Annotated in this window: 51 protein-coding genes, 2 tRNA genes, 1 rRNA gene and 2 pseudogenes; 32 read left to right on the forward strand and 24 right to left on the reverse strand. The window is 70.2% G+C overall.

Going from position 1 to position 56,570, the window contains the following annotated elements:
- The 5 genes from rrf to DFQ13_RS28975 all read left to right on the forward strand — a co-directional run.
- Positions 1–93, forward strand: a 5S ribosomal RNA gene (gene rrf, locus DFQ13_RS28955); the annotation flags it as partial.
- Between the two features lie 108 nt (positions 94–201).
- Positions 202–1,044, forward strand: a complete 843-nt coding sequence (locus DFQ13_RS28960; RefSeq protein ID WP_110082068.1) for a GNAT family N-acetyltransferase — start codon at positions 202–204, stop codon at positions 1,042–1,044.
- Between the two features lie 3 nt (positions 1,045–1,047).
- Positions 1,048–1,788 carry a type 1 glutamine amidotransferase gene (locus DFQ13_RS28965; protein ID WP_110082069.1) on the forward strand — a complete coding sequence of 247 codons (741 nt, stop codon included), beginning with the start codon at positions 1,048–1,050 and terminating at the stop codon, positions 1,786–1,788.
- Between the two features lie 15 nt (positions 1,789–1,803).
- Complete coding sequence (locus tag DFQ13_RS28970) at positions 1,804–4,812, forward strand: bifunctional [glutamine synthetase] adenylyltransferase/[glutamine synthetase]-adenylyl-L-tyrosine phosphorylase (protein ID WP_110082070.1); 3,009 nt, start codon at positions 1,804–1,806, stop codon at positions 4,810–4,812.
- 66 nt (positions 4,813–4,878) lie between these two features.
- On the forward strand, positions 4,879–5,301 hold the full coding sequence (locus tag DFQ13_RS28975; RefSeq protein WP_035280109.1) for an acyl-CoA thioesterase: 423 nt from the start codon (positions 4,879–4,881) through the stop codon (positions 5,299–5,301).
- Positions 5,302–5,743: 442 nt separating this feature from the next.
- Here DFQ13_RS28975 and DFQ13_RS28980 read toward each other — a convergent pair whose 3' ends face one another.
- Positions 5,744–6,796 carry a P-loop NTPase family protein gene (locus tag DFQ13_RS28980; RefSeq protein ID WP_110082071.1) on the reverse strand — a complete coding sequence of 351 codons (1,053 nt, stop codon included), beginning with the start codon at positions 6,794–6,796 and terminating at the stop codon, positions 5,744–5,746.
- A gap of 266 nt (positions 6,797–7,062) precedes the next feature.
- Positions 7,063–8,490: a type I glutamate--ammonia ligase gene (gene glnA / locus DFQ13_RS28985; RefSeq protein WP_035280106.1), complete on the reverse strand. Its 1,428-nt coding sequence runs from the start codon at positions 8,488–8,490 to the stop codon at positions 7,063–7,065.
- A gap of 227 nt (positions 8,491–8,717) precedes the next feature.
- On the opposite strand from glnA, the gene DFQ13_RS28990 reads away from it, so the two are divergent.
- Positions 8,718–9,197, forward strand: a complete 480-nt coding sequence (locus tag DFQ13_RS28990) for an RDD family protein (protein ID WP_035280105.1) — start codon at positions 8,718–8,720, stop codon at positions 9,195–9,197.
- A 32-nt stretch (positions 9,198–9,229) separates the two neighbouring features.
- Here DFQ13_RS28990 and DFQ13_RS28995 read toward each other — a convergent pair whose 3' ends face one another.
- The 3 genes from DFQ13_RS28995 to DFQ13_RS29005 are packed head-to-tail and all read right to left on the reverse strand — an operon-like array spanning position 9,230 to position 11,415.
- Positions 9,230–10,006 (reverse strand): GNAT family N-acetyltransferase, encoded by a 777-nt coding sequence (locus DFQ13_RS28995; protein ID WP_110082072.1) that lies wholly within the window; start codon positions 10,004–10,006, stop codon positions 9,230–9,232.
- Positions 10,007–10,034: 28 nt separating this feature from the next.
- Positions 10,035–10,631 carry a Uma2 family endonuclease gene (locus DFQ13_RS29000; protein ID WP_035280102.1) on the reverse strand — a complete coding sequence of 199 codons (597 nt, stop codon included), beginning with the start codon at positions 10,629–10,631 and terminating at the stop codon, positions 10,035–10,037.
- A 52-nt stretch (positions 10,632–10,683) separates the two neighbouring features.
- Positions 10,684–11,415 (reverse strand): DUF4191 domain-containing protein, encoded by a 732-nt coding sequence (locus tag DFQ13_RS29005; protein WP_035280100.1) that lies wholly within the window; start codon positions 11,413–11,415, stop codon positions 10,684–10,686.
- 61 nt (positions 11,416–11,476) lie between these two features.
- Here DFQ13_RS29005 and DFQ13_RS29010 point away from each other — a divergent pair, with 61 nt between their 5' ends.
- The 7 genes from DFQ13_RS29010 (at position 11,477) to DFQ13_RS29030 (ending at position 17,143) form a co-directional block, all read left to right on the forward strand.
- Positions 11,477–13,555 (forward strand): ATP-dependent DNA helicase UvrD2, encoded by a 2,079-nt coding sequence (locus DFQ13_RS29010; protein WP_110082073.1) that lies wholly within the window; start codon positions 11,477–11,479, stop codon positions 13,553–13,555.
- 160 nt (positions 13,556–13,715) lie between these two features.
- Positions 13,716–13,943 (forward strand): hypothetical protein, encoded by a 228-nt coding sequence (locus tag DFQ13_RS33325; RefSeq protein WP_146241385.1) that lies wholly within the window; start codon positions 13,716–13,718, stop codon positions 13,941–13,943.
- A 107-nt stretch (positions 13,944–14,050) separates the two neighbouring features.
- Positions 14,051–14,437, forward strand: a complete 387-nt coding sequence (locus DFQ13_RS29015; protein WP_035280096.1) for a WhiB family transcriptional regulator — start codon at positions 14,051–14,053, stop codon at positions 14,435–14,437.
- A gap of 5 nt (positions 14,438–14,442) precedes the next feature.
- The gene (locus tag DFQ13_RS33330; RefSeq protein ID WP_146241386.1) at positions 14,443–14,649 is read left to right on the forward strand and encodes a hypothetical protein; all 207 of its coding nucleotides are present in this window, start codon (positions 14,443–14,445) and stop codon (positions 14,647–14,649) included.
- Between the two features lie 166 nt (positions 14,650–14,815).
- Positions 14,816–16,033, forward strand: a complete 1,218-nt coding sequence (locus tag DFQ13_RS29020) for a DUF742 domain-containing protein (protein WP_146241387.1) — start codon at positions 14,816–14,818, stop codon at positions 16,031–16,033.
- A gap of 41 nt (positions 16,034–16,074) precedes the next feature.
- Complete coding sequence (locus tag DFQ13_RS35325) at positions 16,075–16,443, forward strand: hypothetical protein (protein ID WP_233438636.1); 369 nt, start codon at positions 16,075–16,077, stop codon at positions 16,441–16,443.
- A 19-nt stretch (positions 16,444–16,462) separates the two neighbouring features.
- Complete coding sequence (locus tag DFQ13_RS29030) at positions 16,463–17,143, forward strand: GOLPH3/VPS74 family protein (protein WP_035280092.1); 681 nt, start codon at positions 16,463–16,465, stop codon at positions 17,141–17,143.
- Positions 17,144–17,419: 276 nt separating this feature from the next.
- Here the strand turns inward: DFQ13_RS29030 and DFQ13_RS29035 are convergent, their stop codons facing one another.
- On the reverse strand, positions 17,420–18,724 hold the full coding sequence (locus DFQ13_RS29035; RefSeq protein WP_052020881.1) for an ABC1 kinase family protein: 1,305 nt from the start codon (positions 18,722–18,724) through the stop codon (positions 17,420–17,422).
- 121 nt (positions 18,725–18,845) lie between these two features.
- The gene (locus DFQ13_RS29040) at positions 18,846–19,913 is read right to left on the reverse strand and encodes a TOMM precursor leader peptide-binding protein (RefSeq protein WP_110082075.1); all 1,068 of its coding nucleotides are present in this window, start codon (positions 19,911–19,913) and stop codon (positions 18,846–18,848) included.
- Between the two features lie 109 nt (positions 19,914–20,022).
- On the opposite strand from DFQ13_RS29040, the gene DFQ13_RS29045 reads away from it, so the two are divergent.
- The gene (locus tag DFQ13_RS29045; protein WP_063935908.1) at positions 20,023–20,544 is read left to right on the forward strand and encodes a M48 family metallopeptidase; all 522 of its coding nucleotides are present in this window, start codon (positions 20,023–20,025) and stop codon (positions 20,542–20,544) included.
- A gap of 67 nt (positions 20,545–20,611) precedes the next feature.
- On the opposite strand, the gene DFQ13_RS29050 is transcribed toward DFQ13_RS29045, so the two are convergent.
- On the reverse strand, positions 20,612–21,970 hold the full coding sequence (locus DFQ13_RS29050) for a zinc-dependent metalloprotease (protein WP_035280089.1): 1,359 nt from the start codon (positions 21,968–21,970) through the stop codon (positions 20,612–20,614).
- An 80-nt stretch (positions 21,971–22,050) separates the two neighbouring features.
- On the opposite strand from DFQ13_RS29050, the gene DFQ13_RS29055 reads away from it, so the two are divergent.
- Positions 22,051–23,163: a YlbL family protein gene (locus tag DFQ13_RS29055; protein ID WP_110082076.1), complete on the forward strand. Its 1,113-nt coding sequence runs from the start codon at positions 22,051–22,053 to the stop codon at positions 23,161–23,163.
- Between the two features lie 24 nt (positions 23,164–23,187).
- Here the strand turns inward: DFQ13_RS29055 and DFQ13_RS29060 are convergent, their stop codons facing one another.
- Positions 23,188–23,718: a PPA1309 family protein gene (locus DFQ13_RS29060; RefSeq protein WP_110082077.1), complete on the reverse strand. Its 531-nt coding sequence runs from the start codon at positions 23,716–23,718 to the stop codon at positions 23,188–23,190.
- A 175-nt stretch (positions 23,719–23,893) separates the two neighbouring features.
- Here DFQ13_RS29060 and DFQ13_RS29065 point away from each other — a divergent pair, with 175 nt between their 5' ends.
- The 3 genes from DFQ13_RS29065 to DFQ13_RS29075 all read left to right on the forward strand — a co-directional run bounded on the left by DFQ13_RS29065 (position 23,894) and on the right by DFQ13_RS29075 (position 27,437).
- Positions 23,894–26,911: a UPF0182 family protein gene (locus tag DFQ13_RS29065; RefSeq protein WP_110082078.1), complete on the forward strand. Its 3,018-nt coding sequence runs from the start codon at positions 23,894–23,896 to the stop codon at positions 26,909–26,911.
- Between the two features lie 48 nt (positions 26,912–26,959).
- Positions 26,960–27,033, forward strand: a tRNA-Met gene (locus DFQ13_RS29070).
- A gap of 330 nt (positions 27,034–27,363) precedes the next feature.
- Positions 27,364–27,437, forward strand: a tRNA-Met gene (locus DFQ13_RS29075).
- A gap of 46 nt (positions 27,438–27,483) precedes the next feature.
- Here DFQ13_RS29075 and DFQ13_RS29080 read toward each other — a convergent pair.
- The 6 genes from DFQ13_RS29080 to DFQ13_RS29105 all read right to left on the reverse strand — a co-directional run bounded on the left by DFQ13_RS29080 (position 27,484) and on the right by DFQ13_RS29105 (position 34,966).
- Positions 27,484–28,011 carry an NADPH-dependent FMN reductase gene (locus DFQ13_RS29080; protein WP_181400194.1) on the reverse strand — a complete coding sequence of 176 codons (528 nt, stop codon included), beginning with the start codon at positions 28,009–28,011 and terminating at the stop codon, positions 27,484–27,486.
- 177 nt (positions 28,012–28,188) lie between these two features.
- Positions 28,189–29,103 carry a hypothetical protein gene (locus DFQ13_RS29085; protein WP_052021807.1) on the reverse strand — a complete coding sequence of 305 codons (915 nt, stop codon included), beginning with the start codon at positions 29,101–29,103 and terminating at the stop codon, positions 28,189–28,191.
- A complete protein-coding gene (locus DFQ13_RS29090; RefSeq protein ID WP_233438621.1) occupies positions 29,103–30,791 on the reverse strand; it encodes an ABC transporter family substrate-binding protein in 1,689 nt (562 codons plus the stop codon). The genes DFQ13_RS29085 and DFQ13_RS29090 overlap by 1 nt, the downstream gene beginning before the upstream one ends.
- A gap of 50 nt (positions 30,792–30,841) precedes the next feature.
- A complete protein-coding gene (locus DFQ13_RS29095; RefSeq protein WP_110082080.1) occupies positions 30,842–32,998 on the reverse strand; it encodes an ABC transporter ATP-binding protein in 2,157 nt (718 codons plus the stop codon).
- Positions 32,995–33,975 carry an ABC transporter permease gene (locus DFQ13_RS29100; RefSeq protein WP_110082081.1) on the reverse strand — a complete coding sequence of 327 codons (981 nt, stop codon included), beginning with the start codon at positions 33,973–33,975 and terminating at the stop codon, positions 32,995–32,997. The genes DFQ13_RS29095 and DFQ13_RS29100 overlap by 4 nt, the downstream gene beginning before the upstream one ends.
- Positions 33,976–33,991: 16 nt before the next feature.
- A complete protein-coding gene (locus DFQ13_RS29105; protein WP_110082082.1) occupies positions 33,992–34,966 on the reverse strand; it encodes an ABC transporter permease in 975 nt (324 codons plus the stop codon).
- A gap of 513 nt (positions 34,967–35,479) precedes the next feature.
- On the opposite strand from DFQ13_RS29105, the gene DFQ13_RS29110 reads away from it, so the two are divergent.
- The 6 genes from DFQ13_RS29110 (at position 35,480) to DFQ13_RS29135 (ending at position 40,446) form a co-directional block, all read left to right on the forward strand.
- Positions 35,480–35,980 carry a PadR family transcriptional regulator gene (locus tag DFQ13_RS29110; RefSeq protein WP_035287639.1) on the forward strand — a complete coding sequence of 167 codons (501 nt, stop codon included), beginning with the start codon at positions 35,480–35,482 and terminating at the stop codon, positions 35,978–35,980.
- 106 nt (positions 35,981–36,086) lie between these two features.
- The gene (gene prfB, locus DFQ13_RS29115) at positions 36,087–37,187 is read left to right on the forward strand and encodes a peptide chain release factor 2 (RefSeq protein ID WP_110082083.1); all 1,101 of its coding nucleotides are present in this window, start codon (positions 36,087–36,089) and stop codon (positions 37,185–37,187) included.
- A gap of 172 nt (positions 37,188–37,359) precedes the next feature.
- Entirely contained in the window at positions 37,360–38,049 is a 690-nt protein-coding gene (gene ftsE, locus DFQ13_RS29120) for a cell division ATP-binding protein FtsE (protein ID WP_035287638.1), read from the forward strand.
- 52 nt (positions 38,050–38,101) lie between these two features.
- Positions 38,102–39,004, forward strand: a complete 903-nt coding sequence (ftsX, locus tag DFQ13_RS29125) for a permease-like cell division protein FtsX (RefSeq protein WP_035287634.1) — start codon at positions 38,102–38,104, stop codon at positions 39,002–39,004.
- A gap of 45 nt (positions 39,005–39,049) precedes the next feature.
- The gene (gene smpB, locus DFQ13_RS29130; RefSeq protein WP_035287633.1) at positions 39,050–39,526 is read left to right on the forward strand and encodes an SsrA-binding protein SmpB; all 477 of its coding nucleotides are present in this window, start codon (positions 39,050–39,052) and stop codon (positions 39,524–39,526) included.
- A complete protein-coding gene (locus DFQ13_RS29135) occupies positions 39,526–40,446 on the forward strand; it encodes an amidohydrolase family protein (RefSeq protein ID WP_084176279.1) in 921 nt (306 codons plus the stop codon). The genes smpB and DFQ13_RS29135 overlap by 1 nt, the downstream gene beginning before the upstream one ends.
- On the opposite strand, the pseudogene eccCb reads toward DFQ13_RS29135, so the two are convergent.
- The 3 genes and pseudogenes from eccCb to DFQ13_RS29155 all read right to left on the reverse strand — a co-directional run.
- Positions 40,447–43,728, reverse strand: a pseudogene (gene eccCb / locus DFQ13_RS29140) (type VII secretion protein EccCb); the annotation flags it as partial.
- Positions 43,729–43,975: 247 nt separating this feature from the next.
- Positions 43,976–44,611 (reverse strand): annotated as a pseudogene (locus tag DFQ13_RS36035) (caspase family protein); the annotation flags it as partial.
- Positions 44,612–44,613: 2 nt separating this feature from the next.
- Positions 44,614–44,976 (reverse strand): effector-associated constant component EACC1, encoded by a 363-nt coding sequence (locus DFQ13_RS29155; RefSeq protein ID WP_052021802.1) that lies wholly within the window; start codon positions 44,974–44,976, stop codon positions 44,614–44,616.
- A gap of 138 nt (positions 44,977–45,114) precedes the next feature.
- Between DFQ13_RS29155 and lon the strand changes: the two genes are divergently transcribed.
- The gene (gene lon, locus DFQ13_RS29160) at positions 45,115–47,475 is read left to right on the forward strand and encodes an endopeptidase La (RefSeq protein ID WP_110082086.1); all 2,361 of its coding nucleotides are present in this window, start codon (positions 45,115–45,117) and stop codon (positions 47,473–47,475) included.
- A 412-nt stretch (positions 47,476–47,887) separates the two neighbouring features.
- On the opposite strand, the gene DFQ13_RS29165 is transcribed toward lon, so the two are convergent.
- Complete coding sequence (locus DFQ13_RS29165; RefSeq protein ID WP_146241388.1) at positions 47,888–48,286, reverse strand: hypothetical protein; 399 nt, start codon at positions 48,284–48,286, stop codon at positions 47,888–47,890.
- A gap of 760 nt (positions 48,287–49,046) precedes the next feature.
- Here DFQ13_RS29165 and DFQ13_RS29170 point away from each other — a divergent pair.
- The gene (locus tag DFQ13_RS29170; protein WP_233438623.1) at positions 49,047–49,319 is read left to right on the forward strand and encodes a resolvase; all 273 of its coding nucleotides are present in this window, start codon (positions 49,047–49,049) and stop codon (positions 49,317–49,319) included.
- A gap of 65 nt (positions 49,320–49,384) precedes the next feature.
- Positions 49,385–50,590, forward strand: coding sequence for a Shedu immune nuclease family protein (locus DFQ13_RS29175; RefSeq protein WP_110082088.1), 1,206 nt, complete (start codon positions 49,385–49,387; stop codon positions 50,588–50,590).
- Positions 50,591–50,603: 13 nt separating this feature from the next.
- On the opposite strand, the gene DFQ13_RS33335 is transcribed toward DFQ13_RS29175, so the two are convergent.
- The 4 genes from DFQ13_RS33335 to DFQ13_RS29185 form a co-directional block, all read right to left on the reverse strand.
- Complete coding sequence (locus DFQ13_RS33335; protein ID WP_146241389.1) at positions 50,604–51,395, reverse strand: hypothetical protein; 792 nt, start codon at positions 51,393–51,395, stop codon at positions 50,604–50,606.
- Between the two features lie 172 nt (positions 51,396–51,567).
- Complete coding sequence (locus tag DFQ13_RS36040; RefSeq protein ID WP_407643227.1) at positions 51,568–51,927, reverse strand: 4-fold beta flower protein; 360 nt, start codon at positions 51,925–51,927, stop codon at positions 51,568–51,570.
- A gap of 21 nt (positions 51,928–51,948) precedes the next feature.
- A complete protein-coding gene (locus tag DFQ13_RS29180; protein ID WP_233438624.1) occupies positions 51,949–52,470 on the reverse strand; it encodes a flavoprotein in 522 nt (173 codons plus the stop codon).
- The gene (locus DFQ13_RS29185) at positions 52,467–53,630 is read right to left on the reverse strand and encodes a helix-turn-helix domain-containing protein (protein ID WP_181400197.1); all 1,164 of its coding nucleotides are present in this window, start codon (positions 53,628–53,630) and stop codon (positions 52,467–52,469) included. Before DFQ13_RS29185 ends, DFQ13_RS29180 begins: the two co-directional genes overlap by 4 nt.
- 353 nt (positions 53,631–53,983) lie before the next feature.
- On the opposite strand from DFQ13_RS29185, the gene DFQ13_RS29190 reads away from it, so the two are divergent.
- The 5 genes from DFQ13_RS29190 (at position 53,984) to DFQ13_RS29205 (ending at position 55,698) form a co-directional block, all read left to right on the forward strand.
- Entirely contained in the window at positions 53,984–54,331 is a 348-nt protein-coding gene (locus DFQ13_RS29190; RefSeq protein ID WP_181400198.1) for a recombinase family protein, read from the forward strand.
- A 107-nt stretch (positions 54,332–54,438) separates the two neighbouring features.
- Positions 54,439–54,576 (forward strand): hypothetical protein, encoded by a 138-nt coding sequence (locus DFQ13_RS34200; RefSeq protein WP_181400199.1) that lies wholly within the window; start codon positions 54,439–54,441, stop codon positions 54,574–54,576.
- Between the two features lie 66 nt (positions 54,577–54,642).
- A complete protein-coding gene (locus tag DFQ13_RS29195) occupies positions 54,643–54,963 on the forward strand; it encodes a hypothetical protein (RefSeq protein ID WP_110082091.1) in 321 nt (106 codons plus the stop codon).
- The gene (locus tag DFQ13_RS29200) at positions 54,960–55,379 is read left to right on the forward strand and encodes a hypothetical protein (RefSeq protein WP_110082092.1); all 420 of its coding nucleotides are present in this window, start codon (positions 54,960–54,962) and stop codon (positions 55,377–55,379) included. Before DFQ13_RS29195 ends, DFQ13_RS29200 begins: the two co-directional genes overlap by 4 nt.
- A gap of 19 nt (positions 55,380–55,398) precedes the next feature.
- Positions 55,399–55,698: a hypothetical protein gene (locus DFQ13_RS29205; RefSeq protein ID WP_110082093.1), complete on the forward strand. Its 300-nt coding sequence runs from the start codon at positions 55,399–55,401 to the stop codon at positions 55,696–55,698.
- 96 nt (positions 55,699–55,794) lie between these two features.
- Here DFQ13_RS29205 and DFQ13_RS29210 read toward each other — a convergent pair whose 3' ends face one another.
- Positions 55,795–56,535: a B3/B4 domain-containing protein gene (locus tag DFQ13_RS29210; RefSeq protein WP_110082094.1), complete on the reverse strand. Its 741-nt coding sequence runs from the start codon at positions 56,533–56,535 to the stop codon at positions 55,795–55,797.
- Between the last annotated feature and the right edge of the window lie 35 nt (positions 56,536–56,570).

Consider the following 56,570-nt stretch of genomic DNA (forward strand, 5'->3'; position numbering starts at 1 on the left):
ACGCCCGGTCCCATCCCGAACCCGGAAGCTAAGCCTGCCAGCGCCGATGGTACTGCACTCGTGAGGGTGTGGGAGAGTAGGACGCCGCCGGACTAAAATTACGCCCTGGGGCTTGAGAACACTCGTTCTCAAGCCCCAGGGCATTTTTGCGTTCCAGGGAATTCAGTGCACCCGCCGCGCCGCTGCGCGGATGATGGGGTGATGAGCGTCGTCCGACATGCCGATCCGACCGCGTTCCAGGCCGCCGTGGGCAGGCTGCTCGTCGACGACCCGGTCCGGCACACCGGGGTCCTCGGTCAACTCGCCTTCCACCCGCGCCACGATTCGATCCTCCTCACCGCCCACCACGGGAACGACCTCCTGGGCGCTCTGGTCCTGATGCCCCCCGGCGTCGCTCTCACCTCCGCCCTCCCGCTGCCCGCACACGACCAGGTGATCGACTACCTGATCCGGCACGACATCCACCCCTCGTCCGCGCACGGCCCCCGGGACGTGACCGACCCCTTCGTCGAGCGGTGGTGCCATCGCACGGGTGCGATCGTGACCACTGCGATTCCCGAAAGGCTGTTCCGGCTCGCCGAGCTCATCCCCCCGCGCGTCGCCGGGAATTCCCGGGTGGCGACCAGCACCGACGTGCCCTTGGTGACCCGGTGGAACTCCGACTTCCTCACCGAGGTCGGCTTCCCGGGCTCGCCGAACCCGCGCGGCAGTGCGGCGTTCGTGCGCGCGGCGCTGGCAGCAGGCCGGGCCCACCACCTCTGGGTCGTCGACGACCGCCCGGTGTCGTTCGCCCTGGTGTCCCCGCCCGTGGTGGGCATGTCGCGGATCGGGCCGGTCTACACACCACCCGACCTGCGCGGACACGGCTACGCCTCCGCTGCGACCGCCGCCGCGGCCCGGTGGGCGCGCGGCCGGGGCGCCCGGGACGTCCTGCTGTTCGCCGACGTGGACAACCGGGTGGCGAACTCGATCTACACCGCGCTCGGGTTCGTCCCGGTGCACGACTCGGTCGAGACGGGACTCGCTCAGCCGAATACGCTGTGAGGGGTGACCACCACGCGCATCCTCGTCATCCAGCTCGCCGACCTGGATTCGCCCGGGCGGCTGGCCGAGTGGCTGGTCGACTCCGGCGCCGAGGTCGAGCTGGTGCGGCTGGACCGGACCGGCGAACTCCCCGAACCACGGGACTTCGCCGCCGTGGTCTGCCTCGGTGGGCCGATGAACGCCAACGACCTCGACGGGCACCCGTGGCTGCGGACCCTCCGGGCGTTCTTCGGCACCTGCGTCACCCGGCGGGTTCCGCTGCTGGCGATCTGCCTCGGCGCGCAGGTGCTCGCGACCGCGCTCGGCGGTGAGGTCGAACCGGGGCACGAGGGGCCGGAGGTCGGCCGGGAACTGGTGGCCAAGCGGGACCTCGGGTGGGCCGACCCGCTGTTCGCCGACCTGCCGCTGATGCCGGACGTGGTCCAGTTCCACCACGACGTGATCACCCGGCTGCCCGCGGGCGCCGAACTGCTCGCCTCCGCGACCCGCTACCCGAACCAGGCGTTCCGGGTCGGGCCGGTCGGGTACGGCATCCAGTTCCACATCGAGACCACGCCGGAGCTGTTCGAGACCTGGCTGCGGACGGACCCCGCCGGAGCCGAGTTCGCGCGGGCGGTCGACCGCACCCCCGAGGGGATCGCCGAGCTGCACGCCGACGTCGAGCAGACCTGGCGGCCGTTCGTCGAGCGGTTCGTCGAGCTGGCCAGGGGCGAGCTGTCCCCGGTCGCGAAGAACCTGCTGTAGACCGGGGACGAGCACATGCCCGACCGCTCCCGCCCGATCTCCTCCGCGGCCCGCTTCGGCCTGACCGAACCCCGAGCCGAGGCCGAGCTGCGCGCCGCGGGCCTGTGGGACGACCACGGCCCGGTGCCCGAGCACGAACTGGTCCTCACCGCCCTCTCCCGCAGCCCCGACCCGGACCTGGCGCTGCGCGGCCTGGCCCGCGTCCGCGAGGCCGACCCCGGCACCTGGCCCGAACTCCGCGCGGAGTTGGGCACCAACCGGCGGCTGCGCGGCAGGCTGGCCGCGGTCCTCGGCGGGTCCAGCACGCTCGCCGACCTCCTCGCCGCCCGCCCCGCCGAGTGGCGGCGGCTCGACGGCGCCGGAACCCCCGCCGACCGGTACACCGCCGCCCTCCTCGCCGAGGTCGGCGCCACCGGGGACAGCCCCCAGGGGCCGGTCGCGGCCAAGCGCGGACCGGAGGCGGTGAAGGCGCTCAAGTTCGCCTACCGCGGCCTGCTGCTGGAGCTGGCCGCCGACGACCTCGGTCACCTGGTGGAACCCGAACTGCCCGAGTTCACCTACGAGGAGGTCGCGAGCAGGCTCAGCGACCTGGCCGAGGCGGCGCTGCGGGCCGCGCTCGCGGTGGCGTGGGCGGAGAACGGCGGCGCCACCGCCCAGGAGCGGGCCCGGCTGACCGTGATCGCCATGGGCAAGTGCGGCGGGCACGAGCTCAACTACGTCAGCGACGTCGACGTGATCTTCACCGGGGAGGACGACCTGGGCCTGGCCACCCGGGTCGCCAGCGCCATGATGCGGGTGGCGACCGAGGCGTGCTTCGACGTCGACGCGAACCTGCGCCCCGAGGGCCGCAACGGCGCCCTGGTCCGCACCCTCGACGGGCACCTGGCCTACTACAAGCGGTGGGCGCGCACCTGGGAGTTCCAGGCGCTGCTCAAGGCCAGGGACATCGCGGGCGACGCCGAGCTGGGCCGCGGGTACACCGACGCGGTGGCGCCGCTGGTGTGGACGGCGGCCGACCGGGACAACTTCGTCGTCGACGTGCAGGCCATGCGCCGCCGCGTCGAGGACCACGTGCCCTCGGAACTGCTGGAACGCGAGCTGAAACTGGGCCGGGGCGGCCTGCGCGACATCGAGTTCGCCGTGCAGCTACTGCAACTGGTGCACGGCCGCACCGACGAAACCCTCCGCCGGGCCGCCACCGTGGACGCGCTGGCCGCGCTCGCCGCGGGCGGGTACGTCGGCCGCACGGACGCCCTGGAACTCGCCGAGTCCTACCGGTTCCTGCGCACCCTCGAACACCGGCTCCAGCTCCAGCGGCTGCGCCGCACCCACCTGTTCCCCGCCGACGACGCCACCGACGACCTGCGCTGGCTGGCCCGCGCCACCGGCATCGGCCCCGACGGCGGCCGCTCCGAGGCGCAGGTCCTGCTGGCCGAGTTCCGCAGGCGCGCCAACCGAATCCGGCGCCTGCACGAGAAGCTGTTCTACCGGCCGCTGCTCGAAGCCGTGTCCCGGGTGCCCACCGACCAGCTTCGGCTGACCGCGAAGGCGGCCGAGGCCCGGCTGGCCGCACTGGGCTACTCCTCCCCGCAGGGCGCGCTGCAGCACATCCAGGCCCTGACCTCGGGGGTGAGCAGGCGGGCGGCGATCCAGACCGCGCTGCTGCCGGTGCTGCTCGACCTGCTCGGCGCCACCCCCGACCCCGACGGCGGCCTGCTCGCCTACCGCAAGGTGTCCGAGGCGCTGGCGGCCACACCCTGGTACCTGCGGGTGCTGCGCGACGAAGGGGCGGTGGTCGAGCGGCTGGCGGTGCTGCTGGGCACCTCGAAACTCGTCCCGGACCTGGTGGTGCGCGCCCCCGAGGTGCTGCGGCTGCTGGCCGACCCGAAGGAACTGACCCTGCGCGACCCGGCCGAGGTGGCCGCGTCGCTGCGCAACGCCGTGCGCAGGCACGGGTACCTGGGCAACGCGGTCACCGCGGCCCGGTCGCTGCGGCGGCACGAACTGCTGCGGGTGGCGTGCGCGGACCTCCTGGGGTTCATGGACGTGCTGGCGGTGTGCTCGGCGCTGTCGAGCGTGTGGTGCGCGGTGCTGGAGGCGTCGCTCGCCGCGGTCGACCGGTCGGAGGCGGCGTCGGCGGGCGGGCACCTGGCGCGGATCGCGGTCATCGGCATGGGCCGCCTCGGCGGCTCCGAACTGGGGTACGGGTCCGACGCGGACGTGATGTTCGTGTGCGAGGCCGCCGACGGGGTGTCGGACTCCGACGCGCTCAAGTACGCCGGGCGGGTCGCCACGGCGGTGCGGCGGCTGCTCGGCTCACCCAGCCAGGACCCGCCGCTGCAGGTGGACGTCGACCTGCGGCCGGAGGGCAGGCAGGGACCGATCGTGCGGACGCTGGAGTCCTACCGCGCCTACTACCGGCAGTGGAGCGAGGTCTGGGAGTCCCAAGCGCTGCTGCGGGCCCGACCGGTCGCGGGCGACGACGACCTGGGCAGGCGGTTCGTCGAAATGATCGACCCCATCCGCTACCCGGAGGGCGGACTGGCGGACAAGGACGTGCGCGAGATCCGGCGGATCAAGGCCCGGGTCGACACCGAGCGCCTGCCGCGCGGAGCGGACCCGACCACGCACACCAAGCTCGGCCGCGGCGGACTGGCCGACGTGGAGTGGACGCTGCAACTGCTGCAACTGCGGCACGGGCACGAGCACCCGGCACTGCGCACCACCTCCACCATGGACGGTCTGGCGGCGGCGGTCGACGCCGGGCTGATCACCGCCCAGGAATCCGCCGAGCTGACCCAGTCCTGGCTGCTGGCCACCCGGGTGCGCAACGCGATCACCCTGGTCCGGGGCAAGCCGTCCGACCAACTCCCCACGCAGGGCCGGGAACTGGCCGGGGTGGTCACCGCACTGGGACCGGACACCCCGGGCGGCATGTCCGACCCCGGCGAGTTCCTCGACTTCTACCGCCGCACCACGCGCCGCGCGCACGCGGTGGTCGAGCACGTCTTCTACGACGACTGACCCGGCTTCTATGACGACTGACACGAGCGGACCGGTTCTGTCGGTGCCGCGGCCTAGGCTCGGGGCATGAGTGAGCCGTGGAGCTGCCGGGTCGCCGTCCGCAGCTACGAACTGGACGCGCTGGGGCACGTCAACCAGGCGGTGTACCACCAGTACGCCGAGATCGCCCGCATCGAGGGCTTCACCGCGGCCGGGTGCTCCTGGGACACGCTGATCGCGTCCGGGACCGCGCCGGTGCTGCTGGGGTCCACCATCGCCTACCGCCGCGAGCTGCGGGCCGGGGACGCGGTGGACATCACCTGCGAGATCAAGTTCGGTTCCGGCAAGACCTTCAACGTGGACTCGGTGATGACCAAGCCCGACGGCACGGTCTCGGCCGAGGTCTCGTGCGTCATCGGGGTGATGGACCTGACCGCGCGCAAGCTGGTGGCCGACCCGCGGGCCGTGATGGAGGCCCACGGGTTCGACCTGTCCGTGCTGAACGGCTAGCCCCCCGTCAAGGCCGGGCCCTCCTCTGTGGATGCCTGTCTTGAGTTGTCCACAGGCCTCCCGCGCCGGGCCCGGTTTTGTCCGACCCCGCGGCTAAGCTTGAGCAGAAGGAAGACGCGCGGGGGCGGGCGGCGCCCATCCCAGGAAGACGTGCCGGTCGGCTGTGGTACCGGTCGCCCTGATCCGTGGCACCGGCCGGTTGTGGTGGGAAGAGACGGCCCGTGGTTGTTCCACGACGGCTGTTCCACGACGCCGGGGCTGCCCTCGCGCTGGCCTTCCGCACCGGGCCACCGGTGTCGAGGTGCCCCGACTCCAGGGTCACCCCCGGCCTTCACGGTCACCCCCGGCGCGGGTTCCGGCCGGACCAGGTCCGGGGGGCGGATGGTCCGGGGGGCGATGGTCAGCACCGGCACCCGCGGCCGTGGGGTCGAGGTGGCCTGCCTCAGACCGGGATCGGTGTCGTGACCCGGCGCAGCAGTTCACCGGCGATGGTGGGGGAGCGCAGGTCCGAGGGGCCGTAGACGGGGACGTCCACGTGCGCCTGGGTCTCGCGCACGCCCAGCGGTGACTGGGTGAGCAGACCGCTGACGGCGAGGACCTGGTGGCCGTCGCCCTGCAGGCGGTGCACGCCGAAGATCGCGCCCGCGGAGTCCGCCGCCGCGTACAGGACGCCGTCGGTCAGGGCGCGGGTGGCCGGGTGGTCGAGGAGTTGGGCGGTTTCGGGCTGGAGCACGCCGTCGGCGATCTCCAGGACGGCGGCGTCGACGCCCGCGGCGGTCAGGTGTCCGTGCAGGGCCTCGGTGCCCGCGACGATGCGCTCGAGCGGCACCCGGAACGTGGTGGCCATGCCCATGTCGGTGAAGTCCAGTGCGAGGGCGGCCCCGGCGTCGCGGAACAGCCACGGGTCGCCGCCCGCCGCGGTGCCGGTCACCTTCGCCGCGCCGACGCGCAGGCCCGCGCGGGTCAGGCCGTGCACCAGGGAGGCCGCGGTGGTGGTCTTGCCGGAGTTCATCGAGGTGCCGACGACGACGAAGGTGGGCACCCGGCGGTCGGGCGGGGGTGGGGCGGGCAGGGCGGAGTCGGCCACGTTGAGCGGGCGGCCGGTGGGGCCCGCGAGCAGGCTGAGGGGGCGGACGGTCGTCGGGGCGGACACGGCGGCGTTGCCGCTGCGCACCTTGCCCAGGATGCCGCCCGCCGCGACCAGGTCGCACGGGCCCAGGTCGTCGGGCAGTTCCGCCTCGAAGTGGTCCGGGGCGTAGCGGGCGGCGTAGGCCACCAGCACCCGGTCGCCGACGAACAGGCGGGCCTTGCGGCCGTCGGCCAGTTCCAGCACCTCGTGGTAGCCGACCGAGGTGACCTCGGCGAGCACCACGTCGCCGTGGGTGGGGCGGTGCTCGGCGGGGTGCGGCGGCGTGAGCGCGTCGGCGTCCAGCAGGCGCACGGCGTAGGCCTTCTTGAGGCGGTCGACTCGTACCGGGTCCAGGGCAGCGGACATGGGTGTTCCCTCGGGTGGGGCCGGAGTGGTCACCGCGCGAGAGCCGCGCGGCTGCGGGGAGCGTATGGGCTGGATCACCCCCGGGGGAATGATCGTTCCGCGTAAAACCTGCGTAATGGCGACTGCACGGAGGGTGAACGCCGGTGGTCCGGGTGGGGGTACCGGCGCTCGGTGAACCGGGTGGTGGACGTGCTGGTGGCGCAAAAAAACCGGCGCCTGCCGGGGGAGGTCCCCAGGCAGGCGCCGGTCGGTGACGAGAGGTCAGGTCACACGTCGTAGTACAGGCCGAACTCGTACGGGTGCGGGCGCAGGCGCAGCGGGTCGATCTCGTGCTCGCGCTTGATGTTGATCCACGTCTCGATCACGTCGGGGGTGAACACGCCGCCGGCGAGCAGGTAGTCGTGGTCCTCCTCGAGGCGGTCGAGCACCTCGTTGAGCGAGGCGGGGACCTGCGCGACCTCCTTGGCCTCCTCGGGCGGCAGCTCGTAGAGGTCCTTGTCGATCGGCGTCGGCGGCTCGATCTTGTTCTTCACGCCGTCCAGGCCCGCCATCACGATCGCGGCGAAGGCCAGGTACGGGTTGCCCGAGGAGTCGGGGCAGCGGAACTCGACGCGCTTGGCCTTGGCGTTGTTGCCGGTGATCGGGATGCGCACGCAGGCGGAGCGGTTGCGCTGGGAGTAGACCAGCGACACCGGGGCCTCGTAGCCGGGCACCAGGCGGTGGTAGGAGTTCACCGTCGGGTTGGTGAACGCCAGCAGCGACGGGGCGTGCTTGAGCAGGCCGCCGATGTAGTGGCGCGCGGTGTCCGACAGCCCGGCGTAGCCCGACTCGTCGTGGAACAGCGGCGTGCCGTCCTTCCACAGCGAGGAGTGCACGTGCATGCCGGAGCCGTTGTCGCCGAAGAGCGGCTTGGGCATGAAGGTGACCGTCTTGTCGGCCGCCCAGGCGGTGTTCTTGATCGCGTACTTGAACAGCTGCAGGTCGTCCGCGGCGTGCAGCAGGGTGTTGAACCGGTAGTTGATCTCGGTCTGGCCACCGGTGCCGACCTCGTGGTGCGCGCGCTCGACGGTGAAGCCGAGGCCCTGCATGTTCAGCACCATCTGGTCGCGCAGGTCGGCGAAGTGGTCGACCGGCGGGACCGGGAAGTAGCCGCCCTTGAAGCGGGTCTTGTAGCCCTTGTTGCGGCCGTTCTCGTCGGCGGCACCGGTGTTCCACCAGCCCTCGACGGAGTCGACCTCGTGGAACGAGCCGTTCTCGGAGTAGTCGAAGCGCACCGAGTCGAAGATGTAGAACTCCGCCTCGGGGCCGAAGTACGCGGTGTCGGCGATGCCGGACTCGGCGATGTACTGCTCGGCCTTGCGGGCGATGTTGCGCGGGTCGCGGGAGTAGGCCTCGCGGGTGAACGGGTCGTGCACGAACCAGTTCAGGATCAGCGTCTTCTCGATCCGGAACGGGTCGATCCGCGCGGTGTAGGGGTCGGGCAGCAGCAGCATGTCCGACTCGTGGATCGACTGGAAGCCGCGCACGGAGGAGCCGTCGAACGCGAGGCCCTCGGTGAAGGCGTCCTCGTCGAACGCCTCGGCGGGCAGGGTGAAGTGCTGCATGACGCCCGGCAGGTCGCAGAACCGGACATCGACGAACTTCACGCCCTCATCGGCAATGAAGCGCAAGACCTCGTCGGAAGACTTGAACACGCTTGTTGGCTCCTTACGTCTGCTCCGCCGGCCGCGACCGGCCCACCGCGCTCAACGGACGGCAATTGATCACGGCTGTCCGCTCTGCGTGATGAAACTAGGAGGGCGGTGTTGCCCGACCATCACCCTCGTGTTTCGCGCGGGTTAACGGCACCGTCCGGCGCCCGTGGACGACCGGAATCATGCCAGGCCCGGCCACGTCCGGCAGCGCGTCCTACGCTGGAGGGGTGAGCAGATGGACCGGAAGTTGGCTGCCCGGCTCGGACACCGGAACCCCCGACGGGGACCCCCAGCGCTGGCCGGGTGAGCGGCTGGGCCTGCCGGAGAGCGGCCCCGGCTCGGCGGCGGCCAACGGCATCCGCTTCGCCGCCCTGCTGATCGACCTGGTCCTCGCCTCCCTGACCACCTCGGTCTTCGTCCCGTTCGACGTGGGCGACCCGGCGGTCATGCGCACCCACAACCTGTGGTCGGGGGCGGTGTGGTTCCTGATCACGGTCGCCGGGGTGGCCCTGGCCGGGTTCACCCCCGGCAAGGCGCTGCTCGGCCTGCGCGTGGTCCGCCTCGACGGGACGGCGCTGGTCGGGCCGCTGCGCGCGATCCCGCGCACGGTGCTGGTGGGGTTGATCCTGCCGGGCGCGATCACCGACAAGGACGGGCGCGGGTTGCAGGACAAGCTGGCGGGGACCTCGGTGCTGCGCACCCGCTAGGCCACACCGGTGCCGCGGGTCGCTCCCCGCGCCTACAGCGCGGGTTCCTCGGCGAGGTGCACGGCCGTGGCGACCGGTCGGAAGCCCACCTTCCGGTAGACGCGGTCGGCGTCGGCGCTGCCCGGGGTCAGCCAGGCCAGCGTGGCACCCGCGAGGGCCACGACCCGGTCCACCGCGTACGCGGTGACCAGGCCGCCGAACCCCTGGCGCCGGTACTCCTCGACCGTGGCGACCCCCACGACCTCGGTGACGCCGTCGGCCACCGGGGTCCACGAGGCGACCGCCACCGGTTCCCCGTCCATCCGGGCCAGCACCATGCCCCCGTCGGGGGGCTCCGGGGGCGGACCCGTGGGCAGGTCGGCCCCGCCCATGCCGAACGCCCGGTGGGCCAGCACGGACCCGAGCACGTGGTCGTGCTCGGTCGTGACCAGTTCCACGGTCACCCCCGGCGCGGGTTCCGGCCGGACCAGGTCCGGGGGTTCGATGGTCAGCACCGGCACCCGCAGCGTGACGCCCAGCCCGGCGCCCTCCAGGGCGTCGACCGCTCCCGGGGTGGCCTCGTCGATCAGCTCGAACCGCAGCGTGCCCTCGGGGAAGGCCGCCCGCAGCGCGTCCAACCCGGCGTCCACCTCGGCCGGGTCCTGCACCGGCTCCCCGGGCCGGGCGGCGACGGTGTAGTTGAGGTAGTCGGGTCCGCTGGGCGCCAGCAGCCCGGTGAACGGCCCGGCGGGCACGAGCGTCCGGGTCCGGCTCAACCCGGACAACTGGGCCGCGGCGATCCGCACGGCGAGCTTGACGGCGTCGGTCACCCACCGACCGTATAGCCAGTGGAAACGATCAGCCGAGCGAATCGAGGTCGATCGTGACCGGGAACGGCACGTCGGTGCGGAACACGCCCGTGGCCTCCTGGTCGTCGACGTAGCCGAACTCCTCGGTGCGGCGGCAGACCAGCAGCGAGACCGGGTCGTCGAGGTCGAGAATCCAGTAGTGGGGTATCCCGGCGTCCGCGTACTCCGCGCGCTTGACCTTGTGGTCCGTCCGGCGGGAGCCGGGGGAGACGATCTCCACGACCAGCAGCACCTCGGCCGCCGGGAACATCCTGCCCTCGTCCTCGACCCGGTCCGCCGTGGCGCGTTCGTAGACGACCAGGTCCGGGCGGCGGCTGTTGCCCGGCTCGCCCGGAGCGGTGAGGGCGAGGTCCACGTCCAGTTCCTGGGTCACTTCCAGGTGCTCGGGGAGCTGGTTCTCCAGGTGCATGAACAACTTCCCGGACGCTCGCATGTGCGGGCGCCCGGCACTGGGTGACATCAACAAACGGCCCTCTTGCAGTTCGGTGTAGCCGCTCTCGGTCTCGCCGAGGGCGGCGTACTCCTCGATGGTCAACAGGTGCGTGGGCGCGCTCGACTCGTGTTGATGCTGCGGCATCGCGGTCATGGCTTCCTCCTCGCTGTGTCGACCACCCTGGCAGAGGGCTACGACAAATGGCCTAACGCCTGCGCATGGTGCGCTGCACGCTGCGCATCTTGGCGCCCGCGGGCATCGGGCCCTTGGGCAGCGCCGCGCCCTTGGTGGCCAGGGCGGCGAGGCGCTTCTCGATGGTGTCCATCTGGGCGGGGCGGAGGTTGTTGGGCAGCTTCATCAGGTGCCGCTGCAGCTTGGCCAGCGGGACCTGGTTCTCCTCGTTGCCCACGATCACGTCGTAGATCGGGGTGCTCTCGCCGATGATGCGGGCGACGCGCTTCTTCTCCTGGGCGAGCAGGGTCTTGACCCGGTGCGGGGCGCCCTCGGCGACGAGCACCACGCCCGGTCGGCCCAGCACCCGGTGCACGGCGTCGAGCTGGGTGGTGCCCGCGACGGTGGGGGTGACCTTCCACCGGCCGCGCAGGTTCTCCAGGGCCCAGGCCGCCGCGCCGGGCTGGCCGTCGGCCTTGCCGTAGACGTTGCGCTGCACCCGGCGGCCGAAGATGATCACCGCCGCGAGCAGGCCGAAGGCGATGCCCACCGGCAGCAGGAACCACTCGATGCCGATCAGCAGCCCGATCAGGAAGACCACGCCGGTGACGACCACCAGGGCGCCGACCATCCAGGGGATCAGCGCCTTGTCTTCCTTGCGCTGCATGTTGAACGCCTGGAAGATCTGCCCGCGCTTGGCCTTGGACGCCGCCTTGCGCGCCGCTTTGGCTTCCTTCGCGGCCGCCTTGTCCTGCTTATCCGCCATGACCCCGAGGATACGGGGCGGGGTGCCGCGTCCACGAGGCGCGCTCTGTCAGGATGCACGCATGGCTGGCGAACACCGACCCACGGACCTGCTGGCCGGTCTCGACCCGGACCAGCTCGCCGCGGTGCGGGCCCCGCGCGGCCCGGTGTGCGTGCTCGCGGGGGCGGGGACCGGCAAGACCAGGACCATCGTCAGCCGGATCGCCGCCCTGGTCCGCGCGGGCCACGTCACCGCAGGTCAGGTCCTCGCGGTCACCTTCACCACGCGCGCGGCGGGGGAGATGCGGACCCGGCTGCGGGCGATGGACGTGCACGGCGCGCAGGCCCGCACCTTCCACGCCGCGGCGTGGAAGCAACTGCGCTACTTCTGGCCCAGGGTCGTCGGCGACGCGCCGTGGGACCTGCTCGACGGCAAGCTGCGGCTGGTGGGCCAGGCCGCGCACCGGGCGGGCACCGGCACCGAGCGCGAGGCGCTGCGCGACCTGGCGGGCGAGATCGAGTGGGCCAAGGCGTCGCTGATCGGCCCGGAGGACTACCCGGCCGCCGCCGCCCGCGCCCGCCGCGACCCGCCCGCCGCCCCCGAGCTGGTGGCGAAGGTCTACGCGGGCTACGAGGCGCTGAAGAACAACGCGCGGGTGCTCGACTTCGACGACCTGCTGCTGCACACCGCCGCCGCGCTGGAGGAGCACTCGGCGGTGGCCGAGGAGTTCCGCGACCGCTACCGCTGCTTCGTCGTCGACGAGTACCAGGACGTCACCCCGCTGCAGCAGCGCGTGCTCGACGCCTGGCTCGGGGAGCGCGACGACCTGACCGTGGTCGGCGACGCGAACCAGACCATCTACTCCTTCGCCGGTGCCTCGCCGCGGCCGCTGCTGGACTTCACCCGCCGCTTCCCCGAGGCGACCGTGGTGCGGCTGGAGCGCGACTACCGGTCGACGCCGGAGGTGGTGTCGCTGGCGAACCGGGTGATCGGCGCCGCCCGCGACCGCCCGGCGGGCTCCCGGCTGCGGCTGATCGGGCAGCGCCCGCCCGGCCCGAACCCGCGCTTCGCCGAGTACGACGACGAGCCCGCCGAGGCCGCCGCGGTCGCCGCCCGCATCCGCGAGCTGGTCGACGGCGGGGTCGCGCTCAGCGAGGTCGCCGTCCTGTTCCGGGTCAACGCCCAGTCCGAGGTGTACGAGCAGGCGCTGACCGAGCTCGACATCCCGTACCTGGTGCGCGGCGGCGAGCGGTTCTTCGCCAGGCAGGAGGTGCGCCAGGCGATGGCGGCCCTCCGCACCGCCGCCGGGTCCGATCCCGGGGGGGAGCTGCCCGCGCTGGTCCGCGCGCTGCTGGTGCCGCTCGGCCTGACCGAGGAACCGCCGCCCGGCGGCAGGCAGCGGGAGCGGTGGGAGTCGCTGCTGGCCCTGGTCGAGCTGGCCGAGGAACTGGTCGCCACCGAACCGGGCGCTGACCTGCGCCGCTACGCCGCCGAGCTGGAGCAGCGCGCGCAGTCGCAGCACCCGCCGACGGTGGAGGGCGTCACGCTGGCGTCGCTGCACGCGGCCAAGGGCCTGGAGTGGGACGCGGTGTTCCTGGTCGGCCTGGTCGAGGGCACCATGCCGATCCAGCACGCCGACGGCGACGACGCCGCGATCGAGGAGGAGCGCAGGCTGCTCTACGTCGGGGTCACGCGCGCGCGGGTGCACCTGTCGCTGACGTGGGCGCTGGCGCGCGCCGAGGGCGGCAAGCGCTACCGGCGGCGCAGCCGCTTCCTCTACGGGGTCATCCCGGACAACGACCCGGCGTCCCGACCGGCCGCGTCCCGGCAGCGCGAGCAGCGGGTGGTCGAGCGGCCGAGGTTCTGCCGGGTGTGCGGCGACCAGCTCCACGGCGTCATGCCCACCAAGCTGGGCCGCTGCTCGGACTGCCCAGCCGACCTCGACGAGGGCCTGCTCGATCGGCTGCGCGAATGGCGGATGGAGCGGTCGAAGGCGCTGCGCGTGCCCGCCTACGTCATCTTCACCGATGCCACGCTGCTGGCCATCGCCGAACAGCGCCCGGCGGACCGGGCCGCGCTCGTGGCGATCTCCGGCATCGGCGCCTCGAAGCTGGACAAATTCGGCTCCGAGGTGTTGTCGCTGGTCACCGGCGCGAACTGAGTCGGCGTCAGGCGTCTCCGAGGTAGTGTGACGCGCGTCACTCGAAGTTCCGGAAAATCAGTTGCACGGCTTCCCGCGGGCCCAATAACCTGCTCTGGCGGGTCGCGAGAGCGCCCCGAATGACAACAGTACGACCAAGAACATCAGGGAGGTGGACCGCGTGAAGATCTCGATCATGAATGAGAAGCAGAACCCGGCCGGCTACCCGATGTGCGGTCGGCCTGTTCTGTCCGCGTTTGGGGGCGGCCTGCTCATCCAGGTCCGTCGTGAGCGTGTGGCCGCTCTGGGGGCGTCCGCTGCACACACCGCACACACCGTCCGTTGGACCACCCTCGATGTCGACGTTCCGACCCGTCTGCGCTCCGCAGGCTCGGGCTGGAGGACTTGACCCAGGTCAAGCAACTCCTGGCCCCGAGGCCGCGGACTCCGACACCGGAATCCGCGGCCTTTTTGTTTTCCCACAACGGTTTCTTCCTAGTCAGGAGTTCTTCGACCATGTCGACAACCACTCCGCTGCCCTGCGGAGACCTGAACGAGCTGCTCGCGCAGTCCGGTTCCGGGGTGAGCGAGCTGCTGGACGCGGCTCCCTCCGCTGGTCTCGACCTGCCCTGCCGCTCCACCACCGACCCCGACCTGTGGTTCGCCGACGCGCCCGCCGACCTCGAGCGCGCCAAGACCCTCTGCGGCGACTGCCCCGTCCGCGCCGCCTGCCTCGCCTCGGCGCAGGCCCGGCACGAGCCGTGGGGCGTCTGGGGCGGGGAGATCTTCGAGCGCGGCGTCGTCATCGCCCGCAAGCGGCCCCGCGGCCGCCCGCGCAAGGAGGACGTCGCCCGCGACGCCGCCGAGCGCGCCGCCCGCAACCGGGACGGGGTCGCAGCGTGAACCCCGTGCACAACGACCCCACGTACACCTTCAAGCCGGAAGGTCCCACGGACATGCTTCTCCAAGAAAATCTCGCGAGATCACGAATGCGCGAGGCGGAGCAGGTGGCGCGAGCGCGCCGCCTGGTCCGCCACCTGAGCGCCGCGAGGCGCTGGAACCGGCTCTCGCAGTGGGCGGCCCGGCGCGCCGATCGCGCCACCGCCGCACTCTGAGTGAGCCCGTTCACCCGAATCGACGCGATGCCCGCCACCGGATCGGTGGCGGGCATCCGTCCGTTAGGGTGGGAAATAGGATGGAAACGCCATTGTCACCACGGTCGCGCCGGGGTGGGCTTATGGTGTTAAGCCCCTGTTCCCGACGGCCTTGGGGCTCACGTTGGTGCAGAACGTGCAAGACGCCGGTGGCGAGAACGGCAGACGCAGGCTCAAGCGCCGGACCGAGGTCGGTCGCACGGGAGCCCGGTTCGGGCCACCCGGTCAGTGGCGGCTGACCGCCCCCGACGACCCCAACCCCGACGACGACCCGGCGGCCGCCGAGTCCGAGATCGGCCGGGTCGGCGCCCGCTTCGGCGGCTCCCGCAAGCGCAAGCGCGCCACCCCGCCACCGCAGTCCGATCCCGCCGCCGATCCCGCCGCCGATCCCGCCGCCGAGTCCGGGGCCGCTGTCGACCCCCGCGACCGCGCCGCCCGACCCGCTGACCCTCGTGGTGCCCAGCCCGGGGACCGCGCCGCCCGGCCCGCTGACCTTCGCGATGCCCAGCCCGGGGACCGCGCCGCCAAGCCTCGCGCCTCCGCCGCCCGAGAAGCCCGCGACCGTGCCGCCGAGCCTCGAGGTGTGGATGCCCGGGGGCGTGACCGCGCCGCCGAGGCCCGTGCGTCCGAAGCCCAGGCCACGGATCGCGTCGCCGAGCCCCGTGCTGTCGCCGCTCACGACCTCGCCGCCGAGCTCCGCGCCATCGACGCCCGAGCCAACGAGCTCCGCGCTGTCGACCCCCACACCCGCGACCGCGCCGCCGAACCCGGCGACCTGTTCGACGACACCCCGACGCAGCGCAACCGCGCCGACCTGTTCGACGAGGGCACCCCGCCCCAGCACGACTCCACCAACGACCTGTTCGACGACAGCACCCCGCCCCAGCGCGACTCCGCCGCCGACCTGTTCCACGACGGCCCCCCGGCCCAGCCCGGCCCCCCGGCCCAGCCCGGCCCCCCGGCCAACCCCTGGCTGCCCGACGACCCGAGCGAGTGGTCCGACGCCGACTGGATGAGCCGCCCCGAGTCGCACACCCTGGTCCGCCCCTACGCCTGGACCCGAGGCCGCACCCACACCCGCTCCGACCTGGCGATCGAGGCACTGATCTCCACCGTCGCCCCCGACCTCGCCACCTCCTGGGAGCACCGCGCGGTCACCGAGCTGTGCACCACCCCGCGCTCGGTCGCCGAGGTGTCCGCCCTGATGAGCCTGCCCCTGGGGGTGGCCCGGGTTCTGATCAGCGACCTCGCCGACTCCCACGCGGTCACCATCCACCACCGCACAGGCGACGCCCCCGACCTGGCGTTCATGGGTCGAGTGCTGGAGGGGCTGCGCAAGCTGTGACCGACCCCGCCGTGACCGGACCTGCCGCGATCGACTCGGCTGTGACCGACCCCGCCGCGACCGACCCCGCCGCGACCGACCCCGCCGCGACCGACCCCGCCGCGATCGACCCCGCTGTGACCAGACCTGCCGCGACCGATCCCGTCGTGACCGATCCCGTCGTGACCGGGCCTGCCTCGACTGGTGCTGCTGCGTCTGATCCCGCTGCGATTGATCCCGCTGCGACCGGGCCTGCCGCGACCGTTGCCGCCTGCGGCCTCTGCGGCCGCTCCCGCGCCGAGGAGCCCCCGCTGGCAGCCCTGGCCTGGGTCAGCGAAACCGAGCGAGGGCAGACCGGGTGGTTGTGCGGCACCTGTGCCCGGGCGCACGTCCGCGACATCGAGGGCAAGCTCCCAGCCGAGTACTGGTGACCTGGCTACGGTGATCCCCATGCTGATCGCCGAAGAACTGCTGCTACTGCTGGTCGACGACGAGAGTGGCAAGGTCAGCCCGGCGGGCGCCCAGCTCGACCGGGGCCTCGCGGGCGCCGCACTGCTCGAACTCGCCGACCTGGGCCTGGTCGACGTCGCAGGCCCGGGCGAAGAGGTCCGCGAGGGCCGCATCGTCCTGCGCGAGGGCCGCCCACCCGCCGACTCGGTGCTCAAGGCCACCCTGGCCCGCCTCGCCGACCTGGAGGGCGCCACCCCCGCCGCCGCCCTGGACAAGGTGGGCAAGGGCCTGCGCGAAGCCGTCGTCGACAGCCTGGTCGGCCGTGGTGTCCTCCGCCGCGAGGACCGCAAGGTGCTCGGCGTCTTTCCCACCCAGCGCATCCCCGCCGAGGACGGCTCCCACGAGCGCGCCCTCCGCGCCCGCCTCGAGCAGGTGCTGGCGGGCGCCGAACCCGACCACCACGCCGCCGCCCTCATCACCCTGCTGCACGCCCTCGGCATCCTCACCAAGGTCATCGAGGTCGACGACCAGCGCACCGCCAAAGCCCGGGCCAAGACCATCGCCGACGGTGACTGGGCGGGCGAAGCCGTGCGCAAGGCGGTCAACGCCGTCAACGCGGCCGTGTTCGCGGCGATCTTGGTCCCCACCATCGCGAGCACGGGCGGCTCCACCGGCACCTGACCGGCTCGGAGCGGCACCGGATCGGCGGCGGATCTGCACCGGGTTCCGTGATCTGATCGGGGGCGGGTGCAGTGGAGTGGGATCGACAGCGGGGTGGGATCGGGGGATCGGGTGGGTGCGTGTTCGGTTGATGTGTGTGTTCGCCCCCGCGCGCCATTCCGACTCAAGCTTACCCGTGACCACCGACAATCCACGGTCTTCGGTTGAGAGCCTGTGGACAACTTCTGGTGGAGCAGGTGGTTCTGGGAAGGGGGGTGGGGCGGGGGGTGGGTGGGGTCAGTTTTCGGCGAAGCCGGGTTGCCAGTGGGAGATGATCGAGCGCATGGAGAACTCGGCGTCCAGTTGGCAGAGGATGCCGGTGGCTCCTGCGGTGACTCGTTGGATGAGGAGGTATTGCGGGGGGAGGTTGAGGGAGCGGCCGGTTTTGAAGTCCTGGCCGCGCAGGTCGCCTACTCGGCCTGCTTGGCGTTGCATCCAGCGGCGGGTGAAGTGGAAGACCTCGACCGAGGCGGGTTCGGTGAAGGGGGCCAGGTAGGCGAGGACGTCTTCGGGTTCGAGGTTCATGCCGGGGCGGATGAAGTGTTCTTCGCGCATGAGGGTGGCCAGTTCCGCCGACTTGCCCTGCACGGCCAGGCGGGTCATGACGCCGAGGGGTTCGGGGAGGCCTTCGGGGAGGCGGGCGATGGCGCCGAAGTCGATGACGCACAGGCGGCCGTCGGGGGTGATCATGAAGTTGCCGGGGTGGGGGTCGGAGTGCAGGAGGCCGACCCGGGCTGGGGAGGAGAAGTGGAACTCCGAGAGGAGGCGGCCCGCCTCGTTGCGCTCCTCGGGGGTGCCGTCCTTGATCACCGAGGACAGGGGCCTGCCGTCGACCCACTCGGTGATGGTGACCTTGGGGGCGCTGGCCACGACCCGGGGGACGAGCATCTGCTCGTCGCCCGCGAAGGCCTTGGCGAAGGCGCGCTGGTTCTCGGCCTCGGCCCGGTAGTCCAGTTCCTCGGTCATGCGGTCGGCCAGCTCCTGCAGCAGGGGCTTGATCTCCATGCCGGGGGCGAAGGGCTGGAAGAGCTTGCTGAACCGCTGCAGTTGGCGCAGGTCCGACCGCAGGGCCTCGTCGGCGCCCGGGTACTGGACCTTGACGGCGACCTGCCTGCCGTCGCGCCACACCGCCTTGTGGACCTGGCCGATGCTGGCGGCGGCGGCCGGGGTGTCGTCGAACTCGGTGAAGCGCTCCGACCAGCCCCGGCCGAGCTGCTGGGCCAGGACCCGGTGCATGGTCTGCGCGCTCATCGGCGGGGCGGCGGCCTGCAACCGGGTCAGGGCCTCCCGGTACGGCTCGGCCAGCTCGTCCGGGATCGCCGCCTCGAACACCGACAGCGCCTGCCCGAACTTCATCGCGCCGCCCTTGAGCTGCCCCAGCACCGCGAACAGCTGCTCGGCGGTGCGGGCGGCCACCTCGGCGCTCACCTGCTCGGCGCTCTGCCCGGCCAACCGCTTCCCCCACCCGCCGACGGTCCGGCCCGCGACCCCGAGGGGGATGCTGGCCAACCGGGCGGTGCGTGCGACGGTCTTGCGCGGCATGTCAGTCACGTGGTGATTGTCCCCTCTCCGGGCACGACAGCGCACATGAACCTTCCAGGGGCGGCCGAGAACCCGGTTTTCCCGCAGGCGCCGACCGGTCCCCGGAACCGAAGACCTGTCATCACCTGACAACCGTCCCGGTTTTCGCAACCCCCTCCGCCCGCCCGCGGGTCGCGGCGCCGCAGGGGCAGTGCGGGTGGGGTGGGGCGGTGCGGGCGGTGAGGGTGGCGCCGAGCGGGTCGACCTCCAGGGTGGTGTTGTGCAGGCGGGAGTGGGTCAGGTCGGTCAGCGCCAGGGCGGCGAGGGTGTGGGCGGTGGCCACCGCCGCCGTGGCGTGCAGGGTGGCCAGGTCGGTGGGGTGGGGGCGGGCGGTGAGCTGGGCGGCGACCAGGGGCCAGCACTCGTCGCGGGCGGTGCGGTGGTGCTCGGCGCAGGTCAGGCAGGCCGTGTGGCCGGGGACGACCAGGGGGCCGACGGTGCCGACGCCGTCGGCGGCGCGCAGCGGCAGGTGGGGTTGGGCCCTGGCGTGCAGTTCGGCCAGCAGGGCCGGGTCGGGGACCAGGGCGTCGGCCACCAGGACCAGGTCGGGGCGGCGGTGGGTGAAGGCGGTGGTGTCCACCGCCACCTCGGCCCTGGCCACCGCCTCGTTCGCCGCGACCCGCCGGGGCCTGCCGATGTCGGCCAGGGTGAGGCCCGCGCCCACGTCCTCCGCGGTCACCGCGCCCCGGGCGCTCACCCGGACCCGGCCCACGCCCGCGGCGGCCAACTGGCAGGCCACGGCGACGGCCAGGCGACCGTCGCCGTGCACGGCGACGCCGCAGCGGGCGCGGGTGGCGGGGTCGGCGGTGCCCCGGCGGGCGGCGAGGGTGGACTCGGGGGCCATCCGGCGGGCCAGCGGGTGCCCGGGGCCGGAGGCGTCCTCGACCAGGCCCTCGCCCGCCAGCCCGGAGAGCAGGTCGACCATGGCCGCGCGGTGTTCCGGCCCGGCCCGGCTGAGGAGTTCGGCCGTGGTGCGGCCGCCGCGGAACTCCTCGGCGGCGTCGAGGACGGCGGTCGGGACGCCGCTGACGACGGTGGCCCGGCCGGGGCGCACGCCGACCTGGAACTCGCCGCTGCGCCGGTGCAGGACGGTGAGCCCGGGGCGCAGTCGGGGGCGGGCGGGCAGGGTCTGATCGGGGGCTTCGCTCATACCCCGATCGTGCCTGTTTCCGCCGAATGGTGGGAAAAGTTGTCCACAGGCGAGAGTCACACCCGGCCGGTCCTCCCCGGATGTCGGTGTCTCCCCTTACGGTTGTGCCGTGGCCGAAGTCGAGGTGCGCAGGAGCAAGCGCCGAACCCGCACCGTCACCGCTTATCGCGAAGGTGACACCCTCATCGTTCTCATCCCGGCCAGGCTCTCCAAGAAGGAGGAGGCCCACTGGGTTGAGGAAATGGAGCGCAGGCTGCTGCGCGTCGAGACGAACAGGCGCGGCCCGAGCCGCACCTCCGACGCCAAGCTGCTGGCGCGTTGCGTCGAGTTGTCGGACCGGTACTTCAACGGGAGGTGTGAACCGGCGGCGGTGCGGTGGGTGCCGCCGATGCGGACCCGGTGGGCGTCGTGCACACCGGTGGACCGGACCATCCGCGTCTCCGAGCACCTGAGGCAGGTGCCCGCCTGGGTGTTGGACTACGTGCTGGTGCACGAGCTGGCCCACCTGCTGGTGCCGGGGCACGGGGCGGACTTCTGGGAGCTGGTGCGGGCCTACCCGCGCACCGAGCGGGCGATGGGGTTCCTGGAGGGGCTCTCCGCCGCCGCCGGGTGGGGCATCGCCACGGAGTGAGCGGGCCGGACAGGGCGACGGACCCCGTTCCGCCGGTGCGGAGGGGGTCCGTTCCCGGTCGGGTGCCTCAGGCGCCCGGCTTGCCCCCGTCGTCCTGGCTGTCCTGCTCCGACTGCTCGGCCTCCTTGGCCTCGGCGGACTGCTCGGTGCGGTTGAGCTGGGCGATCGGGTCGTCGTCGATCGCGGAGGCGGTGCCCATGCGGTCGGCGAACTCCAGCGGGTCGTCGAGGTCGGTGGCCGTGGGCACCAGGTCCGGGTGCGCCCACAGGGCGTCGCGGGCGTCGATGCCGTGCCGGTCGGTCACCAGCCGCCACAGCGCCGCGGCGGCGCGCAGCTTGCGCGGGCGCAGCTCCAGGCCGACGAGGGTGGCGAAGGTCTGCTCGGCGGGGCCGCCGGAGGCGCGGCGGCGGCGCAGGGTCTCGCGCAGCGCGTCGGCGCCGGGCAGCCGCTCGGCCACCGCGTCGCCGACCACGATGTCGACCCAGCCCTCGACCAGGGCCAGCAGGGTTTCCAGGCGGGCCAGTGCCGCCTTCTGCTCCGGGGTGGTCTCGGGTTCGAGGATGCCGGACTGCATGGCCTGCTCGATGGTCTCCGGGTTCGACGGGTCCACCTGCGCGGCCAACTGCTCCAGGGCGGCGGTGTCGACCTTGATGCCGCTCGCGAACTCCTCCACCGCGCCCAGCAGCCGCTGCCGCAGCCACGGCACACCGGCGAAGAGGCGCTGGTGGGCGGCCTCGCGGGCGGCGAGGAAGACCATCACCTCGCTGGCCGGGCGCTCCAGGCCCTTGGTGAACTCCTCGATGTTCGCCGGGAGCAGCGCGGCGGTGTTCGGCGGGCCGAGCGGCAGGCCGATGTCGGCGGAGGTGAGCACCTCGGAGGCGAGCTGGGCCAGGGCGTTGCCCAACTGGGAGCCGAAGGCCATGCCGCCCATCTGCCCGACCATGGCCAGCAGCGGACCGGCCTGGGCCTTGGCCTCGGCGGGCAGCGCGTCCACCCAGGCGCCGGACATGCGGCGGGCGACCGGGTCGCACAGCCGCTGCCAGGTGGGCAGGGTGTGCTCGACCCAGTCGCGCGGCGTCCAGGTCCTGGTGGTGGTGGCGCCCGCGGGGAGCGTGGTGGCGGGGTCGAGCCACATCTCGGCGAGGTGGACGGCGTCGGTGACCGCCTTGGCCGACTCCGGGGGCGCGGCGAAGCCGACCTGCCCGGACAGCCGCTGCACGGCGATCTGCTTGGCCAGGTCGTAGTTGACCGGCCCGCCGCCGCCCGTCCCGGCCTGGCTGAGCATCTGCCCCAACTGGCTGAGCATCTGCCCGAGTTGGCCGAACCCGTCGAACGGGTTCTCCGGCCCGCCCGCGGGCTTGGGGTTGCCGTCCTTGTCCCTGTCGTCCGGGTCCGGCAGTCCGAAGCCGAACTTGAACTCGCTCATGGGTCCACGGTACGCGGGGTGGGCGCGGCCGCGCTGTCCTGGTGATCCGCTCCGCGTGAACGCACGTACGCTGTGGACCCGTGAGCACCCCGTCGGAGACGCCCGTGACGCCGCCCGCACCCCGCGGCGAGGGGCCGCCCGCCCCCGGCCGCGGTCTGACCAGGCGCGGCTGGACGGTGCTGGTGGGTGTGGTGCTGACCGTCGCGTTCCTCGTCGTCGGCCTGGCCGTGCCCATCCCGTACGTGTCGCTGGGCCCCGGCCCGACCTACGACACCCTCGGTGAGGCGCAGGACGTCCAGATCGTCTCCGTCGACGGCGAGCAGACCTACCCGACCAGCGGCCAACTGCGGATGGTCACCGTGTCGGTGAACGACGAGATCACCCTCTTCGGCGCCCTGGGCCTGTGGATCAGCGGCCGGTACGCACTCGCCCCGCGCGAGGAGTACTTCCGCCCGGGGGAGACCGAGGAGGACATCGACAAGCAGAACACCAAGCTGTTCCAGGACTCGCAGAGCAACGCCGAGGTGGCCGCCCTGCGCTACCTGGGGAAGTACCCGATGAAGGTCATCGCCCAGGAGATCACCTCCGGGGCGCCCGCGGACAAGGTCCTCGCCCCCGGCGACCGGCTGGTCCGGGTCAACGGCAAGGCCGTCTCCACCGCCGCCGACGTCCGCCCCGCGCTGGCGGGCACCACCCCCGGGCAGTCGGTGGAGATCGTCTTCCAGCACGACGGCCAGGAGAAGACGGCCACCGTCACCCTGGGCAGGGCCGCCGACTTCGGTGCCGAGGACCGCGCGGAGGGCTTCCTGGGGCTCGGTCCCGCCGACCGCCCGGACGTGCCGTTCAAGATCTCGATCAGCCTGGAGAACGTCGGCGGCCCGTCGGCGGGGCTGATGTTCTCCCTGGCCATCGTCGACCGGCTCACCCCCGGTGACCTGGCGAGCGACCACGTCATCGCGGGCACCGGCGAGATCGACGCGGACGGCAACGTCGGCCGCATCGGCGGCATCCCGTTCAAGCTGGTCGGCGCCCGCGAGGCGGGGGTGACCACGTTCCTGGTGCCCGCCGACAACTGCGAGGAGGCCAGGTCGAACGTCCCCGACGGCCTCCATCTGATCAAGGTCGCCACCCTGTCCGACGCGGTGACGCAGCTCGACAACCTCAAGGCGGGCAGGCCGACCCAGGGCTGCTGACCCGGGCGGTCGGGCGCGGGCCGGTCAGGCGCGGAGCGTGTCGAGGAGGGCGGCGGTGAGGTTGCGGGCGAGGCCGGGGTGCTCGACGACCTGGTCGAGTTCGCCCTCCCCGGTGGTGCGCAGCCGCAGCACGCAGGCCATCGCCCCGTCCCGGGACACGGCCGCGACCAGCCGGGCCTCCCTGGCCTCCGGGTGGCCCGCGGCGATCCGGCCCAGGGCGTCGGAGTCGCCGTCGGGCAGTTCGGCCTCGGCCTCCGGCGGGAGCATGACGATCTCCTGGGCCAGCGCGCAGCCCACCACGACCTCCGGCCACATGATCCCGGCCAGCGCGTCGGCCAGGTCGCCCTCCAGCGCGTCCTGGGCCACCGGGGTCAGCGCGGACGCCGGGTCGAGCCGGTCGGCCAGGTCGGGCTGCTCGCGCAGCAGGTGGTCGGTGGGCACCAGGGCGAACAGCTGCGGCCCCTGGTCCCAGCCGCCCGAGGCGACGAACTCCTCCACCTCGCGGGCGACCGAGGACAGCTCTGGGGCGGTGCGGGGCTGCGTCACGGGCGCCATCCTCGCATCCCGCCGCCCGCCCGCCGTCACCCGATCCGGGGTGCGCGGGCCCGGCATCCGCCCATTTCGGGCACCCTCACGGGAACCTGAACCACCCCTAATACAGTTGAACGAACCAGGACCGGTCCCGGCCGGTCCGGAAGTTCTCTAAGTTAGCGACTCTGGAGCGTGCCCAGTGGCCACTCGGCCCCCGATCGGCCTGCCGAAGCTATCCCGTCGCAGCCGCGTCCTGCTCGTCATCGCGGCGGCGCTCGTCCTGCTGCTGCTGGTCGGCTCGCGCCTGCTCAGCACCTACGTCAACTGGCTGTGGTTCGGGGAGGTCGGGTTCCGGTCGGTGTTCAGCACCGTCCTGTGGACCAGGGTCGGCCTGTTCTTCGCCGTCGGCGCCCTGGTGGGTGGTCTGCTGGCGGTGAGCCTGTGGATCGCCTACCGCTCGCGGCCGGTGTTCGTGCCGGTGTCCGGCGCGGAGGACCCGCTGGCCCGCTACCGCTCCACCATCGTGCAGCGGGTGCGCCTGTTCGGCATCGGCATCCCGGTGGTGATGGGCCTGATCGCGGGTTCCGCGGCGCAGGCGGACTGGCAGCTCTGGCAGCTGCTGGTGAACGGCACCGACTTCGGTGTCACCGACCCGCAGTTCGGCATCGACATCGGCTTCTACGCCTTCACCCTGCCGTTCATCAGCTGGCTGATCAACTGGTTGTTCGTGGCCGTGGCCATCGCGTTCTTCGGCGCGCTGATCACCCACTACGTCTTCGGCGGCATCCGGCTGGCCGGGAAGGGCGGGCAGCTCGCCGCCGCCGCGCGGATGCAGCTGTCGATCACCGCGGGCGTGTTCGTGCTGGTCTACGCGGTCGACTACTTCTTCGAGCGCTACGAGCTGATGTTCTCCAGCAGCAACACGCTGTTCAGCGGCGCCACCTACACCGACCTCAACGCGGTGCTGCCCGCCAAGCTGATCCTGATGTTCATCGCGGCGTTCTGCGCGGTGGCCTTCTTCGCGGGGGCCTTCCTGCGCAACCTGCAGCTCCCGGCGATCGCGACCGCGCTGCTGGTGCTCTCCGGCGTCCTGGTCGGCGCGGCCTGGCCGCAGGTGGTGCAGCAGTTCTCGGTCAAGCCGAACGAGAACGCCAAGGAGGCCATGTCGATCCAGCGCAACATCGACGCCACCCGGCAGGCGTTCGGCCTCACCGAGGACAAGGTCACCACCGAGGACTACGCCGGGGTCAGCTCGGCGGCGCCCGCGGCGATCCGGTCGGACCCGGCGAGCACGAACACCATCTCCAACGTCCGCCTGCTCGACCCGAACATCCTGGCGCCGACGTTCACCCAGCGCGAGGGCCGGGAGAACTTCTACGGCTTCCCGGAGAAGCTCGACATCGACCGCTACACCGTCGACGGCAAGACCCAGGACTACATCGTCGCCGCGCGCGAGATCAAGACCTCCGGGCTCACCGAGACCCAGGGCGGCTGGATCAACCGGCACATGGTGTTCACCCACGGCAACGGCTTCGTCGCCGCGCCCGCGAACACGATCAACTCCGCGCTGGCCGACACCAACGACCAGGGCGGCTACCCGCTGTTCAAGGTCGGCGACATCAGCGACCCCGGCCCGTTCGGGGTCGAGCAGCCGCGCATCTACTTCGGTGAGCTGGCCACCGACGACTACGCGATCGTCGGCGGCAAGAACGGCGGCACGCCGATGGAGTACGACACCCAGAACAGCACCTTCGCCTACGACGGCACCGGCGGCGTCCCCATCGACGGGCTGTTCAACAAGCTGGTCTTCGCCGCGAACTACACCGAGCGCAACATCCTGTTCTCGTCGCAGATCGACGCGGGCGCGAAGATCATGTACAACCGCAACCCGCGCGACCGGGTGTCGAAGGTGGCACCGTGGCTGACCATCGACGGCGACCCGTACCCGGCGGTCGTCGACGGCCGGATCACCTGGATCATCGACGGCTACACCACGCTGGAGAACTACCCGTACGCCCAGCGCACGCCGCTCGGCGAGGCCACCACGGACTCCCTCGGCGGTGTGGTCCGCCAGGAGGACCGCACCATCAGCTACATCCGCAACTCGGTCAAGGCCACGGTCGACGCCTACGACGGCTCGGTCAACCTGTACTCGATCGACGACGAGGACCCGGTGCTCAAGGCCTGGCAGGGCGTGTTCCCCGGCACGGTGAAGCCCAGCTCGGAGATCTCCGACTCGCTGCGCTCGCACTTCCGCTACCCGGAGGACCTGTTCAAGGTCCAGCGCGAACTGCTCTCGCGCTACCACGTCTCGGACTCCAACGAGTTCTTCTCGCAGAAGACCTTCTGGAACGTCCCGGCCGACCCGACCGAGGAGGGCGCGGCCGCGGCCACCGCGGCCGCGGCCAACAACGACGGCCCCAAGCAGCCGCCGTACTACGTGCTCGCGCAGAGCCCGGGGCAGACACGGGCGACGTTCCAGATCACCAGCGCCCTGACCCTGCTGAACCGGCAGTTCCTCGCCTCCTGGGTGTCGGTGTCGTCGGACCCGCAGGACTACGGGAAGATCCGGGTGCTGCGACTGCCCACCGAAGCCGCCCAGGTCGAAGGCCCGGGGCAGGTGCAGAACCGGTTCCAGACCACACCGGAGGTCGCGGAGAACCGGACGCTGTTCAACAACCCCAGCGTCTCACCCCTGTTCGGCAACCTGCTGACCCTCCCGGTCGCGGGCGGGATGCTCTACGTCGAACCGATCTTCATCCAGCGCAAGGACGCCAACTCGTTCCCGCAGTTGGCCAGGGTCCTGGTGTCCTTCGGCAACAAGGTCGGCTTCGCCGCGACGATCAACGAGGCCCTCGACGAGGTGTTCGGCGCGGGCACCGGCCAGTCGGCCACCCAGCCGGGCGAGAACACCACGCCGAGCACGCCCCCGTCCACCTCGACCACCCCGCCGTCGACCAGCACGCCGCCGCCCGCGGGCGGCGGCACCGGTGCCACCGCGGAGATGGACTCGGCCGTGCAGGCGCTGAACTCGGCCCTGGAACACCTGCGCACCGCCCAGCGCAACGGCGACTTCACCGAGCAGGGCAAGGCGCTGGCCGAACTGGACGCCGCGGCCAAGGCGTACGACACGGCCAAGGCCAAGGCGGGCGCCGCCCCGACCACGGCACCGTCCTCCCCGGGAGCGTCCCCGTCGCCCACCCCCGGCGGTGGGTGACCCCCCCTGAATGAGCCGCTCCACCCCCGTGTATTGTTGTTCTTACAGCGCGGGGTGGAGCAGCTCGGTAGCTCGCTGGGCTCATAACCCAGAGGTCGCAGGTTCAAATCCTGTCCCCGCTACGAACGAGGAACCCCCCGTCTGCAGAAAACGCAGACGGGGGGTTCTTCGCTATTTCTGTGGGGGCGGAGCCCCCACGCCCCACCCGGGGGCTTGCCCCCGGACCCCCGGCCTCGGTGGTCGGGTGCGGGTGGGTGGGCTGTTTGCTTGAGCCTTCGGCTCGTGGGAGAAAGTTTGCTTCGCCGGGGCGCCCTCCTCGTGTCGTGTGCCTCTGCCGCGTAGAGCGCCTGACCCCCAGTCGGGCGCTTCGGGGCTGGTCAGAGGGGGTTTGGGTGGGGTTGTGGGGGGTGGTTAAAAGTGGGTTTCGGGGTGGTGTACTGTTGTTCTCACAGCGCGGGGTGGAGCAGCTCGGTAGCTCGCTGGGCTCATAACCCAGAGGTCGCAGGTTCAAATCCTGTCCCCGCTACGAACGCGAGAGGTCGGTCCCGGTGGGACCGGCCTCTCGCGCTTTTTCAGGCCGGGTACGGGTTCGTGCGCTTGGCCTCGCGCAGGGTGGTGGCCCACCAGTGCAGGTGGGTGAGGAGCTTCTTCGCCGCCACGTCCGCACCGGGGTCCACAGGGGAGCCCCCGGCGAACCGGGTGTGGGCGTTGTGGAAGCTGACGGTTTCGCGGACCGTCACCGCGTGCAGCTCGGCGAAGACCTGCCGCAGTTGCTCCACGGCCCGCAGACCGCCCGACAACCCGCCGTAGGACACGAACGCCACCGGCTTCGCCAACCACCCCGTGTGCACCGAATCGATGGCCTCCTTGAGGGCGCCGGGGTAGCCGTGGTTGTACTCGGGGGTGACGACCGCGAACGCGTCCGCCCGGTCCACCGCCGCCGCGAAGTCGCCGTCCCGGTCCGCCACGTCCACCAGCACCACCTCGAACGCGCCGTCCGCCCCGACCCGCTCGGCGAACCAGTTCGCCACCGTCGGCCCGAACCGGCCCTCCCGCACACTGCCGATGACCACCGCCAGGGTGATCCGCTCCATCGTCATGTCCTCGCCTCTCCGTGGGATGCCGACAACGCTAAAACCTCCAGTAAACGAGAGGTCAAGCAATGCGGTCGACCGATCCGGGGCGGGTTCCGGGGTCGGGACCACGAACGCCGACGACCACCGGCGCTCGGGCGCCTGGCTGGATGTGGTGCCGGATAGTCCTGAGTGGAGGGGCGGTCAGCTCGGGTCGGAGCCGCGCACGGACCAGAGCCAGACCGCGACCGCCGCGGTGATGGTGGTCGCGGCGAGCCAGCCGGGGAAGCCGCTGCCGTCGAGGTGGGACCAGAACAGGCCGACGACCGGGGCGGGCACGGCGGCGGCCGCGTCGACGCGCCACTGGCGGGTCCAGCGGGGGGCGGCGGCCGGGTCGGGGGCGGTGGCGTTGTCGGTGCGGCGGCCCCGCGGTTCGGTGGTGCGGGTGGGGCCGGACGGGTGCAGGGTTTCGCCGGTGGGGAGGCGGACGGTGCTCCAGCGGCCCCCGGTGGCGGTGACCTCGGTGGGGGTGGGGAGGGTGAGCAGCGCCGGGTCGAAGTGCACCGGAATCCAGCGGTCCGGGCCCGACTCGGTCTCCAGCCAGGACCGGGCCAGCAGGCCGCGCTGCACGCGGACCCGGCGGACCACCAGCGGGCGGCCGGGGCCGCGGGCGGAGTGCAGGCGGCTCAGGAGCAGCCAGAGGTCGAACAGGACCGCCAGGGCGGCGACCAGGGCGGCGAACACCACCCCGCTCGCGGCGCGGTCGGCGGTGGCGAGCAGGGTCGCGCCGGGGACGACCGCGCGGGTGGGGTCGGTGGGGGAGTAGGCGATGTTCGCCGGGGTGGTCCCGGTGGGGGCGCGGACGGCGATCTCGACCTCCGCGGACACCGCGCGGCCGTCGACCTCCCAGCGGGCCAGGACCACGCCCTCGCGCAGCGGCGAGACGGTTCCGGTGGCGCGGGCGGTGAGGCCGGACAGCGCCGCCGAGGCGGTGGAAGAGGAAAGCCCGGACACCGCCGCCACCGCCGCGCAGGCGACGAGCAGCAGCAGGGTCCGGGCGGCGACCTGCCGGACCGCGCGCACCCGCGGGAGCGCGCGCGGTCCGGTCGGGGCGGTCATCAGCCGGTGAAGCCGATCTTGGTGTAGTCCGGGTCGGCCACGCCGAACGAACCGAAGTTCGCCAGGGTGGCGCGCACCGTGCGGGCGGCCGGGGTCTGGTAGAGCGGCAGGTGGTGCCCCTCGGCCCAGATGAGCTTGTCCGCGTCCTGGGTCAGCGCGACCCGCTTGGCCTCGTCGAGTTCCTGGTTGGCCTCGTCGAGCTTCTTGTTGATCTCCTCGGAGCCGATGCGGCCGTAGTTCTGGTTCACGTTCTTCTCGTCGAGGTAGTAGATGCCCTTGGACGAGCTGATCGGCCACGGCGTCTGCGACCACTGGAACCCGACCATGTCGAAGTTGCCGGTGTTGACGAAGTCCTTGAAGAACACCGACGACGGCTGGGCGTCGATGACCACGTTGATGCCGATCTCCTTGAGCTGCGCCTGGGTCAGCTTCGAGATCTGCTCGGAGATCGGGTTGGCCGCGGTCGAGACCAGCCGGATGTCGAGCTGCTTGCCGTCCTTCTTGCGGAACTCGCCGTCGAGCTTCCAGCCGAGGCCGTCCAGCTCGGTCTTCGCGGCCTCCTTGTCGGCCTTGACCGGGGCGGAGTTGTCGGCGTAGTTGCCGGTGCCCTGGAGGAAGAAGTGGTTGCCCAGGGGCTTGGGGTCGCTCACGATCGGGCCGAGGATGCCCTTGGCGTAGGTGGCGGGGTCCAGGGCCTTCATGACCGCGATGCGCAGCTTCGGGTCCGACAGGATCGAGGTCGGCGCGCCGTTGAAGGTCAGGTGCGAGTAGGCCTTGCCGGGGCCCTGGCGGATGACGGCGCCCTGGATGGCCTTGCCGCGCTGGTACAGGTCGACGCTGGAGCCGATGGTGTACCAGTCGATGGCGCCGCTGGTCATCGAGTCGGCCAGGGCCGCGCGCTCGACCACCCGGTAGGTGATCTTGTCCAGCTTGGGCTTGTCGCCCCACCACGCGTCATCGCGGACCACGGTGACCAGCTTGGCGGTCGGGTCGATGGTGCCGATCTTGAACGGGCCCGCGGTGGCCTTCGGCGCGGTCTGCCAGCCGGTGTTGAACTCCGCCGGGGTGGCGTTCAGCGACTTCGGGTACAGCGGGGTGAACAGGTTCGTCCACTCGCCGAAGTTGCGCTTGAAGGTGACCTTGACGTCCTGGTCGGAGGCGCCCTTCTCGACCTTCTCGACGTCCTCGTAGCCGGTGGTGCCCGACACCGAGAACTCGGTGTTGGTGCCGTTGAGCGCCTTGAACTGGGCGTCGAAGTCCTCCCAGGTGAACGGCGTCCCGTCGCTCCACTTGGCCTTGGGGTTGATCTTGTAGGTGACGACCTGCGGCCCGGTCGAGGTCAGCTCGGCCGACTCCAGGTAGTCCTTGTTGATGACGACCTTGCCCGCCTTGTCGGCCTTGAACAGCTTGGGCAGGATCGCGCTGATGATGTAGTCGCCGTCCTGCAGCGTGCCGTCGAGCTGGTTGTAGTTCCAGTTGTCCGGCAGCGAGTCGAGCGGCCACTTGAGTTCACCGCCCTCCTTCAGCTTGGACACGTCCACCTCGTTGATGTCCCAGCTTCCCTGGGTGGCCTGGTCGCCAGCCTGGACCCCACCGCCGCCGCCGCTGTCGCCGCTGCCGCAGGCGCTCAGGGCCAGCGCGACCGCGGTCAGGGGCGCGACGAGCGCTGCCAACTTGCTCCGACTCACAGGATCGAGCCTCCTCACTCATGCCGCCGCACTCGTGCGCGGCGGCAAACTCACCGGTGATCGTCCGCCATCGGTTCGACCACCGCACGCGATCGCGCGAAGTGGCACGCGTCGGAGTGGTCGCCGGACCCCTCCAGCGCGGGTTCGGTCTCCACGCAGATCCGCCGCCGCTCCTCGGGGAGCGAGGCGTACAGGAAGCACCGGGTGTGGAACCGGCAGCCCGTGGGCGGGTTCGCCGGGCTCGGCAGGTCACCCTCGAGGATGATCCGCTCCCGCTGCCGCTCCTTGACCGGGTCCGGGATGGGGATGGCCGAGAGCAGCGCCTGCGTGTACGGGTGCCGGGGGGCGCCGAACACCGCGTCCACGTCGCCGATCTCGACGATCTTGCCCAGGTACATGACCGCGACCCGGTCGGCGATGTGCCGGACCACCGACAGGTCGTGCGCGACGAACAGGTACGACAGGCCCAGTTCGGCCTTGAGCCGGTCCAGCAGGTTGATCACCCCGGCCTGGATCGACACGTCCAGCGCCGAGACCGGTTCGTCGAGCACGATCAGCCTCGGGTTCAGCGCCAGGGCGCGGGCGATGCCGATGCGCTGGCGCTGACCGCCGGAGAACTCCGCCGGGTAGCGGCCCGCGTGCTCGCGGCGCAACCCCACCAGGTCGAGCAGTTCGGGCACCCGCTCGGCGATGGCGGCGGCGGAGTACCCATGCACCTGCATGGGTTCGGCCAGCACGTCGCCGATCGGCATCCGCGGGTCGAGGGAGGCCTGCGGGTCCTGGAACACCACCTGCATGTCGCGGCGGATGGCCTTGCGCCCGGCCTTGTCCAGCTCGGCGGCCCGCTTGCCCAGGACGCTGATCGAGCCGCCCATCAGCTCCTCCAGGCCCAGGATCTCCATCAGCGTGGTCGTCTTGCCGCAGCCGGACTCGCCCACCAGGCCCAGCGTCTCGCCCGCGCGGATGTCGAAGGAGATGCCGTCGACGGCGTGCACGGCGCCGACCTTGCGCTTGAACACCGAGCCCTTGGTGACGGTGAACGTCTTCACCAGGTCGGCGACGTCGAGCACGACCTCGCGCTCCGCGCGCGGCACCGCGGCGATCTCCGGTTCGCCGATGACCTCGGCGCCGAACACCTCCGCCGCGTCCGGTTCGCGCTCGGCGATCTCCGCGCTGCGGATGCACGCGGCCCGGTGCCCGGTGCCGTCCCCGGTCGCGTCGACCGAGCCGTCCACTTGGAACAGCGGGGGTTCCTCGGTCAGGCAGGCGTCGACGACCATCGGGCAGCGGGGCGCGAACGGGCACCCCGGCGGCAGGTCGGTCAGCGACGGCGGTTGGCCCTCGATCGGCACCAGCGGCTGCTTCTGCGCCGCGTCCAGCCGGGGGATGGAGCCGAGCAGGCCGAGCGTGTAGGGCATCCTCGGCCGCCGGTAGACCTCGTGCACGTCGCCGGTCTCCACCGCGCGGCCCGCGTACATGACCAGCAGCCGGTCGGCGAACCCGGCGACCACGCCCAGGTCGTGGGTGATGATCACGATGCCCGCGCCGGTGACCTCCTGCGCGGTCTTGAGGACCTCCAGGACCTGCGCCTGCACGGTCACGTCGAGCGCGGTGGTCGGCTCGTCGGCGATGATCAGGTCCGGGTCGTTGGCGATGGCGATGGCGATGACCGCGCGCTGGCGCATCCCGCCGGAGAACTCGTGCGGGAACGCCTTCGCCCGCGCCGCCGCGTTCGGGATGCCCACCAGGTCCAGCAGCTCCACCGCGCGCTTGTCCGCCTGCTGCCTGCTCACCCGGCCGCGGCCGTGGGTGAGCAGGGCCTCGGCGATCTGGTCGCCCACGGTGTAGACCGGGGTCAGCGCGGACAGCGGGTCCTGGAAGACCATCGACACCCGGCGGCCGCGGATCTTCGACAGCTCGCCGTCGGACAGGCCCAGCAGCTCGCGGCCGCGGAACCGGATGGACCCGGTGACCCTGGCGGAATCCGGCAGCAGGCCCATGACCGCCAGCGACGACACCGACTTGCCCGAGCCGGACTCGCCGACGATGCCGAGCACCTCGCCTGGGGCGACCCGGTAGCTCAGCCCGCGCACCGCCTGCACCCGGCCGTCCTCGCTGGGGAACGACACCCGCAGGTCGTCGACCTCCAGCACCGGCCCGGCCCGCTCCGCGTCCGGTCCCTCGAACAGCGTCTCCGCCGCGGTCATGCCTGCGCTCCCGTCCCGGTCTTCTTGGCGGCCTTCTTGGCCTTCTTGTCCCGCTTGCGGCTGCCCGCGGCGCTCGGGTCCAGCGCGTCGCGCAGGCCGTCGCCGAACAGGTTCACCGACAGCACGAACACCACCAGGAACCCGGCGGGCACGTAGAACAGCCACGGGTAGGTGATGGCCGACTCGGTGCCCGAGGCGATCAGCGTGCCCAGCGAGACGTCCGGCGGCTGCACGCCGAAGCCGAAGAAGCTCAGCCCGGTCTCCGACAGCACGGCGGCGCCCACCGTGACGGTCGCGTCGATGATCAGCAGCGAGGCCATGTTCGGCACGATGTGCTTGGCGATGACGCGGAACGGGGCCTGCCCCATGAACCGCGCCGCCTTGACGTACTCGCGCTCGCGCAGGGTCAGCGTCATGCCGCGCACGATCCGCGCGGTGATCATCCAGCTGAACCCGGCCAGCAGCAGCACGAAGATCAGCCAGCTCTGCCCCTTGAACGCGGGCGAGGCCACCGCGATGACCAGGAACGACGGCAGCACCAGCAGCAGGTCGACCAGCCACATCAGCACCCGGTCGGTCCAGCCGCCGAAGTAGCCCGCCGCCGCGCCGACCACCGCGGCCAGCGAGGTGGAGATCAGCCCGACCAGCAGCCCGATCGTCAGCGACTTCTGCAACCCGCGCATCACCTGGGCGAACACGTCCTCGCCGATCTTGGTGGTGCCGAACCAGTGCGTGCCGCCGGGCGGTTGCAGGAAGGCGGTGTAGTCGGGTTCGGCGTAGTCCCACGGCGCGAACAGCGGCGACAGGAACGCCGCGGCGTACAGCAGCACCACGACGACGAGCCCGATCAGCGCGGGCTTGCGCCGCAGGAACCGCCGCAGCACCAGGCGCGAGCGGCTCGGCGAGCGCTCCGCGGCCACAGAGGTGTCCACCGGGGAGCCGCCGGGGGTCGCGCCGTCTTCGGTCAGAGTCACCATGTCCTTCTCCCCGCCCTCAAACCCGGACCCGCGGGTCCAGCACCGCGTAGAGCACATCGGACAGCCAGCCGGAGACCAGCACCAGCACGGCGATGAACAGCGTCACCGTGGCCACGATGTTCGCGTCCTGCGACACCACCCCGGTGATGAGCCAGTCGCCCATGCCGTACCAGCCGAAGATGCGCTCGGTGAACGTGCCGCCGGTGATCAGCAGGCCGAACCCGAACGCGAACAGCGTGGCCATCGGGATCAGCGCGGTGCGCAGCCCGTGCTTGAACAGCGCCCGCCGCCGGGTCAGGCCCTTGGCCTGGGCGGTGCGCAGGAAGTCGCTGCCCAGCACGTCGAGCATGGCGCTGCGCTGGTAGCGGCTGTAGTAGGCGATCTGTCCCAGCGCGATGGTCGCGGTCGGCACGATCAGGTAGCGCAACCGGTCGCCGAGCGAGGCGAACCAGCTCCCCTGGAACCCGGGGGTCTGCTCGCCCAGGGTTTGCAGGTAGTTGGTGCCGATCAGGTCGTTGAAGCCCTGGGCGGGCTGCTTGAGCAGCGTGCCGAGCACGAACACCGGGGTGGAGAGGACGACGAAGGAGAACAGCGTGGCCAGGTAGTCGCTGAGCTTGTACTGCCGGATCGCGCTGATCACCCCGAGCAGCACGCCGAAGCCGACGCCGAGGACCACCCCGATCAGGAACAGCCGCAGGCTCACCCCGACCCGGCGCGGCAGTTCCTCCACGACGGACCGGTCGGTGACCGTCCGGCCGAAGTCGCCGTGGGCCACCCCGCCCACCCAGGTCAGGAACCGCTGCGGCACCGGCTGGTCCAGGTGCAGGGCGGCGCGCTTGGCGTCGAGCACGGCCGCGGGCGGCGGCGGGTTGCGCTGCTGCAGGATCGCGATGGGGTCGAACGTCGCCGACGCGAGCGCGAACGCGAGGAACGTCGCCGCCAGGCACAGGACGACGTAGTTCGCCAGGCGCCGGAGGAGAAAGCCGATCACGCGGGTTCCAGCCTTTCCCGTTGGTCAGGTGCGGCCCCGGGCCGGACCGGGGTGTGCGGGTGTGCGGTGGAATAATCGCCGCAGCACGGTGGTGTCGCCTCTGGGAAGGGGATACTCAGTGGTGAACCGCTCGCGAGGAACCTACTTTAGTAGGGTTTCGGATAACAGGTGCGCCTCAGTTGTGCAACCGGTTTTGATTCACCCCCTGACCTGGGGATATCAGAGTGATCTGGATCACATTGGAGGGGTTTTCGGCGGGTTTCGGACGGCTACCGCACGCCCGGGGGCATTGCTCTGAACGGGTAGTGCGCCGTACGGAGATCCACTCGTTCAGGCGAGTGCGCGCCCCGTGTCCACCTGGGACCGCCGGATTTTGCTCCGGACAGGGGGGTCCGGTTCGGCTGTTCGGTGGCGGGCCGAACGGGCCGGTGGTGTCTATGTGCGATCAGCCACTGTGGACTCAGCCTCATGGCCACTGTGGACAGCGCGGGCCCTGCGTGGGACCGTGGAGCGGTGTCTGAATTGAACGCAACCGCAGCCGCACTCCTCGGCCTGCTGCACGAGGGACCGCAGACGGGTGGCCAGCTCGTGGCGGCCGCGCGCGAACGCTTCGGCTCCTTCTTCAGCGTCACGCGCAGCCAGGTCTACCGCGAGCTGCCCGCGCTCGCCGAGGACGGCCTCGTCCGCCTCGGCAAGCAGGGTCCCCGGTCCAGCCAGCAGTACGTGATCACCGCCGCGGGCAAGAAGGCCTTCAAGGCGTGGCTGGGCGGTGAGCCCGGCCCCGACCACCTGCGCAGCCCGCTCATCCTGCGCCTGGTGCACGCCTCCACCCTGACCGCCAAGCAGCGGGCCGCGCTGATCGACTCGGCCAAGCAGGTCTACAACGGCGAGCACGAGTCCGCGCGCGCCGCGGTCAAGTCGGCCGAGGACCCCTACGCCAAGGCGATCGCCGAGTTCGGGGTGGCCAGGGCGAAGGCCGTGCTCAAGCTGCTCGACTCCATCCCCAAGGCCTAGCAGGCCGCACCCGCACCTCCAGTCCCCCGCCCGAGGCCCCGGCGAGGCCCCACCAGGGGCCTACCGCCGCAGCGGCGGCGTCCGCGTCCGCGTAATCTTTCCCGACGTGAACCCGGACGTCGCCGCTGACCTCAAGGAACTCTCCGCCACGCTGACGAGCGTCGAGACCGTCATGGACCTCGACGGCCTCCGCGTGGAGATCGCCGACCTGGAGAAGCAGGCCGCCGCCCCGGACCTCTGGGACGACCCGGAGTCCGCCCAGCGGGTGACCAGCAGGCTCTCGCACCGCCAGGGCGAGCTGCGCCGCATCGAGGAGCTGCGCGGCAGGCTCGACGACCTCCCGGTGCTCTACGAGCTGGCCGAGGAGGGCGGCGGCGACGCCGACTCCCTCGCCGAGGCCGACGCCGAGCGCGACAAGCTGCGCGCCGACATCTCCTCCCTCGAGGTCCGCACCCTGCTCTCCGGCGAGTACGACGGCCGCGACGCGCTGCTGACCATCCGCTCCGAGGCGGGCGGGGTCGACGCGGCGGACTTCGCCGAGATGCTCATGCGGATGTACATCCGCTGGTCCGAGCGGCACGGCTACCCCACCGAGGTCTACGACACCTCCTACGCCGAGGAGGCGGGCATCAAGTCCGCCACCTTCAAGGTCGCCGCCCCCTACGCCTACGGCACCCTGTCGGTCGAGCAGGGCACGCACCGGCTCGTCCGGATCTCGCCGTTCGACAACCAGGGCCGCCGCCAGACCTCCTTCGCCGCGGTCGAGGTCGCCCCGGTCGTCGAGCAGACCGACCACGTCGACATCGACGAGAAGGACCTGCGCGTCGACGTCTACCGCTCCTCGGGCCCCGGCGGGCAGGGCGTCAACACCACCGACTCCGCCGTCCGGCTCACCCACCTGCCCACCGGCATCGTCGTCTCCTGCCAGAACGAGCGCTCGCAGTTGCAGAACAAGGCCTCGGCCATGGCCGTGCTGCAGGCCAAGCTGCTCGAGCGCCGCAGGCAGGAGCAGCAGGCCAAGATGGACGCGCTCAAGGACAGCTCCAGCGGCTCGTGGGGCAACCAGATGCGCTCCTACGTGCTGCACCCCTACCAGATGGTCAAGGACCTGCGCACCGAGTTCGAGATGGGCAACCCGAGCGCCGTCCTCGACGGCGACATCGACGGCTTCCTGGAAGCAGGCATCCGCTGGCGCCGCACGCAGTGACATTCCCTCCCGCCACCCACCCCCTCTTCCCCGCCCGGCATCGTCCCCGGCTTGGCGGGGTGGGTGCGCGGTGTAGTGCCGGGGTGTACAAGATTTACGCAGTGTGACCAGGCGGTTCCTCGCCGAGGCCGAGGCAACGGCTCGATGACGACCGAAGGTAGACTCGCCCACCGTGATCCGGCTCGAAGAGGTTTCCAAGGTCTACAAGACCTCCACCCGGCCCGCCCTGGAGAACATCTCGGTCGAGGTCGACAAGGGTGAGTTCGTCTTCCTGATCGGCGCGTCCGGGTCGGGGAAGTCGACGTTCCTGCGCCTGCTGCTGCGCGAGGAGGTGCCCAGCAAGGGGCGGGTTTACGTGGCGAACTTCGACGTCGCGCGGATGGCCCGGCGCCGGGTGCCCCGGCTGCGGCAGTCCATCGGCTGCGTGTTCCAGGACTTCCGGCTGCTGGCGAACAAGACCGTCGCGGAGAACGTCGCGTTCGCCCTGGAGGTCATCGGCAAGCCCCGGCACACCATCCGCAAGGTGGTGCCCGAGGTGCTGGAGCTGGTGGGCCTGGAGGGCAAGGCCGAGCGGATGCCGCACGAGCTCTCCGGCGGTGAGCAGCAGCGCGTGGCGATCGCCCGGGCGTTCGTCAACCGGCCGCTGATGCTGCTGGCCGACGAGCCGACCGGGAACCTGGACCCGGACACCAGCCAGGACATCATGCTGCTGCTGGAGCGGATCAACCGCACCGGCACCACCGTCCTGATGGCCACCCACGACCACTCCATCGTGGACTCCATGCGCCGCCGGGTGGTCGAGCTCGACCTGGGCCGCGTGATCCGCGACGACGCCCGCGGCGTCTACGGCGTCGGCCGCTAGTCGATCACCCCAGCCCCCGACTGCCCCGAAACAGCGAGGAACACCGCCCCCCATGCGTGCCAGCTTCGTGTTCAGCGAGGTCCTGACCGGCCTTCGCCGCAACATCACGATGACCATCGCGATGATCATCACCACCGCCATCTCGCTCGCCCTGCTCGGCGGTGGACTGCTGGTCGTGCGCATGATCGACAAGACCCAGGCGCTCTACCAGGACAAGGTCGAGGTCAGCATCTACCTGACCGACGACGTGTCCTCCACCGACAAGGAGTGCCAGAACGACCCGTGCAAGGGGCTGCGGTCGAAGCTGGAGGGCGACCCCGCGGTCGACTCGATCACCTTCGAGAACCGCGACCAGGCGTTCGAGCGGTTCAAGCAGATCTTCGAGGCGCAGCCGGAGCTGGTGAAGCTGGCCAGGCCGGAGGCGCTGCCCGCGTCCTTCCGGGTCAAGCTCGTCGACCCGGAGCGGCCCGAGGTCGTCACCCAGGCCTACCAGGGCCAGGCGGGCATCGACACCATCACCGACCAGAGCGAGTTCCTCGACCGGTTCTTCAACGCCCTCAACGGCGTGCGGAACATGACCTTCGCGGTCGCGCTCTTCATGGCCATCGCCGCGCTGCTGCTGATCTCCAACACGGTGCAGCTCTCGGCGTTCACCCGGCGCACCGAGGTCGGGATCATGCGCCTGGTGGGCGCCACCCGGTGGTACACCCAGCTTCCCTTCCTGCTGGAGGCCATGGTCACCGGCCTCATCGGCGCCCTGGTGGCGATCCTCGGCCTGGTCGGGCTGAAGGTCGTGTTCCTCGACGACGTGCTGGCCGACCCGATCAACGCGGGCGTGGTCCGCTCGGTCGACGGGCTCGACATCCTGCTGGTCTCGCCGTGGCTGCTGCTGGTCGCGCTGGGCATCTCCGCGATCACCGGCTACGTCACCCTGCGCCTCTACGTGCGCACATGACAACTGCGTCGCCGCCCACCCGGCTGCTTCCGTAGAGTTCGCGGCATGGTGAAGGAGCGCGGGAACAAGGTGATCGCGTCGAACCGCAAGGCGCGGCACGACTACTCGGTCGTCGACACGTACGAGGCGGGCATGGTCCTGGTCGGCACCGAGGTCAAGAGCCTGCGGGAGGGCCGGGCCTCGCTGGTCGACGCGTTCGCCACGGTCGACGACGGCGAGGTCTACCTGCGCAACCTGCACATCCCCGAGTACACGCAGGGCACCTGGACCAACCACGAGCCGCGGCGCACCCGCAAGCTGCTGATGCACAAGGGCGAGATCCTCCGGCTGATCGGCAAGATCAAGGAGTCCGGCTTGTCGCTGGTGCCGCTGTCGCTGTACTTCAAGGACGGCAAGGTGAAGGTCGAGCTGGCGCTGGCGAAGGGCAAGAAGTCCTACGACAAGCGCCAGGACCTGGCCAAGCGCGACGCCAACAAGGAGATCACCCGCTCGCTCGGGCGGGCGGCCAAGGGGATGCGCTGATGCGCGACGGGGACCTCGTCGGCCTGGCCCGCTCCCTCGGCGTCCCGGGCCTGGTCGACATCCACGTGCACTTCCTGCCGGACCAGGTCCAGCGCAAGGTCTGGCAGTACTTCGACGACGCCGAGCGCAACTACGGCCGGGCGTGGCCGATCCACTACCGCCTGCCGGTCCCGGAGCGGGTCGAGCTGCTGCGCTCGTTCGGCGTCGTCGCCTACGCCCCGCTGGTCTACCCGCACAAGCCGGGCATGGCCGCCTGGCTCACCGACTGGGTCACCGACTTCGCCGCCACCGTCCCCGAGGCCGTCCCCACGGCCACCCTCTACCCGGAACCGGGCGTCGTGTCCTACCTGGACGCGGCGGTCCGCGCGGGTGCCCGCTGCGTCAAGGCCCACGTCCAGGTCGGCGCCTACGACCCCCGCGACGCGCTACTGGACCCCGCCTGGGGGTTGCTCGCCGAGGCCGGGGTCCCGGTCGTCGTCCACTGCGGCCACGGCCCCCTCCCCGGGGAGCACACCGGCCTGCCCGTCTTCGAGGAGGTGCTGCGCCGCCACCCGGCGCTCACCGCCGTCCTCGCCCACGCCGGGATGCCGGAGCTGTCCCTCGCGCTGGACCTCCTCGACCGCCACCCCCGGGTCCACCTCGACACCACCATGGTCGGCGTCCCCTTCACCACCGACATCGCCCCGCTGCCCGCCGACTGGACCCGCAGGCTGGCCGACGTCGCCGACCGCGTGGTCTTCGGCACCGACTTCCCGAGCATCCCCTACGCCTACGCCGAGCAGGTCGCCGCCATCACCGGCTGGGCCGCCGCCCCCGGCCTCGGCGACCCGTTCCTGCGAGCCGTACTGCACGACAACGGTGCCCGGCTGCTCGGGATCGGGCAGGACGGTGCCCGGCAGCTCGGGCTGGAGCACGGCTGACGGGTCGGTCCACGCCACCTGCATCAGCTCCTGCCCGGACCGGCGGCTCACCAGCGTGCCCCGGCCGGGCGGCATCGGCGCGGGCTTGACCCGGCCCAGCAGGTGCCCCTCGTCCGGGCTGCCGCTCATCACCAGGCCGGGGGTGCCGAGTTCGCGCAGCCGCCCCAGCACCGGGTCGAACATCGCCCGGCCCGCCCCGCCGGTCCGCCGGACCAGCACCAGGTGCAGGCCGACGTCCTTGGCCTGGCCGAGGAATTCCACGATCGGGCCGAACGGGTTGGCCCCGGGGGTGGCGACCAGGTCGTAGTCGTCGACCAGGATGAACAGCTCCGGGCCGCGCCACCAGGACCGGTCGCTGAGCTGCTCCTGGGTGACGTCCGGGCCCGGCAGCCGCCTGAGCATCGAGCCGCGGACGTCCCGCATCATGTCGTCGAGTTGGGCGGAGGACACCGCGTAGGCGAGCAGGTGGTCGGTGCCCAGGAACCCCAGCAGGGTCCGCCGGTAGTCGACCAGGAGGATCACCGCCTCGCGGTCGGTGTACCGCTCGGTGATGCCGGTCATGATCGTGCGCAGCAGGTTCGTCTTGCCCGACTCCCCGTCGGCGAAGGCGACGAAGTGCGAGTCCGCCTCCAGGTCCAGGTGGACCGTGCGCAGCCGGATGTCCTGACCGATCGGGAACCGCCTGCCCGACCCCTCGTCCCCGGCCAGCGCGGACCGGTCGATGGTCGTCGGCAGCAACCGGGCCCGGGGGGCCCGCTCGCCGGTCCAAGCCGCGCCGACCGCCGCCACCGCCGCGCGCAGGGCCGTGCCCAGGTCCGCGGTGCCGCGGGAGCCGTCGACCCGGGGGAGGAACGCGCGGAAGTGGTGCCCGCCCGCGGTGACGCCCCGCCCCGGGGTCCGCTCCGGCACCGTCGCGGCGGTCCGCCGGTCGACCTCGGAGTCGTTCGGGTCGCCGAGCCGCAGCTCCAGCCGGGTGCCGACCAGGTCCTTGACCGCCGCCCGCAGCTCGGCCCAGCGGTTCACGGTCAGCACCAGATGCACGCCGTAGGTCAGGCCGCGGTTGGCGATGGTGGTGACCGCCTGCTCGACGTCCTCGAACTCCTGCCGCAGGTTCAGCCACCCGTCGACGACCAGGAACACGTCCGGCACCCCGGCGCCGCGGGCCTCGGCCATGGAGCCGAGGCCCGCGGCCAGGAACGACCGCTCGCGCTCGGCGAGCAGGTCGGTGAACTCGGTGGCGATCCGGCGCAGGCGGTCGGGGTCGGTGCGGCCCGCGACGTCGCCGACGTGCGGCAGCCCGGCCAGCGGGCCCAGCGTGCCGCCGCCGAGGTCCAGGCAGGAGAACCGGACCTCGTCGGGGGTGTGGGTGAGCGCGGCGGCCAGCACCAGCGTCCGCAGCAGCGTCGACTTGCCCGACTGCGGGCCGCCCGCGATCACGGCGTGGCCCGCGGCACCGGACAGGTCGGCGACGAGGAACTCGTACCGCTGCTCGTAGGGCCGGTCGACCACGCCCAGCGGCACGGTCAGCCCGCCGCCGTGGTCGCCTGCGCTGAGCCCGCGACCCGGTCGCGGCCCCAGGCCCGGCAGCGCCCTGTCCAGCGGGTCGGACTCGCGCAGCGGTGGCAGCCAGATCGGGGCCACCGGGGCGCCGGTGTCGGGCAGCACCGCCAGCACCCCCTCCAGCGTCGACCGCCCGGTGGCGCCACCGGAGACGTAGGCGGCCTTGAACCGGACCATGGTGCTCACGTCGGCGCGGAGGTAACCCGACCCGGGGACGGGCGGCAGCTCGTAGGCGTCCGGCACCCCCAGCACCGCGCGCGACTCCGCCGCCGAGAACGTCTTGAGCCCGACCCGGTACGACAGGTGCGAGTCGAGCCCGCGCAGCGCGCCCTCCTCCAGCCGCTGCGCGGCCAGCAGCAGGTGCATCCGCAGCGAGCGGCCGAGCCGCCCGATCGTGGTGAACACCTCGAGGAGGTCGGGCCGGGCGGTCAGCAGCTCGGAGAACTCGTCCACCACCACGAACAGCGCGGGCAGCGGCGGCAGGACGCGCCCGCCGCGGCGGGCCGCGTCGTAGTCGGCCACCTTGCCGAAACCGTGCCGCGCCAACAGCTCCTGCCTGCGGGAGACCTCACCGCGCAGCGCGGCGCCGAGCCGGTCGACCAGCGGCAGGTTGCGGTCGAGGTTGGTGACCGACGCGGCGACGTGCGGCGCGGTGCCCAGGTCGAGGAAGGTCGCGCCGCCCTTGAAGTCGATCAGCACGAAGCCCAGCTCGGTGGGCTTGTGGGTGGCCATCATGGCGAGCACCAGGGTGCGCAGGAACTCCGACTTCCCGGAGCCGGTCGCGCCCACGCAGATCCCGTGCGGGCCCATGCCGCCCTCGGCGGCCTCCTTGATGTCCAGCTCGACCGGGTCGCCGTGCCCGTCGACCCCGAACGCCACCCGGTAGCGCAGTTCCGGCGGCCTCTCGGGTGACCGCGCGGTGGCGCCCGCGTCCGGCAGGCCCAGCAGGTCGAGCAGCGCGGGGTTCGACAGCAGCGGGTCGGGGACCGTCGTCTCCTCCTCGGCCGGGGCGGGTTCCGGCCCGGCCATCCTGGCCAGCCGGGCGGCGACGGCGTTGATCTCCTCCTCGGTCTGGTCGTGCTCCTGCACGGCGGTGAGGAACGGGCGCCCGTCGCAGAGGCCCCAGCCCGCGGTCCTGGGCAGGCTCGCCGACAGCTCCGGGTGGTGGGACTCGCGCGGGTCGTCGAGGCCCAGTTCGATCCGGCCGCGCAGCAGGCTCCTGATCTCCGGCGGCACCTCCGACCAGGTGCGCGCGGTGAGCACCACGTGCACGCCCCGGCCCAGGCCGGTGCCCGCGATCCGCCGCACGTCCTCGGCGACGCCGCGGGTGTGGAACCGGTCCCAGCCGTCCACCACCAGGAACAGGTCGGCGTGGTCGCCCGGGGGCAGCGCGTTGCGGTGGCGCAGCTCGCGGTAGTGGTGCGTCAGCCGGATCGAGCCCGCGCGGAAGAGCCGGTCGCGGAACTCGATCGTGGCCAGCACGTGCGCCAGCGCCGCCCGCACGCCCTCGGTGTCCGAGGGCGCCACCACCCGGTCGACGTACGGGGTGTCGGCCAGGTCGGCGAGCTGCCCGCCCCCGTCCAGGCAGACGAACCGCACCTCGGCGGGGGAGCGGCCGGTGCGCAGCCCGCCGATCAGGGTGCGCAGCAGCGTCGACTTGCCCGACCAGATCCGGCCCACCACGCACACGTGCCCGTCCGGGCCGGCCAGGTCGAGCCGCACCAGGTCGTCGCCGCGCGGTGGCCCGGTGCGCCTGCCCGATCGGCACCCGCAGCGCGCGGGCCGCCGCCGGGTCGTCCCTGGCGACCAGCTCGGCCAGCCGGGGCGAGGCGGTGGTCTCGTCGACCGCCAGCCGCCGGGTGCGCGCCCCGGCGACCTTGAACTCGCCCAGGCCGTGGTTGAGCCGGTGCGGGCGCTGCACCCGGCCGTCGGCGCGCGGCTTGCGCAGCTCGCGGTCGAGGAAGTCGTACAGGTCGTCGGCGCTGATCTCGTCGGAGCCGGGGCGGGCGGCGGCCCCGGTCTCCAGGCCCGCGATGAGGGCGTCGGTGAACACCGAGTACGGGGTGCTGTTGCCGAAGACCACCCGCTCGTCCTCGAACGCCGGGTCGAGGGCGTTGGTGGCGGTGATGACGAACGTGCCCTCGCCGAGCGCGCTGACGTCGACCGCCGCCCCCGACTTGGCCACCGCGCCGGGGGCGAACGAGCCGCTGTAGCAGCAGTCCAGGACCACCGCCTTGAACCGGGCCTGGCACTCGCGCAGCAGCCGCTGCACCAACACCGCCGGGATCGAGGTGGAGTACGGGCGGTCCTGGCGGGTGTCGGTGGTGGCGAAGAAGAGCTGGTTGTCCGCGTTCTTGATGCCGTGGCCGGACAGGTAGAGCAGCACGTGGTCGTCGACGCCCCGGTCGGCGAACAACTCCTCGATCTCGCGCTCGACGACGGCCTTGCGCTCGTCGATGAGCGCGGTGGCGGCGAACCCGCCGATGTCGGGGTCGTTGAGCAGCTCCGAGAGCTGCCGGGTCTCCCTGCCCGGCGCCTGCAGCGTGGGCAGCGCGGGGTCCTGGTAGCGGGAGGTCCCGATCAGCAGCGCTCTGCGCTCGGCCACGGCTACTCCCCCGGTTCGGCCTCGGCGGCGATGCGCAGGGCCTCGGCGGTCTCCCCGGCGGTGGCGGCGGTGATGGTGATCTTCTTGCCGTTCACCTCGACGGTGACCGAGCGCGCCTTGGACCGCTCCAGGAACTGGACGACCGTGCGGTGCACCACCAGCAGGCTGCCCGGCACCGCCCCGCCGACGAGCAGTTCGCCGATGGTCTGCGCGAGGCCGGACTTGCTGCCCGGGGCGCCCGCGGCGGTGCCCCGGGAAACCGTGCCGACCCGGGCGGCGCGCAGGTCGTCGGCGAGGCCGTCGGTCAGCCGGTCCAGCGTCGCCGGGGTGCCCTCCGCGTCGATGTGCAGGGTGAGGTCGCTCATCAGGGCCGCTCCTAGTCCGGTTTGTCGATCACAGGTATACCGCGTTCCGCGCTCGCTCACGGCGAACACGAGGGGGGAACAGCACCGGGCTCAGGGAGGTTGAGCTGATCAGACTCAACTTCTTGGAGAGTGATCCGCATGTCCGAGGCTCTGACGCTGCCGGTGCTCCCGCTGGACGACACGGTCCTGCTGCCCGGCATGGTCGTCCCCATCCAGCTCACCGGCGGCGACAACGCGAACGAGGCCCGCGCCGCCGTCGAGGCCGCCCGCTCCGGCGGCGAGCCCGCCCGGGTGGTCCTGGTGCCCCGGCTGGACGGCAGGTACGCGCGGGTCGGCACGCTGGCCGTGGTCGAGCAGGTCGGCAGGCTGCCCGGCGGGCAGCTCGCCGCCGTCGTCCGCGGCACCGGCCGGGTGCGCATCGGCGCGGGCACCACCGGCCCCGGCGCCGCGCTGTGGGTGCAGGTCGAGACGCTGGACGAGGTCGTCGACGAGCGGGTGCCCGAGCTGGCCCGCGACTACAAGGACCTGGTCACCCGCATCCTGCAGCAGCGGGGCGCGTGGCAGGTCGTCGACAGCGTGGCCTCGGTGGACGACCCGTCGGCGCTGGCCGACCTCGCCGGGTACGCCACCTACGTCTCCGACGAGAACAAGGTCTGGCTGCTGGAGACCACCGACGTCGCCGAGCGGCTGGCCCGGCTGCTGGAGTGGGGCCGCGAGCACCTGGCCGAACTCGACGTCAACGAGACCATCCGCAAGGACGTGCGGGAGGGGATGGAGAAGCAGCAGCGGGAGTTCCTGCTGCGCCAACAGCTCACCGCCATCCGCAAGGAACTGGCCGAGCTGGACGGCAAGCCCGCCTCCGAGGAGCAGGACTACCGCGCCCGCGTCGAGGCCGCCGACCTCCCGGAGAAGGTCCGCGACGCCGCGCTGGCCGAGGTCGACAAGCTGGAGCGCACCTCCGAGCAGTCCCCCGAGGTCGGCTGGATTCGCACCTGGCTCGACACCGTGCTCGACCTGCCGTGGACCACGCGCACCGAGGACTCCTACGACATCCCCGGCGCCCGCGCCGTCCTCGACGCCGACCACGCGGGCCTCGACGACGTCAAGGACCGCATCATCGAGTACCTGGCCGTGCGCAAGCGCCGCGACGAGCGCGGCCTGGGCGTGGTCGGCGGCCGCCGCTCCGGCGCGGTCCTGGCCCTGTCCGGCCCGCCCGGGGTCGGCAAGACGTCGCTGGGCGAGTCGGTGGCCCGCGCCATGGGGCGCGAGTTCGTCCGCGTCGCCCTGGGCGGCGTCCGCGACGAGGCCGAGATCCGCGGCCACCGCCGCACCTACGTCGGCGCCCTCCCCGGCCGCATCGTGCGGGCGATCAAGGAGGCGGGCACGATGAACCCGGTCGTCCTGCTCGACGAGATCGACAAGGTCGGCTCGGACCACCGCGGCGACCCCACCGCCGCCCTGCTGGAGGTCCTGGACCCGGCGCAGAACCACACCTTCCGCGACCACTACCTGGAGGTCGAACTCGACCTGTCCGACGTGGTGTTCCTGGCCACGGCGAACGTCGTCGAGTCCATCCCGGCCCCGCTGCTCGACCGCATGGAGCTGGTGCGGCTCGACGGGTACACCGAGGACGAGAAGGTCACCATCGCCGCCGACCACCTGCTGCCCAGGCAACTGGAGCGGGCCGGGCTCACCGCGGAGGAGGTCTCGGTGTCCCGGGACGCCCTGCGCCTGCTGGCGGGGGAGTACACCCGGGAGGCGGGCGTGCGGCAGCTCGAGCGCTCCATCGCCCGCGTCCTGCGGAAGGTGGCGGCGCGGCTGGCGCTGGGCTCCTCGGAGCTGCCCCTGCGGGTGGACGCGGCGGACCTGCGCACCCACCTCGGCAGGCCCCGCCACACCCCGGAGTCCGCCGAGCGCACCGGGGTCCCCGGCGTCTCCACGGGCCTGGCCGTCACCGGCGCGGGCGGCGACGTCCTCTTCGTGGAGGCGTCGCTGGCCGAGCCCGGCACCGGCGCCGCGGGGGTGACGCTGACCGGCCAGCTCGGCGAGGTCATGAAGGAGTCGGCGCAGATCGCCCTGTCCTACCTGCGCTCGCACGGCGCGGAGCTGAACCTGCCCACGGCCACCCTGGCCGACCGGGGGGTCCACATCCACGTCCCGGCGGGCGCGGTCCCCAAGGACGGCCCCAGCGCGGGCGTCACCATGACCACGGCCCTGGCCTCGCTCCTGTCCGGCCGCCCGGTCCGCTCCGACGTGGCCATGACCGGCGAGGTCTCCCTCACCGGCCGGGTGCTCCCGATCGGCGGCGTCAAGCAGAAGCTGCTGGCCGCCCACCGGGCGGGCATCACCACGGTCCTGCTGCCCCACCGCAACGAACCGGACATGGACGACGTCCCCGACGCCGTCCGCGAAGCACTCACCATCCACTTCGTCACCGACGTCCGAGAGGCGGTGGAGCTCGCCCTGGAGGAGGACAGGGCGGCGGTCCTGGCGGCGTGAGAACGGCAGCGCGGGCCGACACCACCCGGTGTCGGCCCGCGCTGCCGCGTTTCCCCACGATTCACACGCTCAGGATGAAATGCATTCGCGTGTGACCGGAAGTCGCCACCCCGGCTCGCGGTGCAGGTGAGCGCGGCACCGTTCAACGGCACGGGAAATGGCGAAATGCAAGGTGCTCCACACGATGGTGTGGCTGCGGTCGCCGGTCATTCTGTTGCGGCCGACTGCACGCTTGACTGCACGTGCACCGGCAATGACGCCAGGACACGAGGAAACCGCAAGTGCGGTGACGGCCGTCCTTTCCGCCGGCAGGGCAAACCGGACGGCCGTCACCTCCCGAGCAGGGGGTGGTCTGCTGTTGCCAACACCAGCAGCAGGCTGCCCCCGCCCCCCTCGGGTTTTCTCCCGGCAGTCAGTGACGCCACTGCCAGAAGAGTCGAATCCAGTTGGTCAGCACGATCGCCCCGAGCGTCGGAGCCACGGCGGGCAGTGTTCCTGGCGCCAGCCACTGGAACAGCAGCAGGAAGGACACCGCCAGGACGCCCATGGCCACCGACTTCCACACGAAGGCCGTCGTGGAAACCGGCCCGTGGGTCGTCACCCGCTCCACCCGCCGCAGCCAGTCCTGCACGTCGGGTCGGTCGTACCGCCTGCCGCAGGAGTGCCGCAGGTGGTCCAACTCTCCCCAGGCCAGCAGTTCCGGCAGGGAAACGGTGTCGTCGTCGGCGCCCCTTCGTGGCGACGACCACGATCCGGGGACGTGCGCATGATCATCTGGAACTTCTTCGGGAAAGCCTTGTAGTGTGGCCATCGGCCGCGTTGCTCCTTCGTTCCTATCCACTGGACGTCGAACTTGGCGCGGCCGCCAGAAGGGGCGCGGTGTCCTGGGCTGCCACCCGGGGCGCCGTGCCTTTTCCCTTCCTGGGACGCTCCACCTGAAGAATGCACGAGACGCGAGACCGATTCCAATCCAAACCCGGGATTGCGCCCAATGGCGTCCACAACACGTTCAGCGGTCGACCATTGTCCGGGTTGCTCTCGATCCCGTTTCACTGCACGACACACACTACCGCGCAAGGAAGCGCCGACACACCGGGGATCGTCACACGATTGGGTGCAGCTGAAAGCGGCTGGCCGATTAGTCGAGCGGTTCCACCGCGTCGAGGCCAGTCGCCGTACCCGGGCCACGTTCCAGACCGGACGGGCATGATGTGTTTGCTTATTGAACAGTCAGGTTCCTCGGCGCAACCGACGAGCGCAACGCCCAGAAACGATTACCACCCGATCGAGCGGCAACCAAACCGGCAGCTCCCGCATCACGACGCCTCGCGGCCCGCCCATCCGTCGGACCGACAAGGACCCTCGCCCAATCGGACCGCCCCGGAACGTCCCCCACCCAACCGGACCACCCCGGAACGCAACACACCGCACTGTGGGGGTCTGGGGGGTCGCCCCCCAGGGAAAACGACGACCGACCTGGTTCGCGCTTTCCGCGAACACAGGTCGGCCGAGGTCGTCTCGTGGAACTCCTCCGACGGTACATGAACCGTCCCGACCTCCTGGGACCGCTGGTGGCCGTCCTGCGGCGGATCAACGATCCGTCCGACGATGCCCAGGAGACGGTGACAACCATCCAGGGGAGGACAGCCTTGCCTCGGCGCACCCTCACCGAACGTGAGATCGCAGACTTGATTGTGGCCTACCGGGCGGGGGTGACTGCACCACAGTTGGCTGCTCGACTGGGCGTGCACACCAGTACGATCAAGAAGAAGTTGTTGAAGTTTGGAGTGAGGAGGAATGGTGAACACTTGTTAAGGGGTATGCAAGCGGAAGGAAAGTCGTAGCCGTACACTGAACGGCAGACCTTGTATCTTCCTCAGCTACCACCGAATGTGAAATAATATTCAACATGGCAGAATTTTCAATAAACTTCATTGCGTTCGAAACCGAATTCCTCGTTGAGAACGCTGACTTCTCTGTGCTTGAAATTCGAGACGGCGGCAAAGGTAACGGATTTAAGTACTTTTATAACACGGAGACACGCAGTTTGGTGACAGACTTTGTGCTTGCGGACAGTCAACGCGTGTCAACACTATGTCAAGTTACAATAATCGAAAAAGAGGGCAAACTTACACCACGCATTCGTCTATGGAAGCGCGACAAGTCTAAAAGTGGCAAAGTTGCAGTGGAGCATGTGGCCCCGCTAGACGGGACTACCAAAATGATCAAGGCTACTGTAGACACGGACTCCGCGCATGAGAACTTCTGGAAGGTCATACACTATTTGCAGAGCGTCTCGGACCTTTCATTTCCTAAGAGTGGCTTTCGTGTTGTCGAGTCCGACGAAGCCGAGTTGCTTAAGAGCTTTCAAGGAAAAGATAAAGAGACAATTCTCGACGCGGTTCGCATAACGCTCGGGTCTTCCTTAACTGAAGCCGACCTCCACCTTTTGGGGAATCGCAAGAGCCAACTAGATATATTCGAACGCCTTCTCGCCGATGGACAGTTTTTTGAGAGCGAAAAAAAGCGACTTTCGGCCCGAGGGCCTGAAGCAGTGTGGCAGCATTTCTTTGAAACGAACCCTTGGATCTTCGGCTATGGACTTTCACTAATCTCATGTCAGCCACTTGATGACGAGAAACTGGAACAGATCACGGCTGGCGCGAATATTTTTACAGGTGCGGGAAAGAGAGCAGACGCCGTGCTGCGCTCCAGGGGCTACATCAGCAGCCTAGCCTTTTGCGAGATTAAGACGCATGCAAGTCCCCTACTTAAGCGATCTGCTTATCGGCCGCCGGATGTATACCAGCCTTCAGATGACGTAGTCGGGGGAATCGCCCAAGTCCAGAAAACGGTAAATAAGGCTATTCAGCTAGTGACGAGATCGCTACACGACATCTACGAAGATGATGGAACGCCTACGGGAGTAAGTGTCTCTACAATCCGGCCACGGCAGATCCTTGTTATCGGTCACCTCAACCAGTTCAAGACCCAAGCTGGAATAAATCCAGAACAATTGTCGTCGTTCGAACTCTTTCGAACGTCGATTAGAGACGTAGAGGTAGTGACATTCGACGAACTCTACGAGCGGGCGTGCTTTATCGTGGCGAACTGATCAGCTTCTCTACTCACAGCATCTCTGCCACACGCAAAAATATCTCGCCAGTTCTTGCAGCGTGCTGGCGCTTGCGTCGCAGTGCTTCAGGAAAAGAGACACGGTCTTCGAGTACGAGTGTGAGGTCGTAACCATCCATTAGGAGAACCCTCGGACGGCCCGATCCGCCAAGACCCAGGGCACTTGGCTGGAACCCGTTCATTGAGAAAAACAACCCAAGCGTATTGTCAAGTTTCCGTTGAACCTTCATGTTGAATGTATCTAGATCTGCAAGCGGAGTAAGGGCTTTACGCCATTTTGCCTCGAATAGATACTCCCCGTTTTCGAACGTGAAAGCGCCATCCAATTGCTCGCCGTAGATACGAAACGATCCCTTCGTGTCAACATCGTATAGCGCAAATAGGTCAGTCAGAAGGGTTTCGAGCGCGTATCCGCGTTTCTGCTCATCCTGAGTTTGCAGAGATTTAAACGTGGAATTGAGCTGTTGCAGCTTCTCGGTCATTGTCTGAGCGTTCTCCGCGCGTGCTTTTTCTGTCTCGCGCCGCCGCGTCGCCTCTTCTTGCTCTGACCTCAGCGCTCGGTAACGTTCAGTTTGTTTTCTCAGTGTGTTGAGAGCGTCGACAGCTTCATCGTACTTCTTCTTTCCGTCCTCAAGAACTTTAAGGTGGGCTGGATCTTCGATGTCGCTGACCGCGAGAAGCAAGTCTAGAAGCATCTCAAAATACTTATGCTGATCAGCCGCCAACAGATCGACAAGCTCAGCCACAATCTGTCGCTTATACGCGGCCCAGTTCAAGCTGGCCACCAGAGAACGGTCACCAAGGCAAGTATTCAAGAACGCTCGAAGGTCATCTTTGTACCAGTATGTGAGTCGCAAAGCTTCTTTCAGCGGATGAAGTACAGCTGGGTTGACTCGGCGACTAGACATGGCCCTATTATACGCCACTGAGAGCCTAACGTCTGCTCCTTTAAACGGGTTACGCTCCGGCGATCAAGAACTCACGAAGGTCGAGCTGTGACGAACCGAGAGAAAGGACGGGTCTCACGCTAGGCACAGATCGAATACTCTTGATCGATCGTATGGATTTGATCGACTTGATAGGCGAAATGCTGCGGACTACGGGACATCGCTGTCCGATGAACCCTACGCGCGATCCGCTACCGTCGTAGACAATACCGTCTTGCCACCAACCGAGATGGCATCCATTCCAGCCGAACACTCGACCGTCTGAGATATAGGCTACCGCCTGACCATCCCAAGTGTAAATAGTCTCCCCGTCGCTTGCGATATAAGCCTGGGGTGTACCATTCTTGTTGTAAAGTGTCGTTTCCACCATACCCTCTTCTCGCTTCTCATTTTACTTTAATTGTGCATTCCGCAAAGAAGTCCACTTCCACTTTTCCTTATTTTGCGCTGGTCGCACCAACTCATTCTCCAACACCCGCACACCCCACCCAGCCAGCTTGCGCAAGCTGTCACCGAATGCTGGATGCGCCGCCAGCGCCGCCTTAGCGTATGGCACCACCGTCACTGGCAGCTTCAGCCCAATGGCTTCGTTGAGCGTGCCCAAGGCGACGTTGTCGGAGATACCACCCGCCCACTTGTTGATCGTGTTGAACGTCGCGGGCACCACCAGGATGGCATCGGCCTTGGGCAAGCTGCGTCCGTCGTCCGGTGACCGGGGATGGCTGCGCACTGGATAGCCGGTCTGCTCAGCTAGCGCCGCTGTGTCGACCCACTCGGCCGCAGTCGGGGTGAGCAGCACGCAAACCGTCCAGCCCTCCGCCTGGAGCAGCGTTATCAACGTGCCCAGGTCGCGGACGGGTGGCGCGGCACAACCGACGACGTAGAGCACTTGCTCCGATTGGTCGCCGCTCACCGCTGGACCCCGGCACGTTCAGCCAGGGCACGCAGGCCCGGCGTGGCACTGCGCTTCTCCCGTCCGAGCAGCGTCCCGATCAGAGACACGGCCCCGATGTTGCGGCTGACAACCTCCTTGGCGACACGTTCGGCTTCCAGAAGGTGAAGCACCGCCAACCCGTCTTGCTCAACACTGGCTGCTGCTCGCGCCAGGTCGATATGCACCTGGGAGCGGCGACCAAGCAGGGCTGACGGGAGGCCGTCAGTGTCAATCGCGGCCCCGAGCTGGTGGGCACGTTCGGGCTGGCCGAGGTACATCGCCACCGACACACCGTGGAGGGCGACATTGGTCGGTCCGAAGCCAGTCCAGAGCCAGTTACCTTCACCGCCCAGCACGACAGCCAGGTCTCCGGCTGTTCGGAGGTGGGCTTCGGCATCTTGCGCATCACCGCGGCGGCCAGCCAGTACGGCTGAGAGCAACGTCAGTGCACCTCGGGTCGAAATGGCAGCGGGGTCGTTTGCGCTATCCGAAGCCAGGCGAGCCGCTGACTCTCCGGCCACCTGTTCGGCAGCGTCAGTATCTCCACCGCGGAGCAGCGCACAGCCCACTTGGTACTGGGCGGCCCCAACCAAGGGCGCCGATGCTGCGGACTCAGCCGCTCGCAAGGCTCGGTCGGCCGCCACCCAAGCCAAGCTGCTGTCACCCAGCTTGGTTGCCAGTTTGGCCACAGCAATGTAGGCCGCTGCCTGCGCAGCATCGGCGGCCTGTTCCCGGTGGAGCCAAGCCACGAGTGGCGGGAGGTAGCGGGCGGCTGCGTCGTAGTCGGCGCGCTGGTAGAGCTGGTGCGCCGTGGTGACCGCTGTCTTGGCGTCGGCCACGGCTGGTAGCTCGCCCATGCCGCTGCCGCTCAGCACAACTTGACGCAGGTCCGCCAAGACCGTTCCCGACGTTGCTGGTGCGAGCAAAGATGGTTGCGAAGACTCCAACAGCGCCCGCAGGGCATCGCTGGAGATGCCCAGTGCTTCCGCCAACCGCAGCCGGGCGCGCGGGCGCGGTATGGACTGTCCACTCTCCCAGCGCCGCACCGTCAAGGGGTTGACGCCCAGGCGCTCGGCGAGCGCTTCCTGTGTGAAGCCAGCGCTTCGCCGCTGGTCTGCCAACCGCTTCCGACTGGTCACGAAGCATCCCCTATGCCGTCTCAGGCGGCACGGTCCCGCCCTGGTAAACGGTAATGCACAGGGCATCGGTCGGATGGCGCCGAATGCGACAGATGTACGACAAATGTACGGAGTAACTTTCTGTCACTGTCCGTTACGTTCCGCAAGAGTGACGTCAAGGCACCCGCCGCCCTTTAACCCCGCCTCCGGGCGGCGGGTGCCGCCCTCACCTCCGAGCCAAGGAGTCGAGTCGGATGCCGTCGCGTCAGGTTGCCAGTTCGCCGCACCGCCGTAGCCCGCACACCAGGCAGGGGGCGGCCGGGCCGCCTGCCTTCTTGGAGGTCGCACCCCCGGCGGAGGTGGTGTTCGGTTACGTGCGCAGTGTCAGTGACCGGCCGGGCTACGTGGAGGGCTGCAAGGAGACGCTTGCCGGGTGGTGTGCCCGGGAGGGCTGGGAGCTGTGGACGGTGTTCACCGACATCTGCTCGGGTGTGCTGGAGGCCGACGAGCGGCCGGGTTTCACGGGCCTGCTTGACGCCCTCGACATGCACCAGGCGGTGGCCGTGGTGGTGGTCGACGGTGGCCACTTGTCACATCGGGTGGGGGTGGTGGCCTCGCTGGTGCGGGAGCTGGTGCTGCGAGGCATCGAGCCGTGGGTGATGGACGGCGGCTTGCCCCCGGACGTTGAGCGGGTGTTGTCCGGTCGCCAGTCGCGGGCCTAGAGCGCCGGTGCGGGGTCATGCCGCCTGGCACGTCGGAGAGAAAGCCACCACCGCCCGAGAAGGCCGTACCAGTCACGGTGTCGCTGACCCTCACGGAGCTGGCGGCTATGGCACGGGCGGCCTGGGTGGTGACCTCCCTGGGGGAGCCGCGGGAGGTCAACGGGGCGGACAGCGCCATTCGCAAGCTGCGCCAGGCCGCGAAGGCCCACCCCGCACTACCGGAGCGGTTGGGCGAGCAGTCGTAGGCCAACGCCGCGTTCTGACTCCCCCTCCTGCTGACTTATTCCTTGCTACAGAACGGATGTACTCCCATGACTGACCCGAACGACATGCCCTTCACTGCCGCTGAGTCGGACAACCCCTGGAGAGATGACCAGGTGCTCTTGGGTGGTCTGACTCAGGTCAACGTGGCCTTGTCCACCTACCTGGAACACCTCATCCGGGAGCACACCGAGGGGGAAGCCCCCTTGTCGGCGTCGGTGGTGGGCGCCTTGGGCATTTCCCTGATCGAGGTCGGCATGGCGCTCACGGGTCGGGTGGTCAACGCCTTGCCCAAGGACATGCCCGCGCCGGTCTTCCCAGACCCGGCCACCATGCCGAAGAACCGACAACACCCGGGTAGTCCGACGTGACCCGCCACGACGGCAGCCAGGCCGCGGCCGTGCCGGTGGCGGAGCTGCTGCGCCGCGTTGCCGAACAGGGCTACGCCCTGCGGCTCAACTGGCGGGACAAGGACTACGGCCTCGACGGCCTGATCTTGGACGCCAAGCGGGACGACTGCCCGACGGGCTTCTTCCCGAGACTGCGAGACGACCGCACCGTGGTGGACGAACAGCCACACAATGGGACTTGTTCGCAAGTCCCGTCCGAACGTACGCAACCCACTTCCGAACACGAGCTGGCCGACGAAGCGCCGGAGGGCCGGGAGCTGCTGCCGAAGCGGCGCCCCGGCCTAACGGTGATTCCGCCGCGTGTGGGGCCGAGCGAGTACATGGAGGACGTGGGCTTCATGGGACAGGTACTCGACGGACTCCGCAAGTGGGCGTGAGGGAACGGGAGTAGGTGCCATGACCGGAGGCAGGAAGCGCCGGAAGAACCGGAACCGCTCGGAGCCGTACCGCAGGCTGGCCATTGCCCTCACGATGGACTTTGGGGTGCTGGTGCTGATCCGGTTCAACCGGACCTCGCGGCGGTTCACCTGCATTTGGGGCGAAGGGCCGGAAGAGGAGGCCATGCGGAAGAGGGCTGCCGACTACGTCGGCAGCATCCCGCAGTTGGAACTTGATGGGGTAGTGTGGGTGCGGTCGGGGGAGTTGTTGGCGGCGGTTAATCAGGTAGGGGTTAGCTTAGTAAGTGGGATGTGGTGAAAAGCAAAAACGAGAATAATTCAAAAACAGCACTTGGCTGGACTTGTCGCTGGTACGACGCCTCCGGCCAAGTGCTGCTTGTCGTCCCTAAATAAGCTAGACCATGAAACCGGGCTCGTTGTCTTGAAGCTCCGTAGAAGGAGTTTCAGGCTCGATGACTGACATTATCAGAGTTTCACAATGCGGGCGCAGAAGCTCTGCCAAATCATTCTGCGCCTGCTGCATACGCTCATTTGACACTGCTTCGGCGGATATTCGCTCCATAAGAAATACGACAGACCGCGAGTCTTCGGTGACTTTCGTTAGATCAGAGTCACGGTAATTCCAGTGGCGGGTGAGAACAGTACTTCCCTGTGCATAGACAACTTCTGTAGTGGTGGGTTCTTCGTTCGTTTCGGGTTCTCCGAGTGGTGTGAAATGGTCGCCACCTTGTCCGAAACGAATCGTGACCGGCCCTGAGATTTTGTCCAGGTCGAAAGCGCCCGAGGGTGCGCCGTAGAGAACAGAGATCAGATTGTAAGCATTGACGGCACTGTTGATCCTCGGCAACTTGGCGTTTTTGGTGAGTCGGCGACTCAAAGCGTCGACACTCGGCCGATTTCGGTTCGGATTGGTGCCGAAGGATCGGTAGGCATCGTGCCATGAAGCGATGGGCGCATCGCTCTTTTCAAGGGGTTGCCAAGTTCCCGAAGCAACCTGCGCCTCCAAATCCGCGATGCGCGTTTCGACAGCGTCCCACACCTCGCCATTACGAAGACCAGTCACCGTAACAAACCGGATTTGAGCATTCGGGTAGGCTTGGCTTACTTCAGGTGACAATGTGAAAGTGTGTTTCATAGTTATTTCCTCCTGTGTGTGCCATTGATAGGCGA

Origin of the sequence: Actinokineospora spheciospongiae (assembly GCF_003182415.1) — a bacterium.
Classification (GTDB): domain Bacteria; phylum Actinomycetota; class Actinomycetes; order Mycobacteriales; family Pseudonocardiaceae; genus Actinokineospora; species Actinokineospora spheciospongiae.

Excerpts from the sequence above, each read along its gene's own strand:
- DFQ13_RS28975 (WP_035280109.1), top strand. The coding sequence starts at position 4,879 with ATGAGTGAGCCGTGGAGCTGCCGGGTCGCCGTCCGCAGCTACGAACTG.
- DFQ13_RS29005 (WP_035280100.1), bottom strand. The coding sequence starts at position 11,415 with ATGGCGGATAAGCAGGACAAGGCGGCCGCGAAGGAAGCCAAAGCGGCG.
- DFQ13_RS29000 (WP_035280102.1), bottom strand. The coding sequence starts at position 10,631 with ATGACCGCGATGCCGCAGCATCAACACGAGTCGAGCGCGCCCACGCAC.
- DFQ13_RS29010 (WP_110082073.1), top strand. The coding sequence starts at position 11,477 with ATGGCTGGCGAACACCGACCCACGGACCTGCTGGCCGGTCTCGACCCG.
- DFQ13_RS29080 (WP_181400194.1), bottom strand. The coding sequence starts at position 28,011 with ATGACGATGGAGCGGATCACCCTGGCGGTGGTCATCGGCAGTGTGCGG.
- DFQ13_RS28970 (WP_110082070.1), top strand. The coding sequence starts at position 1,804 with ATGCCCGACCGCTCCCGCCCGATCTCCTCCGCGGCCCGCTTCGGCCTG.
- DFQ13_RS29095 (WP_110082080.1), bottom strand. The coding sequence starts at position 32,998 with ATGACCGCGGCGGAGACGCTGTTCGAGGGACCGGACGCGGAGCGGGCC.
- DFQ13_RS28960 (WP_110082068.1), top strand. The coding sequence starts at position 202 with ATGAGCGTCGTCCGACATGCCGATCCGACCGCGTTCCAGGCCGCCGTG.
- DFQ13_RS29135 (WP_084176279.1), top strand. The coding sequence starts at position 39,526 with ATGCGCGACGGGGACCTCGTCGGCCTGGCCCGCTCCCTCGGCGTCCCG.
- DFQ13_RS29060 (WP_110082077.1), bottom strand. The coding sequence starts at position 23,718 with ATGGCGCCCGTGACGCAGCCCCGCACCGCCCCAGAGCTGTCCTCGGTC.
- DFQ13_RS36040 (WP_407643227.1), bottom strand. The coding sequence starts at position 51,927 with ATGGTGGAAACGACACTTTACAACAAGAATGGTACACCCCAGGCTTAT.
- DFQ13_RS29155 (WP_052021802.1), bottom strand. The coding sequence starts at position 44,976 with ATGAGCGACCTCACCCTGCACATCGACGCGGAGGGCACCCCGGCGACG.
- DFQ13_RS29205 (WP_110082093.1), top strand. The coding sequence starts at position 55,399 with ATGACCGGAGGCAGGAAGCGCCGGAAGAACCGGAACCGCTCGGAGCCG.
- DFQ13_RS34200 (WP_181400199.1), top strand. The coding sequence starts at position 54,439 with ATGGCACGGGCGGCCTGGGTGGTGACCTCCCTGGGGGAGCCGCGGGAG.
- DFQ13_RS29035 (WP_052020881.1), bottom strand. The coding sequence starts at position 18,724 with ATGCCGCGCAAGACCGTCGCACGCACCGCCCGGTTGGCCAGCATCCCC.
- DFQ13_RS28980 (WP_110082071.1), bottom strand. The coding sequence starts at position 6,796 with ATGTCCGCTGCCCTGGACCCGGTACGAGTCGACCGCCTCAAGAAGGCC.
- DFQ13_RS29100 (WP_110082081.1), bottom strand. The coding sequence starts at position 33,975 with ATGGTGACTCTGACCGAAGACGGCGCGACCCCCGGCGGCTCCCCGGTG.
- DFQ13_RS29165 (WP_146241388.1), bottom strand. The coding sequence starts at position 48,286 with ATGGCCACACTACAAGGCTTTCCCGAAGAAGTTCCAGATGATCATGCG.
- DFQ13_RS29085 (WP_052021807.1), bottom strand. The coding sequence starts at position 29,103 with ATGACCGCCCCGACCGGACCGCGCGCGCTCCCGCGGGTGCGCGCGGTC.
- ftsX (WP_035287634.1), top strand. The coding sequence starts at position 38,102 with ATGCGTGCCAGCTTCGTGTTCAGCGAGGTCCTGACCGGCCTTCGCCGC.
- DFQ13_RS29040 (WP_110082075.1), bottom strand. The coding sequence starts at position 19,913 with ATGAGCGAAGCCCCCGATCAGACCCTGCCCGCCCGCCCCCGACTGCGC.
- DFQ13_RS29195 (WP_110082091.1), top strand. The coding sequence starts at position 54,643 with ATGACTGACCCGAACGACATGCCCTTCACTGCCGCTGAGTCGGACAAC.
- DFQ13_RS29015 (WP_035280096.1), top strand. The coding sequence starts at position 14,051 with ATGTCGACAACCACTCCGCTGCCCTGCGGAGACCTGAACGAGCTGCTC.
- DFQ13_RS29210 (WP_110082094.1), bottom strand. The coding sequence starts at position 56,535 with ATGAAACACACTTTCACATTGTCACCTGAAGTAAGCCAAGCCTACCCG.
- DFQ13_RS29175 (WP_110082088.1), top strand. The coding sequence starts at position 49,385 with ATGGCAGAATTTTCAATAAACTTCATTGCGTTCGAAACCGAATTCCTC.
- smpB (WP_035287633.1), top strand. The coding sequence starts at position 39,050 with ATGGTGAAGGAGCGCGGGAACAAGGTGATCGCGTCGAACCGCAAGGCG.
- DFQ13_RS29050 (WP_035280089.1), bottom strand. The coding sequence starts at position 21,970 with ATGAGCGAGTTCAAGTTCGGCTTCGGACTGCCGGACCCGGACGACAGG.
- lon (WP_110082086.1), top strand. The coding sequence starts at position 45,115 with ATGTCCGAGGCTCTGACGCTGCCGGTGCTCCCGCTGGACGACACGGTC.
- DFQ13_RS29030 (WP_035280092.1), top strand. The coding sequence starts at position 16,463 with ATGCTGATCGCCGAAGAACTGCTGCTACTGCTGGTCGACGACGAGAGT.